This is a genomic window from Thermus sp., assembly GCF_039793865.1.
Lineage (GTDB): Bacteria > Deinococcota > Deinococci > Deinococcales > Thermaceae > Thermus.
This window is the reverse complement of the sequence record NZ_JBAMMI010000088.1, coordinates 1-55720: the sequence shown is the minus strand read 5'-3', so window position 1 is coordinate 55720 and position 55720 is coordinate 1. Positions and strand designations below refer to the sequence as shown.

The window sequence follows — 55720 nt, the reverse complement described above, 5'->3', positions numbered from 1 at the left end:
GAGCGTTTGAGGGAAATCCTCCTTCGGGGTATACTCACCTGAGAAGGGGGCCCTTGGGCCAGGGAGGTCGGCTTTGGCCGGCCTCCACGACTTACGAGGTGAGCTATGGCGCGCGAGGTGAAGCTGACCAAGGCCGGCTACGAGCGGCTCATGCAGCAGCTGGAGCAGGAGAGGAGGCGCCTCCAGGAGGCCACCCAGATCCTGCAGGAGCTCATGGAGTCCAGCGACGACTACGACGACTCGGGGCTCGAGGCGGCGAAGCAGGAGAAGGCCCGCATTGAGGCCCGCATCGACAGCCTCGAGGACGTCCTCTCCCGGGCGGTGATCCTTGAGGAGGCCACGGGGGAGGTCATCGGCCTGGGCTCGGTGGTGGAGCTGGAAGACCCTGCCACCGGGGAACGCCTAGAGGTGCAGGTGGTCTCCCCCGCCGAGGCCAGCGTCCTGGAGACCCCCATGAAGATCTCCGACGCCTCCCCCATGGGCAAGGCCCTCCTGGGCCACCGGGTGGGGGACGTCCTCTCCCTGGAAACCCCCAAGGGCAAGAAGGAGTTCCGCGTGGTGGCGGTCCACGGCTAAGATGAACGAGCAGACGCGCCAACGCCTCCTGAACCTGGAAGCCCTGGTGGAGGCGGGGTTTGAACCCTACCCCTACCGCTTCCCCAAGACCCATAGCGCCCGGGAGGTCCTAAAGGGCAAGGAGGGCGCCCCGCCGGAGAGCGAGTGGCCCGAGGAGGAGGTGGCCCTGGCGGGGAGGCTTTTGGCCATCCGCCGCATGGGCAAGGTCACCTTCGCCCACCTCCTGGACGAAACGGGGAGGATCCAGCTCTACTTCCAGAAGGACCTCACCCCCCGCTACGAGCTCCTGAAGAGGCTGGACGTGGGGGACATCCTGGGGGTGAAGGGAACGGTCTTCACCACCAAGACGGGGGAGGTCACGGTGAAGGTCCTCTCCTGGACCCCCCTGGTGAAGGCCCTCCACCCCCTCCCCGACAAGTGGCACGGCCTCAAGGACAAGGAGGTGCGCTACCGCCAGCGCTACCTGGACCTCATCGTCAACCCCGAGGTGCGGGAGGTCTTCCACAGGCGCGCGGCCATCCTTCGCTACATCCGCCGCTTCTTTGAGGAGAAGGGCTTTTTGGAGGTGGAAACCCCCGTCCTCCAGGCCACCACCGGGGGGGCGGAGGCGAGGCCTTTTCGGACCTACCACCACGCCTTGGACGACGAGTTCTTCCTCCGCATCTCCTTGGAGCTTTACCTCAAGCGCCTCCTGGTGGGGGGGTACGAGAAGGTCTTTGAGATCGGGCGGGTTTTCCGCAACGAGGGCATTGACCACAACCACAACCCCGAGTTCACCATGCTGGAGGCCTACTGGGCCTACGCCGACTACCAGGACATGGCGGGCCTGGTGGAGGAGCTCCTCTCGGGCTTGGTCTACCACCTCTTCGGGGGCTACGAGGTCCCCTACCAGGGGCGGGTGCTGAACTTCAAGCCGCCCTTCAAGCGCATCTCCTTCGTGGAGGCCCTGAAGGAGAAGGCGGGCCTTTCCTTTGACCCCCTGGACCTGGAGCGCCTCAGGCTCTGGGCCGACGCCCACCACCCTGAGCTTTCCCAGGTGCCGAGCTACAAGCTTTTGGACAAGCTCTTCGGGATCTACGTGGAGCCCGAGCTCCAGGACCCCACCTTCGTCTTTGACTTTCCCCTGGCCATCAGCCCCCTGGCCAAACGCCACCGGGAGAAGCCCGGCCTCACCGAGCGCTGGGACCTCTTCGCCGGGGGGATGGAGCTCGCCCCCGCCTACTCCGAGCTCAACGACCCCCTGGACCAGAGGGAGCGCTTCCTGGAGCAGGCGAGGCGCCGCAAGGAGGGGGACGAGGAAGCCCCCGAGCCCGACGAGGACTTCCTCTTAGCCCTGGAGTACGGCATGCCCCCGGCGGCGGGGCTTGGCCTCGGGATAGACCGCCTCACCATGCTCCTCACCGACCAGCCCTCTTTAAGGGACGTCCTCCTCTTCCCCCTGATGAAGCCCAGGAAGGAGGGGCAAGAGGAGCTGGAGGAGGCCGGGAAGGAAGGTTAGTGGCCGAGCGCGCCGCCCGCCTTAGTTTCCTCGTCGCCCTCCTGGTCCTGGGCCTGAAGGCCCTGGCCTACCTCCTCACGGGCTCGGTGGCCCTCCTCTCCGACGCCCTGGAGTCCATCGTCAACGTGGCCGCGGCCCTTTTGGCCCTCTTCGCCATCCGCCTGGCCCATAAGCCCCCGGACGCCACCCACCCCTTCGGCCACACCAAGGCGGAGTACTTCTCGGCGGTGCTGGAAGGGGTGCTGGTGGTCCTGGCCGCCCTCCTCATCGCGCAGGAGGCCCTGCCCCGCCTCCTTCGCCCGGTGCCGCTGGAGGGCCTGGGCCCCGGGCTAGGGGTGAGCCTCCTGGCCTCTGGGACCAACGGCCTTTTGGCCTACCACCTCATCCGGAAGGGGCGGCTTCACCGCTCCCCGGCCCTGGTGGCCGACGGCTACCACGTTCTTTCCGACGTCCTCACCTCGGTAGGGGTCTTTCTGGGAGTGGGCCTGGCCTGGCTCACGGGGCTTTGGGTCCTGGACCCCCTTCTGGCCCTAGTGGTGGCGGGGAACATCCTCCTCATGGGCTTCCGCCTGGTCCGGGACTCGGTGGGAGGGCTGATGGACGCCGGGCTTTCCCCCGAGGAGGTGGCCCGCATAGAGGCGGTGATCGCAAGGGAACTTGGGGGAAAGGCCCTCGAGGTCCACGACCTCAAGACCCGCAAGGCGGGGCACCGGGCCTTTCTGGAGTTCCACCTGGTGGTGCCCGGGGAAACCCCCGTGGCCGAGGCCCACCGGCTCTGCGACCGGCTGGAGCGGGCCCTGGAGGAGGCCATCCCCGGGCTTAGCGTCACCATCCACGTGGAGCCGGAAAGCGAGCGCAAGGGGCCCTGAAGGTAGGCCCCAAAGCCCTCTTTCCCGAGACGCCTTGGAGGTCACCCAAGCCGAAGCCCAATCGCCCTGGGGCGTCTTTTTCCGGGCCCCCATTCTGGCGCAAGCCAGCATGGGGCGATATGACGCTCTTTTCCCCAGCGGCAAAAAAGCGTACACTAAAGACCAAGGGAGGGCCCATGCGCAAGAAACACGACTGGCTCAGGGAAACCTACCGGAAGAGCCTGGAGAAGATGCCGGAGAGGCCCGTGGCCCACAAGACCCTCTCCGATATCGCCCCCGAGCCCCTCTACACCCCCGAGGACATCGGGGTTTTGGACCCCGAGTACGAGGAGAAGCGGGGCTTTCCCGGGGAGTTCCCCTACACCCGGGGGGTCTACGGCTCCATGTACCGGTCCAAGCTTTGGACCATGCGCATGTTCGCCGGCTTCGGCACCGCCGAGCAGACGAACGAGCGCTTTAAGAAGCTCTTAAAGGCGGGCCAGACCGGGCTCAGCGTGGCCTTTGACCTCCCCACCCTCATGGGCTACGACTCCGACCACCCCCTCTCCAAGGGGGAGGTGGGGAAGTGCGGGGTGGCGGTCTCTAGCCTCGCCGACATGGAGGTCCTCTTTGAAGGGATCCACCTCGAGGAGGTCACCACCTCCATGACCATCAACAGCCCCGCCAACGCCATCTGGGCCATGTACCTGGCGGTGGCCAAGAAGCGGGGCTACGACTGGAAGAAGCTCGGGGGCACCATCCAGAACGACATCCTCAAGGAGTTCATCGCCCAGAAGGAGTTCATCTTTCCCCCCGAGCCCAGCGTGAAGCTGGTGATAGACACCTTTGAGTGGGGGCCCAAGAACGTCCCCAAGTGGAACTTCATCTCCGTCTCCGGCTACCACATCCGGGAGGCGGGCTCCACGGCGGTGCAGGAGCTCGCCTGGACCCTGGCGGACGGCTTTGAGTACGTGGAGGCCGCCCTCAAGCGGGGCCTGGACGTGGACGAGTTCGCCCCCCGCATCAGCTTCTTCTTTGACGTCCACAACGACTTCTTTGAGGAGATCGCCAAGTTCCGGGCGGCCCGGCGCATCTGGGCCAAGGAGATGCGCTACCGCTACGGGGCCAAGAACCCCCAGAGCTGGATGCTCCGCACCCACGCCCAGACCGCCGGGGTGTCCCTCACCGCCCAGCAGCCCCTGAACAACATCGCCCGGGTGGCCATCCAGGCCCTGGCGGCGGTCCTCGGGGGCACGCAGAGCCTCCACACCGACGCCTACGACGAGGCCCTGGCCCTGCCCACGGAGGAGAGCGCCACCATCGCCCTCCGCACCCAGCAGATCATCGCCTACGAGACCGGGGTCACCCACACCATTGACCCCCTGGCGGGGAGCTACTACGTGGAGTGGCTCACCGACGAGATGGAGCGGCAGGCCATGGCCATCATTGAGGAGATCCGCCGCATGGGGGGCGTGGTGCGGGCCATTGAGGAGGGGTACTTCCTGCGGGAGCTCGCCGAGGCCAGCTACCGCTACCAGCAGGAGGTGGAGCGCAAGGAAAGGATCATCGTGGGGGTGAACGCCTTCACCGACGAGATCCCCCTGGAGGTGCCCATCCAGCTCGTGGACCCGGAGGTGGAAAGGGTCCAGGCGGAGCGCCTCGCCCGGGTGCGGCGGGAGCGCGACCCGAAGCGGGTGGAGGAGGCCCTAAAGGGCCTGCGGCAGGCCGCGGTGGAGGGGCAGAACACCATGCCCCACTTCGTGGAGTGCGCCCTGGCCTACTGCACCCTGGGGGAGATGATGGACGTGCTGCGGGAGGTCTACGGCACCTACCAGGAGCCCGCCTACGTCTAAGGAGGCCGATATGGAAAGCACGGAGCGGCGCATACGGGTGCTCATCGCCAAGCCGGGCCTGGACGGGCACGACCGCGGGGCCAAGGTGGTGGCCCGGGCCCTCAGGGACGCGGGGATGGAGGTCATCTACACCGGGCTCCGCCAGACCCCGGAGATGATCGTCTCCGCCGCCATCCAGGAGGACGTGGACGCCGTCGGGCTCTCCATCCTCTCCGGGGCCCACATGCACTACTTCCGGGAGGTGAAGCGCCTTTTGGACGAGCGGGGGGCCTCGGACATCCTCCTCTTTGGCGGGGGGATCATCCCCGACGAGGACGTGCCCAAGCTCAAGGCCCTAGGCGTGGCCGCCGTCTTCGGCCCCGGGACCAGCACCCAGGAGATCGTGGACTTCCTGAGGAAGGCGGTGCCGGAGCGCTGGAAAGCCCAGGGGCTCGCATGAAGGCCATCCAGCTCTACTACCCCCCGGAGTGGGCCCACTGCTACGGGTGCGGCTACCTGAACGCCCACGGCCTCCACATCAAGACCTACTGGAACGCCGAAAAAGGGCTTAGCGAGACCCGCTTCACCCCCTCTCCCCACCACACCGCCCTCCCCGGCTTCGTCTACGGCGGGCTTTTGGCCTCCCTGGTGGACTGCCACTCCACCGCCACGGCGGCCGCGGCCAAGGCCCAGGCCGAGGGGCTTTCCCTGGAGGCCACCCCCCTCCGCTTCGTCACCGCGAGCCTCAAGGTGGACTTCCTCAAGCCCACCCCCCTGGGCCCGGAGCTCCTCCTCCTGGGCCGAGCCCGGGAGGTGAAGGGCAGGAAGGTGGTGGTGGAAACCGAGCTCTACGCCGAAGGGGTCCTCACGGTGCGGGGGGAGGCGGTTCTCGTTCAGATCGGCGAGGGGTTCCCGCAAGAAGGCACTCCAGGCCCTGGATGAGGGCCTCGAGCTTGCTGGCTTGGGGCGAGGCGTGAAGGACCAGCTCCAGCCAGGCCTCCTCCAGGACCTGGCGCAACTCGGAAAGCCTCTCCGGGTCCCAGGCCCGCCCCAGCAGGGCCGCCCTCACCTCCTGGGCCAGGCGGCGGTTTTCCTCCTCGGCCCTTTGCAGGTCTTAGCCCAAAGGGCCCTCCCCCGTTGTGCCCCGGTTCCGGCGGGCCTCGAGGGCCCGCTCCCCCAGGAAGAGGAGGAGGGCGAGGCCCAGGAGGTAGGGCCTCAAGGGGAGGTCCACCGGGGCCCTTGCGGGGAGCTCCTCCGGGGAAAGGAGCCTCCCCCCCGAGGCCTCGGCCAGGGCCTGAAGGAGGGCCTTCCCGTCCCGGGGGGTCCACTCCCCGGGCAGGGGAAGGGGGAGGGGGAGGCGGCGCTTTCCGTCCAGGAGAACCCCCGGCTCCTCCAGGTGGAGCTCGTACCGCAGGGGCCCCGAGGGAAGGGGCGGCACCTCCTTCCCCCCGGCGAGGACCACGGGGCGCTCCAGCCCTCCAAGGAGGACCACCCTGACCCCCTTGCCCTCGGGGTAGGCGTAGAGGGCGAGGGCCCGCCTCGCCCCCGCAAGCCAGCGGGCAAGCCCCCCGAGGAAGGCCGAGGCCCCGGGGAAGTCCCGCCAGGAGCGGGAGAGGTCCGTGGCTAAGGCCGCCACCCGCCCCTCCCCCCGCTCCCCGATGGCGAGGACGGCCCGCTCGCCGCTTTGGAGGAGCACCTCGGCCCAGGGCTCGGCCCTTGCGGGGAGGAGGACGGAAAGGGGGGGAAAGCGGAAGCCCTCGGTGAGGGGGTGGGGCCTCGCCTCCACGGGAAACCGCCCCTCCAGGCCCTCCCCCCGGAAGACCTCCTGGCCCTCCTTGAGGAAGAGGCGGGGAAGCTCCCTGGGGGAGGCCGCCCGGTAAAACCGCCCCCCGCCCCTCCGGGCGAGCTCCTGCAGGAAGGGGAGATCGGCGTCTTCGCCCAGGGCCAGGGCGCTCACCTCCACCCCGGAGGTCTGGGCGAGGTCCAGGATGGGCTCCTTGGCATCGGCGACCAGGCCATCGGTGAGGACCAAAACCGCCTTCCGCCCCCCGGGCACCCCCTCTAGGAGGCGCACCGCCTCCCGGAAGCCCCCCCCGAGGACCGTCCCGCCCCCCGCCCTTAGAGAGAGGAGGAGGCTTGCCGCCTCCTTTTTGACCTGGGCGGTCATGGGCCTTGGGGGGAAGAGGACCCGGTGGCTCGAGGCGAAGACCACCACCCCCAGGCGGTCCTCGGGGGCGGCGCTTTCCACCAGGGCCAAGGCCCCGGCCACCGCCATGGAAAGCTTCTCCCCCTCCATGCTCCCGGAGACGTCCAGGACCAGGACCAAGGCCGCCCCCTCCCGGCCTAAAGGCTTCAGGGGAAGCTCTTCGGGGAGCGCCCGGTCCCACCCCCCGAAGAAGAGGCCCTTGGGGGTGGCGGTGAAGAGGAGGCCTCCCCCCTGGCGGAGGAAGCCCCGGAGGGCCTCCGGGGCCCCCTCGGGGAGGTCCAAAACCCCCGCGCCCACCACCACTAGATCGGCCTCCAGGGGAAGCCTGAAGCCCTCCTCCACCTGGAAGCCCTGGGCCTCGAGGTAGCGGGCCGTGGCCGGGTCCCCGAGCACCAGGGCCCGCGCCCGGTCGGCGGGGGCCACTTCCACCTCCGCCTCGCTCCTTCCCCAAGGGCCCTCCGCTGCCGCCCGCACCCCTGCCTTCTCCGTGAGGGGAAAGGTGTAGACGAGGGCCCGCCTCCCCTCCACCCTCAAGGCGCGCTCCAGGACCCCCCCAGGCCCCTCCACCCGGAGCCTGGCCTCCGCCGGAAGAGGGGCTTCCAGCACCACCCCTACCCCCACGGTCTCCCCGTAGAGGGGGTAGGCGGGAGGGACGAGGCGCACCGCCACGTGGGCCTTCGGGGGGACGTAGAGGGCATCCAGGGGAAAGGACGGGGGAACGGGCTCCAAAAGCCCGTCGGAGACCAGGACCACCCGGGCGGGGTTCAGCCGCTTGGCCTCGGCGAAGGCCGCCCTGAGATCGGTTTTCTCCCCGAGGTCCAGCCGCCGGGCCGTGGGCGAGGGCAGGGTGGCCGCCCGCTCGGCGAAGGCCACGTACACCGCGTCCTTGGGAAGCCTCGAGGCCAGGGCGAAGACCGCCTCCCGGGCGGAAGGGGAAAAGTCCAGGAGGTAGACCACCCGGCCCGGCAAGGGCCACCTCAGGTCCAGAAAGGCGAGGAAGAGGAGCAGGAGGAGGGCGGCCCTCAGAAGCCCGAGGCGCTGGGGCATGCCCCCATGCTAGTCCATCCAGTGCCCGAGCTTCTCCTTCTTGGCCTGGAGGTAGCGCTCGTTGTGGGGGTTGTCCCCGGCCCTAAGGGGGAGGCGCTCCACGATCTCTATGCCGAAGCCGGAGAGGGCCTTCACCTTCCTCGGGTTGTTGGTGAGGAGGCGCATCTTCCGCACCCCGAGGTCGTAGAGGATCTGGGCCCCCACCCCGTAGTCCCGGAGGTCCGGGGGAAAGCCCAGGGCCAGGTTGGCCTCCACCGTGTCCAGGCCCTGGTCCTGGAGGTGGTAGGCCTTGATCTTGTTCACCAGGCCGATCCCCCTTCCCTCCTGCCTAAGGTAGACCAAGACCCCCTTCCCCTCCTCGGCGATCCTCTCCAGGGCTAGGTCCCGCTGGAAGCCGCAGTCGCAGCGCAGGGAGTGGAGGGCGTCCCCGGTGAGGCACTCGGAGTGCATGCGCACGAGGACGGGCTCCTCCGGCCCCCAGCTTCCCATGACCAAGGCGGCGTGCTCCTCCCCCGTGAGGGTGTCCCGGTAGGCCAGGATGCGGAACTCCCCGAAGCGGGTGGGGAGGAGGGCCTCCGCCTCCCGCCGCACGTAGAGGTCCCCCTTCTCCAGGCGGTAGCGGATGAGGTCGGCGATGGTGCCCACCTTGAGGCCGTGCCTCTGGGCGAAGGCCAGGAGGTCCGGCAGGCGGGCCATGGTGCCGTCCTCCTTGAGGATCTCAATGAGGCTCCCCACCGGGGTGAGCCCGGCGAGGCGGAGGAGGTCCACCGTGGCCTCGGTGTGCCCGGCGCGGCGCAAGACCCCGCCCGGCCTCGCCACCAGGGGGAAGACGTGCCCCGGGCGGCGGAAGTCCTGGGCCGTGGCCTCGGGGTCGGCGAGGAGCCTGATGGTGGCCGCCCGCTCAAAGGCGCTGATCCCCGTGGTGGTGCCCCGGGCGTCCACGCTCACGGTGAAGCGGGTCCCCTGGGGGTCCTGGTTCCTTTCCACCATGAGGGGAAGGTCCAGGGCCTTGGCCCTTTCCTCCGTGAGGGCCACGCAGAGGAGGCCCCGGCACTCCTTGAGCATGAAGTTCACCCACTCCGGGGTCACGTGCTCCGCCGCCATGATGAGGTCGCCCTCGTTCTCCCGGTCCTCGTCGTCCACCAGGATCACGGGGCGGCCCGCCCTTAGCTCCTCCAGAAGTTCCTTGACGCTGGCGATCCCTTCCATCACGCTCTCCCAAGAAGCCTGGCCACGTAGCGGGCGATGAGGTCCACCTCGAGGTTCACCCCGTCCCCCACCCGAAGCCTCCCCAGGTTGGTGACCTCGAGGGTGTGGGGGATGAGGGTCACCCAGAAGGCCTCCCCCATAAGCCCCGCCACCGTGAGGGAGACCCCGTTTAGGGCCACGCTCCCCTTCTCGGCGATGTAGGGGGCAAGCCCCTCGGGGGGAAGGAAGTAGAAGTCCTTGGCCCCCGGGGCCTCGCGCACCTCCACAAGCCTCGCCACCCCGTCCACGTGCCCGGTGACGAAGTGCCCCCCAAGCCGGTCCCCCACCTTTAGGGCCCTTTCCAGGTTGGGCCGGTGCCCCACCCGCCAGGTGGGGGCGGTGCGGCGCAGGGTCTCCCGGGCGAGCTCCACCCAAAAGCCCCCCTCCTCCACCCCAACCGCCGTGAGGCAGGCCCCGTCCACGGCCACGGAGTCCCCCACCTTCAGGTCCTCAAGCACCTTGCGGGCGGCGATGTGGACCCTAAGGAAGGGCCCTTCCTCCACCTTCAGGATCTCCCCGGTCTCCTCCACGAGTCCCGTGAACATCTACTCCTCCGGGTAGGCCTCGAGCCAGAGGTCCTCCCCAAGCCACTCCCTACGGGCCAAGCGGAGGCGCAGGGCCTCCGCCACCCGCTCCGCCCCGAAGCCCTCGGCCAGCCCCCTCCCCTCCCCCAGGATCCGGGGGGCGAGGAAGAGGGCAAGCTTGTCCACTAAGCCCCTTTCCAGAAAGGCCCCGGCGAGCCTCGGGCCCCCCTCCAGGAGCACCCCGTCCACCCCCTCCTCCAGGAGGAAGGCGAGGGCCCCCTCCGGGCTCACCCGCCCCCCCTCCCGGGGGAGGGCCACCACCCGGGCCCCGGCCTCCTCCAGGGCCGCGACCCGTGCCCTCGGGGCCCCCTCCCCCACGAAGACCAGGACCCGGGCGGCCTCCCCCCTCGGCCCCCTCTGGAAGAGGCGGGCCGTGGGGGGGGTTCGGGCCTCGGTGTCCAGGACCACCTTGAGGGGGTCGCGGAGGGGCGGGGGCTCCACCATGAGGGGGAAGGGGCGGAAGTCGGGATGGCGCACGGTGAGGGCGGGGTCGTCCTGGAGCACCGTCCCCACCCCCACCATCACGGCGGGGAGCCACTGCCGGTAGGCGTGGGCCACGCGGCGGCTCGCCTCGGAGGTGATCCAGCGGGCGTCCCCCGAGGGGGCGGCCACCTTCCCATCCAGGGTGAGGGCCGCCTTGAGGAGGACGAAGGGCAGGCCCTTTCTCTGCACGGCGAAGAAGACCTCGTTCTGGGCCCGGGCCTCGGCCTCCAGAAGGCCCCACTCCACCTCCACCCCCGCCTTTCGCAGGCGCTCCAGCCCCCCCTTGGCCACGGGGTTTTCCTCCCGGGCCGCCACCACCACCCGGGAAACCCCCGCCTCTAGGAGGGCGAGGGAGCAGGGGGGGGTGCGGCCGAAGTGGTCGCAGGGCTCGAGGGTCACGTAGGCCGTGGCCCCCCGGGCAAGCTCCCCCGCCTCCCGCAGCGCATAGACCTCGGCGTGGGGCTCCCCCGCCTTCGGGTGGAACCCCTCGCCCACGATCCGCCCCTCCCGAACCAGGACCGCCCCCACCAGGGGGTTGGGGCTGGTGTGGCCCCGGGCGCGTTCGGCAAGCTGAAAGGCCCTTCTAAGAAAGCGCTCGTCTAGGTCGCGCAAGTGGCCCTCCTTCTCCCATCCGGACTCTCACCGTCGGCCCCGGAGTTCCACCGGGTCGGGCCCCTTTAGGGGCTTCGCGGGCTTTCACCGCCGGTGGGGACTTCCACCCCGCCCCGAAGGAGGTGCTCAAGGCACCAGCTCCACTCTAGCAGGTTCCCTGGGGGACATATCTACCCCGGCTACACCCAAGGGAAAAGGGCGCCCGAAGGCGCCCCTTCTGGTGGAGGTGGGGGGAGTTGAACCCCCGTCCGAAAGTCCCTACGGCGGGCTTCTACGCGCGTAGTCCGCGTTTGGGGTGTCCTCCCGGCTTGGCCCGCGGACGGGCGGCCAGGAGCGAGCCCTCTTGGGGTTTCGCCCGGGGTTAGAGGGCGTGGCCCCGGGCTAGCCGGGTTTGTGTCCCCGCTTCCGGTGAGCCCCCGGCGGGGCTACCGGGCGGGGTCGCGGTCATTAAGCCGCGAGAGCGTAGTTGGTGTTGGCAGTTATGCCGTTGCGGGTTTTTACGGTCACGCCCTTTTGGGCGTACCTACGAGGCCACCCGCACCTCGGCGCGCAGCCACGCCTTCGGCGACCCCCGTCGAGACCGTTCACCCCCACGAGGCCGGGTTCGGACCGGCAAGCTTGAGTGTAGCAGGCTAAAGGGGTTGTAGTCAAGGGGCCCTTGGGTGTAAACTGGGGGCAGTGCTCCCAAGGGAGGGGGGTGGGTGGAAGCCCACCCTTCCTTTGTGAAGGGAGGTGGGGAGGTGTCCGTGGACCTTTGGCGGTTGGTGGAAGAGGCGGTGGAGCCCCTGGACCTCGAGGTCCTGGAGGTCAGGGAGGCCCCCGGGGAGGTTTTGGTGCGGCTTGAGCGCAAGGACGAGCGGCCCATCCGCGTGGCCGAGCTGGAAGCGGCGAGCCGCGCCATAGAGGCGGTCCTGGACCGGGAAGACCCCATCCCGGGAAGCTACCGCCTCCTGGTGGAGTCGCCCGGGCCCAAAAGGCCCCTCTTCACCCGCCGCCACTTTGAGCGCTTCCAGGGCCTCAAGGCCAAGGTGCCGGGGCCTGGGGGGTTCGTGGGGCGCATCCTCCGGGTGGAGGAGGACGAGGTGGTCTTCCAGGTAGGGCAGGAGGAAAAGCGCCTCAGGATCGGCACCTTCCGCGCCAACCTCGCCGAGTGGCCCGAGGAGCCGAGATAGGAGGGAGGATGAACCGGGATTTCGTACAAGCCATGCAGCAGCTGGCCCTGGAACGGGGCGTGTCCACCGAGGAGATCCTCGAGGCCTTCAAGGAAGCCCTGCGCAAGGCCTACATAAAAAGACAAAAAGGGTACAAAAAGGAGGAGATGGAGGCCGGCAAGGGGCCCGAGGTGGACGTTTACATTGATCCCCAGACGGGCCGCATTGAGATGGTGGAGGTCCGCCGGGTGGTGGACAAGGTGGAGGACCCCGACAAGGAGATCGCCCTGGCCGAGGCCCTGGAGTACGATCCCGAGGTCCAGGTGGGGGACGAGATGGAGTTCCCCATCAACCCGGAGGAGCTCTCCCGCATGGCCATCCAGGACCTGCGGCAGATCCTCACCCAGCGCCTCAAGGAGGCGGAGCGCAACCGCATCTACAACGAGTACAGGGACAAGGAGGGCCAAGTCCTCACCGGGGTGGTGACCCGGGTGGACAACCGGGGAAACGTCTTCGTGGACCTGGGCCGGGGGGAGGCCTACCTGCCCAAGAGCGAGCAGATCCCCACCGAGCGCTACTACCCCGGCCAGCGCCTCAAGGTCTACCTCAAGAAGGTGGACCGCTCCGCCAAGGGCCCCTCCCTCATCGTGAGCCGGGCCCACGAGGAGCTTTTGAAGTACCTCCTCAAGCAGGAGGTGCCCGAGATCGCCGAGGGCATCGTGGAGATCAAGGCCATCGCCCGGGAGCCGGGGCGGCGGAGCAAGGTGGCGGTGATGAGCCACAACCCCAACGTGGACCCCATCGGGGCCTGCATCGGGCACAAGGGGCAGAGGATCCAGGCGGTCTCCGCCGAGCTTGGGCGGGAGAAGGTGGACATCATCCTCTGGTCCAAGGACCCCAAGGAGTTCATCCGAAACGCCCTCTCCCCCGCCCAGGTGGGCTCCATTGAGCTGGACCCCGAAACCAAGAAGGCCAAGGTGAAGGTCACCAAGGACCAGCACTCCCTGGCCATCGGCACCGGCGGCCAGAACGTTCGCCTGGCCTCCAAGCTCACCGGCTACGACATCCACTTTGAGGAGACGGAGATCTCCGACCTGGACGAGGCCATCCGCAAAGCCGCCCAGGAGGAGGCCGAGGCCCAAAGCCGGGCCAAGGAGGAGTTTGAGAAGCTCTTCCGGGACCTCGGATGAGGCACGTCCCCCTGCGCATGTGCGTGGCCTGCCGCAAGAGGCGGCCCAAGGGGGAGCTTCTGCGCATCCTCTTAACGGAAAGCGGGTTCCAGCTGGACCCCACGGGCAAGCTCCCGGGCCGGGGGGCCTATGTCTGCCCCGACAACCCGGAGTGCTGGACGGAAAAAAGGCTCCGGCGCTTCGCCGGAGGCCGGGCCAAGGCGCTTTCCGAAGCCCTTGTGGCCCGCTTAGGAGGTAAGGATGGCCAAGATACGCATCTACCAGCTGGCTAAAGAGCTGGGCATGACCAACGAGGAGCTTTTGGAGCTCCTGGACCAGATGGGGGTGGCCTACAAGTCCCACGCCTCCACCCTCACCGAAGAGGACGCCGAGGCGGTGCGGGAGCTCGTCAAGGAGCAACGGGGACTCCAGGAGAAGCTCGCCGAGGAAGAGCGCCGGAAAAGCCTCCCAAGGCGCCCTCCCGTGGTGGTCATCATGGGCCACGTGGACCACGGGAAAACCACCCTCCTGGACTACCTCCGCAAAAGCCGGATCGCCGAGAAGGAGGCCGGGGGGATCACCCAGCACGTGGGCGCCTTTGAGGTGAAGACGCCCCAGGGCACCGTGGTCTTCATAGACACCCCGGGGCACGAGGCCTTCACCACCATAAGGCAGCGGGGAGCGAGGGTGGCAGACATCGCCGTCATCGTCATCGCCGCCGACGACGGCATCATGCCCCAGACGGAGGAGGCCATCGCCCACGCCAAGGCGGCCGGGGCCAAGATGATCTTCGCCATCAACAAGATGGACCTGCCCCAAGCGGACCCCGAGAAGGTGAAGCGCCAGCTCATGGAGCGGGGCTTCGTCCCCGAGGAATATGGGGGCGACGCCATCGTGGTGCCCATCAGCGCCAAGACGGGGCAGGGGGTGGGAGACCTCCTGGACATGATCCTCCTCCTCGCGGAGCTCGAGGACTACCGGGCAGACCCGAACGCCGAGCCCAAGGGGGTGATCCTGGAGTCCAAGCTGGACAAGCAGGCCGGGGTCATCGCCAACATGCTGGTGCAGCAAGGAACCTTCCGCGTGGGAGACTACGTGGTGGCGGGCGAGGTCTATGGGCGGATCCGGGCCATGATGGACGCCGACGGCAACCAGCGCAAGGAGGCGGGGCCGGGAAGCGCGGTGCAGGTCCTGGGCTTCCAGGAACTCCCCCACGCCGGAGACGTGGTGGAGTGGGTGCCGGACCTCGAGGCCGCCAAGGAGATCGCCGAGGAGCGGAAGGAGGAGAGGCGGGCCAGGGAGGAAGCGGAGAAGGAGCGCCGCCCCAAGACCATGGCCGACCTCCTGAGGAGTCTCCAGGAGGAGGGCAAAAAGGAGGTGAACCTCATCCTCCGGGCCGACACCCAGGGCTCCCTCGAGGCCATCCAGCACATCCTGGCCCGGGAGAGCGCCGAGGACGTGAAGATCAACGTGCTCCTGGCCCAGGTGGGGGCCCCCACGGAGTCCGACGTCCTCCTGGCCCAGACGGCGAACGCGGCCATCCTGGCCTTCGGGGTGAACCCCCCGGGCGCGGTGAAGAAGAAGGCCGAGGAAAAGGGGGTCCTCCTCAAGACCTTCCGCATCATCTACGACCTCATTGACGAGGTGCGGAGCATGGTGCGGGGGCAGAGGGAGCCCCAGTACAAGGAGGAGGTCCTGGGCCGGGCCGAGGTGCGGGCCATCTTCCGCCTGCCCACGGGCAAGCAGGTGGCGGGGTGCATGGTCCTCCAGGGCCGGATTCCCCGGAACGCCGAGGTGCGGGTCCTGCGCAAGGGGGAGGAGATCTGGCGGGGGCGCATCGCCAGCCTCAAGCGCTTCAAGGAGGACGTGCGGGAGGTGGCCCAGGGGTACGAGTGCGGCCTGGGCCTCGAGGGCTTTGACGCCTTCCAGGAAGGGGACATCGTGGAGGCCTTCCAGATGGTGGAGGTGCCCGCCTAGGAGGAGGGGTGCTTCGGGGAAGCGCGGCGCTCTTGGGGGCCTTCGCCCTCTTCCTTCAGGGGGTGTTTCTCCCCTCTCCCCGGGCCAAGGCGGAGGCGGGTCTGGCCTCGGGGAGCGCGGCGGTGGTCCTCAAGGAGGACCGCACCCCTTCCCTCCCCCTTCTCCTCCTTTCGGCCAAGGCGGAAAGGGGCCTCGCTCAGGCCCTGGGGGCCAGGGTCCTCGCTTCCGCTCCCCCTAAAGCCCCCACCCCTGGGAGGCCCCTTTACCTCCTCTTCCGCCGCCTGCAGCTGGAGGGGGGCTAAGCGCCCCACGCCGGTTGGAAGGCCTCAAAAGACCCTAGGCCAAGAGCCCTTAGCTAAGGCCAAGCGGGTCCGTTCCTGACCCGCTTGCGCCAGGAGGAAAAGGAGTTCGGTTATGAACCGCAAGTGGACCACAGAAATCTTTCTTCTCGCCCTCTTCCTGGGGGCTTTGCTCCTCGTCTGGAAGCCGTGGGCCCCCCAGGAGCCCAAGATCCGACTCGGGTTGGACCTCAAAGGAGGGTTGCGCGTCCTCCTCGAGGCCGATGTGGAAAACCCCACCCCCGACGACCTGGAAAAGGCCCGGGCCGTCCTGGAAAACCGCATCAACGCCCTGGGAGTAGCCGAGCCCCTCATCCAGATCCAGGGGCAAAGGCGCATCGTGGTGGAGCTCCCTGGCCTCTCCCAGGCGGACCAGGACCGGGCCCTCAAGCTCATCGGCCAGCGGGCGGTGCTGGAGTTCCGCATCCTTAAGGACGGGGCCACCGGCACCACCGTGGCCCAGATCAACCAGGCCCTAAGGGAGAACCCCCGCCTCAAGCGGGAGGACCTGGAGAAGGACCTCATCAAGCCCGAGGACCTCGGCCCGCCCCTCCTCACCGGGGCGGACCTGGCCGACGCCCGGGCGGTCTTCGATCAGTTCGGCCGCCCCCAGGTGGCCCTCACCTTCACCCCGGAAGGGGCCAAGAAGTTTGAGGAGGTCACGCGGCAAAACGTGGGCAAGCGGCTCGCCATCATTTTGGACGGCAAGGTCTACACCGCTCCCGTGATCCGCCAGGCCATCACCGGGGGGCAGGCGGTCATAGAGGGGCTCTCGGGCCTCGAGGAGGCCAGCGAGATCGCCCTCGTCCTCCGCTCGGGCGCCCTGCCCGTCCCCCTCAAGGTGGCGGAGATCCGGGCCATCGGCCCCACCCTGGGCCAGGACGCCATCCAGGCGGGGATCCGCTCCGCCCTCATCGGCACCCTGGCCATCTTCCTCCTCATCTTCGCCTACTACGGCCTCCACCTGGGCCTCGTGGCTTCTTTGGGCCTCATCTACACCTCAGTGCTCATCCTGGGCCTCCTCTCGGGCCTTGGGGCCACCCTGACCCTCCCGGGCATCGCCGGCCTCGTGCTCACCCTGGGGGCGGCGGTGGACGGAAACGTGCTCTCCTTTGAGCGGATCAAGGAGGAGCTCAGGGCCGGGAAAAAGTTCCGCCAGGCCATCCCCGAGGGCTTCCGCCACTCCACCCTCACCATCCTGGACGTGAACATCGCCCACCTCCTGGCGGCGGCCGCCCTTTACCAGTACGCCACCGGGCCCGTGCGGGGCTTCGCCGTGGCCCTGGCCATCGGGGTGGTGACCAGCGTCTTCTCCAACCTGGTCTTCAGCCGCTACCTCCTGGACTGGATCGGGGAAAGGCGCGAGGTCCGGCCCCCCATGTGGCTCGTGGACCCCAAGATCAACTTCATGGGGCCCGCCCGCTACATCACCCTGAGCTCCATCCTCATCGCCCTCCTCTCGGGGGGCCTGGTCCTCACCAAGGGCTTCAACTACAGCATTGACTTCACCGGGGGCACCGCCTTCACCCTAAGGGCCTCCCCAGAAACGGGCGTGGACACCCTGAGGGGCTTCCTGGAGGCGAAGGGGTTCCCCGGCCGCGAGGCGGTCATCACCCAGGTCCAGGCCCCCACCTCCAGCTACAAGGAGTTCTCCCTGAAGCTCCCTCCCCTGCCCGACGCCAAGCGCCTGGAGCTCGAGGCCCTGCTGGCTAGGGAGCTCAAGGCCCAGGTGCTGAGCTCCGAGACCGTGGGGCCCGCCGTGGGCCAGGAGCTGAGGCGGAACGCCCTCATGGCGGTGCTGGTGGGGCTCGGCCTCATCCTCATCTACATGGCCTTCCGCTTTGACTGGACCTTCGGGGTGGCCAACGTCCTCGCGGTGGCCCACGACGTGGCCATCGTGGCGGGGATGTACAGCCTCCTGGGCCTGGAGTTCTCCATCTCCACCATCGCCGCCCTCCTCACCATCGTAGGCTACTCGGTGAACGACTCCATCGTGGTCTCGGACCGCATCCGGGAGAACCAGAAGCTCCTCCGGGGGCTTCCCTACGCCGAGCTCGTCAACCGCTCCATCAACCAGACCCTTTCCCGGACGGTGATGACGAGCCTCACCACCCTCCTCCCCATCCTCGCCCTCCTCTTCCTGGGGGGAAGCGTGCTCCGGGACTTCGCCCTGGCCATCTTCGTGGGCATCTTCGTGGGGACCTACAGCTCCATCTACGTGGTGAGCGCCCTGGTGGTCTTCTGGAAGCAGTTGCGGAAAGGACGGGACCAGAAGGCCGCTTAAGGCGCCGGCCCCAGGGCCGCTTGACTTTGCCCGAAGGAGCCCGGAGGATGGTAAGGATGGACCTAAGCCGCATCCGCAACTTCTCCATCATTGCCCATGTGGACCACGGCAAGTCCACCCTGGCCGACCGCATCCTGCAAATGACCCACGCGGTGAGCGAGCGGGAGATGCGGGAGCAGTTTCTGGACTCCTTAGAGCTTGAGCGGGAGCGGGGCATCACCATCAAGGCCAGCGCGGTGCGGGTACGCTACCGGGCCAAGGACGGGGAGGAGTACACCTTCCACCTCATTGACACCCCGGGGCACGTGGACTTCACCTACGAGGTCTCCCGGGCCCTGGCGGCGGTGGAGGGGGTGCTTCTCGTGGTGGACGCGAGCCAGGGGGTGGAGGCGGAGACCCTGGCCAAGTTCTACATGGCCTTAGAGCACGGGCACGTGATCATCCCGGTGATCAACAAGATAGACCTCCCCAACGCCCGCCCCCTGGAGGTGGCCCTGGAGCTGGAAGAGGTCTTGGGCCTCCCCGCCGACGAGGCCATCTTCGCCTCGGGGAAGACGGGGGAGGGGGTGGAGGAGATCCTCGAGGCCATCGTGAAGCGCATCCCGCCCCCCAAGGGGGACCCCGAGGCCCCCCTGAAGGCCCTCATCTTTGACTCCGTGTACGACGCCTACCAGGGGGTGATCCCCTACCTCCGCCTCTTTGAGGGCAGGGTGCGGCCCGGGGACCGGATCCGGGTCTACTCCACGGGCAAGGAGTTCACCGTGGACAAGGTGGGGGTCTTCACCCCCCAGGGCCTCGTGCCCACGGAAGCCCTTTCCGCCGGGGAGGTGGGCTGGCTCGTGGCCGCCATCCGGGACATCCACGACGTCCAGGTGGGGGACACCCTCACCCTGGCGGACCGCCCCACCCCCTCCCCCTACCCCGGCTTCCGCCCGGCCAAGCCCGTGGTCTTCGCCGGGCTTTACCCCGTGGACTCGGGGGACTACGGGAAGCTCCGGGACGCCCTGGAGAAGCTGAAGCTCAACGACGCCGCCCTCACCTTTGAGCCCGAGTCCTCCACCGCCTTGGGCTTCGGCTTCCGCTGTGGCTTCCTCGGCCTCCTCCACGCCGAGATCGTCCAGGAGAGGCTGGAGAGGGAGTTCGGCCTCTCCCTCATCGCCACCGCCCCGAGCGTGGTCTACCGGGTGCGGCTCAAAGACGGCTCCGAGCAGGAGGTCCTAAACCCCGCCGACCTCCCCGACCCCACGCGGATTGAGGAGATCCTGGAGCCCTACGTGAAGCTCACCGTCTTCACCCCCGAGGAGTACGTGGGAAGCATCATGCAACTCCTCCAGGAGAAGCGGGGCAGGCTCCTCAACATGACCTACCTCCCCGGGGCCCAGAGGCGGGTGGAGCTCGTCTACGAGGTCCCCTTCGCCGAGATCCTCTACGACTTCCACGACCGCCTCAAAAGCCTCTCCCGGGGCTACGCCTCCATGGACTACGAGCAGGCGGGCTACCGGCCCGGGGACCTGGTGAAGGTGAACGTCCTGGTGCACGGGGAGCCCGTGGACGCCCTCACCTTCATCGCCCACCGGGAGAAGGCCTACGCCATGGCCCGGACCATCGTGGACAAGCTGGCCGAGGTCATCCCCAGGCAGCTCTTTGAGGTGCCCATCCAGGCGGCCATCGGGGGGAAGATCATCGCCCGGGCCACGGTGAAGGCCCTGAGGAAGGACGTCCTCGCCAAGTGCTACGGCGGGGACGTGACCCGGAAGAAGAAGCTATTGGAGAAGCAGAAAGAGGGGAAGAAGCGGCTCAAGGCCATCGGCAAGGTGGAGGTGCCCCAGGAGGCCTTCCTGGCGGTGCTCTCGGCGGGTCGGGATGAGCCTAAGGGCTAGGCTCGCCCTGGTCATCGCCCTCCTCGCCTTCCTGCCCAACCTGGCCCTGGCCCTCCTCCTGGGCTTCCTGGGCGGGGGCCCGTGGCCCTCCCTCCTCCTCTGGCTCGCCCTTTTGGCCTCGGTCTCGGCCCTGGTGGGCTACCTCCTGGCCCAAAGCCTCCTCAGGCCCCTCGAGGAGCTTACCCGGGCCCTGGCCTACCTCTCCTTGCGGGAGGGGCCGGTGAGCGCCCTGAGGCTCCCCTCCCCCAAGGAGCCTCCCCCGCGCGAGGTGGCCGAGCTGAGGCGGCGCTTCGCCGAGCTTTTGGAGCGGATTGGCGAGCTCCAGGAGGCCAGGGAGGCCTTCTATGCCGCCTTGGCCCACGACCTCAAGACCCCGCTCCTTTCCGCCCTGCGCCTACTGGACTACCTGGAGAGGGCGGACGATCTGGGAAAGGAGCGGCGCATCGCCCTCCTCCGCGCCCTCAAGGAGGAGCTTTCCCGGGGCTACCGCCTCACGGAAAACCTCCTCGCCCTGGCCCGCCTCGAGGCCCGCCCCCCCCAGCGGGAGACCCTGAACCTGCGGGCCCTGGCCGAGGACCTCCTCCTGCGCTACCGGGAGGAGGCCGAAAGGCGGGGGCTCCGCCTGGAGGTGGAGGGGGCGGGGCTTGCCCGGGGGGAGAGGCTTCTCTTGGAAAGGGCGCTCGCTAACCTCTTGGAAAACGCCCTGCGCCACGCTAAAAGCCGGGTGCGGGTGCGGGTGGAGGAGGGCGCTTTGCAGGTGGAAGACGACGGCCCTGGCCTCCCCCTGCCCCTGGAAGCCTTAGCGCGGCCTTTCCGCCAGGGGGAAGGCCCTCGGGGAAGCTCCGGGCTTGGCCTCTACACCGCAAAAAGGGTGGCCGAGGCCCAGGGAGGACGGCTTACCTCGGGCCCAAGCCTCCTGGGCGGGGCCTCCTTGCGCCTGGAACTCCCCCCCGGCGCCTCCCTTTAAGCGCCCAGCTCAGCCCATGACCGGGGGGATCTGCCGCACCCAGAGGATGTAGGAGAGGTGCTCCAGGTAGCGGAGGGGCACCTCGGAGAGGGGCCGATCCATCTCTATGCTCATCATGGCCTCCCCGCCCCGCTTCTTCCGGCTCACGGTGAGGTAAGCGATGTTCACCTCGTCGTCCGCCAGTATTCTGGCCACCCGGGCCACCACCCCCGGGGTGTCCACGTTCTTCACCACCAGGGTGGGGGCGCTTCCCGTGATGCGCACCTCAAAGCCGTCCAGGTCAAAGATCCGCACGAGCCCCCCGCCCAGGGAACTCCCGGTGACGGTGAGGCGCTCCTTCTCCCCCTCCAGCACCATGCGCACGGTGTTGGGGTGGACGTCCCCGAGCTCCACCTCCTTGAAGACCACCTCCACCCCCTCCCTTTCCGCCAGGGAGAGGCTCTCCTTGAGCCTCTCGTCGTCGGGCTGAAGGCCCAAGACCCCCGCGGCCAAGGCCAGGTGGGTGCCGTGGCCCTTCCCCGTCTTGGCGAAGGAGCCGTGGAGGCCGAACTCCACCCTTTTGGGCTTTTCCCCCAGGAGATGGCGGGCGAGGAGGGCGAGGCGGCAGGCCCCCGCCGTGTGGCTGGAGGAAGGCCCCACCATCACCGGACCGATCATGTCCAGAAGGCCCATACCGGTAGAATAACCCCATGCGCCGCTGGACCGCCTTGGCCTTCCTTTGGCTTCCCGCCCTGAGCCAGGCCCTCCTCCTGCCGGAGACCGCCCGGGTAGGGGAGGCCCTCTTCCTGGAGGGCAAGGGCCTGCCGCAGGGCCGCTTCCCCCTGGAGGTCCTGGGGCCCCAGGGAGCCGCCGCCCTGGAGGTAGAGCCCAGGGAAGGAGGCTTCCGCCTCCCCTTCACCCCCGAGGCCCCCGGGGAGTACCGGGTGCGCCTCTCCCTGCCCTCGGGGGTGCTGGAGGGGCGCTTCACCGCCCTGGCCCCGGCCCAGCCCAGGCTGGTGGAGGGGGGCTTGGAACTCCCCTGGGGGCGGCTTTCCCTTCCGGAAGGCCCTTGGCTCGGCCCCCTGGTGGAAGGGGACCGGGCCTTCGTGGCCCAGGGGCTTCTGGTGGTGGAAGCGAGCCTTAAGCAGGAGGAGGTCCGCTTCCACTTCGCCCCCAAGCGGGTGGTGGCCCTGCGCCCGGGGCCCGAGGCCCTCCTGGCGGGGGACTGGGTCCTGCCCATCCCCTTTCCCCCCTTGCCCTTCGCCGGGGGCGAAGAAGACCTTAGGTCCCTGAAACCCCTTCTGGAGGCCCTAAATCCCCCCAGGCCCTGGCCCTACTTCGCCTACTGGGCCCTTCCCCCCGAGGCCCTAAGCCCCGAGGACCTCCAGGCCTACGGGGAGGACCTAAGGAGCCGAGGGCACCGCCCCGAACTCTTCTTCGGCCAGGAAGGGGTGCGGCGCATGGCCCAAGCCGCCCGCGCCCTAAGCGCTAAGGACCCGGAAGGCTCCTGGCGGCTCACTGAAACCCTCCTCCGCTACACCCCGCTTTTCCCGAACTCCCTGGCCTTTTTCCTGGAAATGGCCGAGGCCCTCGAGGCCCAGGGCCAACCCGAAAGGGCCCTGAGGCTTCGGGAGGCCGTCAAGTACCTCCGGGCCTGGATGCCCCCGGACCTCTCCTTTTTGCCCCAGGGGCTCTACGCCCTGGGCCTGGCCTACCTGGCCCTCCTCCTCTACCTCTTCCTCTACTACCTCCCGGCCCAGCTCCAGGACCTCAGGGCGCTGGGGGGCTTCCTCGGGGGGTACCTCCGCCACCCCCTCCTGCGCCTCCGCCACCTGAGCCTGGCCTACGCCAGCTTAGGGGAAAGGGTCCTGGCCCTCGTCCTCCTCCTCCTTCTGGGAGGAGCGGGGGTCCTTTACGGCCTGGACCAAGGGGCCCGCACCGCCCTCGCCCTTCCCCCCCTGGACCGGGGTACCTTGCGCACCCTCGAGGCCCAGGCCTGGCTTCGGGAACAGCCTCCCCTGCCCGAGGTAAGGGCCCTTTTGGGCTACGCCCTCCTTCCGGAAAACCCCAAGGAGGCCAAGGGGCTTCTGGAAGGGGCGAACCTCCCCTTCGCCTTGGCCTTAGGGAAAACGGGCCTCGTCCAGGCCTACGAGAAAGCCCCCTTTGACGGCCCCATCCGCTCCTCCCTGGGCCTAGGGGAGGACCCCTGGGGCGGGCGGGAGCCGGGGCCAAGCCTCCGCACCCTTTACGCCGCTCTGCTTCGGGTGGAGCTTTTCCGCCTGGGGGAAGACTTCCTCAAAGGGGTAGGTCGGCTTCCCCTTCCCCTGCCGGAAAGGGCCCGGACCTGGGCGGCCCTGGGCTTTTTCCTGCTCCTCCTCTACCACCTCCTGGCCTTCCTCCTGCCCCGGCGCAGGAAGGAGCCCCCTCCGACCTGGGCCCTCTTCGTGCGCCTCTTCGTGCCGGGGAGCCTGGGCTTTTCCGGGGGGCTTGGCCTCCTCCTTCTCCTCCTTGCCGCTTTCGGCCTCCTAAGGCTCCTCCAGGGCCAAGGCCCAGGGCTCCTCCTCCTGGCCTACGCCCTCCACCTCCTTTTCCTGGTAGGCTCTTGGAGGAGGCTTCCATGATCCTTCCTCCCATCCCGACCCCCTTTGACCGGGAGGGCCGCCTGGACGCGGAAGCCTTCCGCGCCTTGGCCGAAGCCCAGGTCCTGCAGCGGAGGCTTTTTCCCTTGGGGGACCTCCTGGCCAAAGGGGGCGTGCCCCTCCTCAAGCAGGCCCTTAGGCACCTGGGCCTGCCCGCGGGCCACCCCAGGCCCCCTTGCCCCTTGGTGGCCCGAGTTCCTTCCCCTCCTCGAGGACCTACGGGCCGAGGGGTGGATGTAATATTGATAGGGAGGTAAAAGTATGAGAAAAGCGCTCCTGCTCGCCGTTTTGGCCCTGGCCGCCTGCGCTCCGAGGCCCCTCGCCCCCGAGGCCCGCTTCCTGGGGGCGAACCTCCGGGGCCTGGAGCTTTCCCCGGAGCCCGCCCTCCTCCTGGAAGTGCGGGTGGGCTTCAAGAACCCCAACCCCTTCCCCCTCCCCCTTTCCGCTTTCGGGACCCGCCTGCGCCTCGGGGAGGTGGTGGTGCCCCTGGACCGCACCCTTCCCCCGGGGGAGGAGGAGGTGGCCCTCCCGGTAAGGCTCACCCCAGGGGCGGCCCTGGCCACCGCCCGGGCCCTCCTCTCCCGGGAGGGCGCGGAGGTGGCCCTGGAGGGGGAGACCCTGGGCCAAAGGCTCACCTTTTTCCGGACCCGCCTCGCCTTCCCCTTGGAGCCCCCTAGGGTGCGCCGGGCCGGGGTCAACCTCTTCCTGGAAAACCCGAACCCTCTTCCCCTCCGGGCCGAGGGCGCCCTGGTCCTTCTGGGCCAGCGCCTCCTGGTGCAGGCGGACCTCCCGGCGAGGGGGGAGGGGAGGGTCCAGGTGGTGGGCCTGAGGCCCGGGCTTGAGCGAGGAAGCGGACGGCTGGAGCTCCGCCTCGAGGTCCCGGGCTTCTTCACGGAAACCCTGGTCCTGGAGCTCTAAAGGCGGAAGGCCAGGGGAAGGAGGGCCCCCAAGGTGGTGCGCACCTCCTCCTCAGGCCCGTGGAGGACCACCTCCACCTCGGGCCCGCCGAACTCCATGAGGACCTGGCGGCACCCCCCGCAAGGGGGGATGGGCCCCTTGGGGCTATAAATATGCACCCGCTCCAGGCGGCGCTTCCCCGCAAGAACCATGGCCGCCACGGCGTTCCTCTCGGCGCACTGGGAAAGGGGGAAGGAGGCGTTTTCCACGTTCACCCCCAGGAAAAACTCCCCTTCCGCCTCCACCAGGGCCACCACGGGAAAGCCCGAGTAGGGGGCGTAGGCCCGCCCCACGTGGGCCTCCAGGATCTCTTTAATCTTCCTCATGCTCCACCAGCCGCTCCACCCGCACCCGGTCTATGCGCCTCTGGTCGGCGCTCTCCACCACGAAGCGGAAGCCCTGCCACTCCACGCTCTCCCCCACCCCGGGGATGCGCCCGAACTGCTCGTAGAGGAAGCCGGAGAGGGTGTCGTACTCCCCCTCGGGAAGCTCCACCCCCAAGGCCTCGGAGACCTCGTCTATGGGCGTCTGGGCCTGGATGGAAAGGGTCCCGTCGGGGAGGCGCTTGATGGGGGCGTCCTCGGGCTCGTCGGTCTCATCGTAGATCTCCCCCACGATCTCCTCCATGACGTCCTCCAGGGTCACGAGGCCCGCCGTGCCCCCGAACTCGTCCACCACGATAGCCAGATGCACCTTGCGGCGCCTGAGCTCCTTGAGGAGGGTCCAGGCGTCCATGTTCTCGGGGACGAAATAGGGGGGGTGGGCGATGGAGGCCACGGTGCGCCGCTTCAGGTCCTCCTCGCAGTAGTAGGTGAGGAGGTCCTGGGCGTAGGCCACCCCCACGATGTGGTCCACGCTTTCCCGGTAGACGGGCACCCGGCTGTAGCGGTGCTCGCGGAAGAGGTGGAGGAAGTCCTCCAGGGTGGCCTCGGCCTCTATGGCCACCATCTCCACCCGGGGGGTCATGATCTCCCGCACCGGGGTCTCCTCCAGCTCCAGGATGGAGTGGATCATCTCCTCCTCCTGGGCCTCAATGGTGCCCGCCTCCTCCGCCCCCGCCAGGATGAGCTTGAGCTCCTCCTCCGAGACCAGGGAAGCGTCCCGGGGCTCGAGGCCCAAGAGGCGAAGGAGGGTCCCCGAAATGAAGCTAAAGAAGCGGCCCACGGGGTAGAGGAGGATAGAGAGGAAGTAGATGGGCCAGACCGCCAGCCGGGCCACGGCCACCGCGTGGTGCACCGCCAAGGACTTGGGGGTGATCTCGCCGAAGAAGAGGATGAGGAAGGTCATGACCCCCGTGGCCACCCCCACCCCCGCCGAGCCGAAGGCTTCCGTGGCGAGCTCCGTCACCAAGGCGGTGGCGGCGATGTTCACCAGGTTGTTGCCCACCAGGATGGTGGTGAGGAAGCGGGTGATGTCCTGGGCCAGGAGGCGGAAGGGCCCGCCTTTAGCCTCGGCCAGCTCCTTGAGCTTCCAGGGGTAAAGGGCGGTGAAGGCGGTCTCGCTGGCGGAGAAGGCGGCGGAAAGGAAGAGAAGGCCGGCCAGAGAGAGGATTTCCAGGGGGCTTGGCGCTTGGGACTGGGCCAGGGCTAGGGAGCCGAAGGGCAGGAGGAAGAGCCACCGACTGGGAGGTCTGTCCATATCACCTTTCGCCATTGTACACGAAAGGGTGGCCCAGCCCCCGTTTTTCCCTTTAGGCTTGTGTATAGTTGAAGGGTATGAACGGACCGCCCGCCCCCCTGGTGCAAGAGCTTTCCCAGCTGGGCTACACCCTCATGCGCCTCCTCCTGGCCCAGGCCAAGGAGGCCTTCGCCCAAGAGGGCCTCTCCCTCCTGCAGACCGAGGTCCTGCGCCTGGTCAAGGAAGGGGTGAGCGCCCCTTCCCGCCTGGCGGAGCACCTGGAGGTCCAGCCCTCCCAGGTCTCCCACCTCCTGGCCTCCCTGGAGGAGGGGGGCCTCCTGAAGCGGGAGCTTGACCCCTTGGACCGCAGGCGACTCCACCTCCGCCTCACCCAGAGGGGCCTGGAGGTGGCGGAGAGGCTCCAGGCCGCCTGGCTTTCCCTCTTCGGCCAGCGCCTCGCCCGGCTCGAGGCCCATGAGCTCCTCCTCTTCCGCGACCTCCTGCGGAAGCTCACGGGGGGGGAGGATGCGTAAGGCCCTCCTCCCCTTCCTCCTGGCCCCCGCCCTGGCCCAAGGGGCCCTGGCCCCCCTCCAGGACCACCCCCTGGCCCGGCAAGGGGCGGCCTACCTGGAGGCGGCCAGGAAGGCCCTGGAGGCCCAGGAAAGCCCCTTGGCCCTCCAGGTCCAGGGGAGCTACGCCCGCCTAGGGTACGAGTGCGCGCCGGAGGCCCTCTGCGGAAGCCTTCCCGCCACCACGGGGAGCCTCACCCTTTCCCTCTCCCTCACCCCCTTCCCCTTCGGGGAGGTGGCCGACGGGCGGGAACGGGCCCGGATCGCCCTGAGGCGGGCCGAGCTGGGCTACCGCCGCACCCTCTCCGCCCTCCAGGCCCAGGCGGTGGCCGCCTGGGGCCGCTACCAGCAGGCCCTCCTGGGGGAGAGGGTTGCCCGGAAGGCCTTGGAGCTTTCCCAAAAGGCTCTGGAGGCGGCCAGGAAGCGCCAGGGGAGCCCCAAGGAGCTCCGGGAAGCGGAGCTCAACCTGAAGGAGGCGGAAAACCGCCTGGAGGAGGCCAGGCGGGGGGTGGACCTGGCAAGAAGGGCGGCGGAGGGCCTCGTGGACCTCGGGAAGCCTCTCCCGGAGATCCCCCCGCCCAAGGGAGGGGCCTACCTGGCGGTGGAGGAGGCCAAGCTCGCGGTCCTGGAGGCGGAAATCTCCTACCAGAGCGCCCTAAGGAACCTCCTGCCCCAGGCGCAGGCGAGCTACCTCCTCTACCCCTCGGGAAACGACGCCCTGGCCCTAAGCCTGGGAAGCCGCACCCTCCAGCCCACCCTTTCCTACACCCGCGCTGACCCCGCCCGCCCCCCCGCCCAGGTACCGGGGGGGAGCTACCGCGCCAAGGAGGAGCTCCGGCTCACCCTCTCCCTCACCCTCTCCCCCGGGCTCCTCTCGGGCCTCGAGGCCGCCCAGGCCCAGCTGAAGGGGGCGGAGGCGGCCCTGAAGGCGGCGGAGGAGCAGGCCAGGCTCCAGGAGGCAAGCCTGAAGAGCGCCCTCCAGAGCGCCGAAGCCGCCCTGGCCCTGGCCCGCCTGAGGCGGGAGGCCCAGGCTAAGGCCCTGGAGGAAACCCGAAAGCGCCTGGAACTCGGCCTGGAAAGCCCCCTCGCCCTCCTGCAGGCGGAGCTTAGCCTCTTGCAGGCGGAGCTCGCCCTCCTGCAGGCCCAAAGCGACCTCTTGAGCAAATGGATGGAGCTTTACCAGCTTTACGGCGAACTTTTGGAGGTGAACCCGTGAAGAAAGCCCTTCTTGCCCTTTTCCTGCTCTTTCCCGCCCTGGCCCAGCCCCTTCCCGAGGCCCTGAAGAAGGCCCAGGAGGCGGCGGGCGTCACCCTGGCCCGCATGGAGGTGGAGGCCAAGGCCAAGGACCTGGCCCGCCTCCTCCAGGACCCCCTCCTCACCCCCCTCTCCGAGCTCCAGGCCCGGCAGGCCCTGGCCCTCGCCGAGGCCAAGTACCGAAGGGCCCTGGCCCAGGCGGAAAGCGACCTGGTGGCGGCCTACACCCAGGCCCTGGAGGCCGGGATCCAGGCGCGCCTGGCGGCGAAGGCCCTGGAGGTGGCGGAGCTTTCCCTAAAGGCCGCTGAGGTGCGGGCCAAGGGGGGCGGGGCCACCTCCTTGGACCTCCTGGAGGCGAGCAACCGGGTGCTGGAGGCCAGGAAGAACCTGGACCTGGCCCAAAAGAGCCTGGAGAGCGCCAGGGCCGCCCTGGAAAACCTGGTGGGCCCCTGGAAGCCTGAGCCCGTGGCCGAGCTTCCCCCCCCGCCGGAAAAGGGGGTGGTGGAGGACCTCCTGCGGGCCCACGCCGACCTGCTCCAGCTCCGGCAGTCCCTGGAGCTCCTCCGCTTCCAGCGGGGCCTCCTGGACGAGGGCTTCGCCCCCAGGAAGGACATAGAGGCCCTGGAGGACCAGATCAAGGCGGTGGGGACCAACCTGGAAAACCTGGAGCGCTCCCTCCGGGTAGGCCTCGAGGCCCGCTACGCCCAGCTTTCCCCCCTCCTCCAGGGGGTGAAGGCCGCCGAGGAGGCCTACCGGGCGGCCAAGGAGCGGTACGCCGCCGAGGAGAAGCGCTTCCGGGCGGGCCTTGCGAGCCGCTTAAGCCTCCTCCAGGCGGAGCTTTCCCTCCTCCAGGCGGAGCTTTCCTGGGAGCAGGCCAAGCACGCCTACCTGAAGGCCCACTACGGCCTTCTGGCCTCGAGGTGAACCATGAGGCCTCTTCTCTTGCTCCTTCCCCTCCTCCTCTTCGCCTGCGGCCCGAGGAAGGCCGAAGCCCCCGGCCCCGCCCAGGAAGGCCCTCCCCGGGCCCAGGTCCGGGTGGTGGAGGCGAGGCGCGGGGCGCTGGAACGGGAGGCCCGGGCTTCCGCCTCCCTGCAGGCGGAAAAGGACAGCCTGGTGGCCGCGGGAGCCGCCGGGCGGGTGGTGCGCGCCCTGCCCCCGGGAAGCCGGGTCAGGGCGGGGGAGGGGGTGGTCTTTCTGGACCCCGCCCCCTTCCAGGAAGCCCTGGCCCAGGCCCGCCTCGCCCTGGCCCAGGCCGAGGCCAACCTGGAGCGGGCCAGGAGCCAGCTTTCGGGAAGCCGGGCCGCCCTTCTCGCCCAGCTAAAGGCCGCGGAGGCCCAGCTCCAGGCGGCCAAGCGCCGCTACGAGGAGGGGAAAGCCCTCCTGGAGGTGGGGGCTTTGGCCCCCCTGGACCTGAAGGCCCTCGAGGCCCAGTACCAGCAGGCCCAAAGCGCCTACGAGAGCGCCAGGGAGGCCCTGGCCCGCCTGGACCGGGCCGAGGACGTGCGGCTCTTGGAGCTCCAGGTGGAGGCCGCCCGCCTCCAGGTGCGCCAGGCGGAGCGGAACCTCAGGGAGAGCGTGGTGCGGGCCCCCTTCGCCGGGGAGGTGGTGGAGGTCTACGCCAAGGAGGGGGAGTTCCTGGGAACGGGTAGCCGGGCCTTCCGCCTGGCCACCACGGAAAACCTCCTGGCCAAGGTCTACCTGCCCCCCGAGAAGGCCTCGGCCCTCTCCCCCGAAACCCCCTTCCTCCTGCGGCAAGACGGCAAGGAGGTGGCGGCCCGCCTCCTCCGCAAGACCGACCTGCCGGGGCAGACCCGGCTGCTGGAGGTGGTGCTGAAGCCCCAAGCCCCCCTCACCCCGGGCCCGGCGGAGGTGCGCTACCGGGAACGCCTCGCCGAGGGCGTTCTCCTCCCCGCGGGGGCCCTAAGGGCCGAGGAGGGCAAAGCCTTCGTCTACCGGGTGGAGGGGGGGAAGGCCCGGCGGCAGGAGGTGCGGCTCCTCGCCCAGGAGGGGGACCGGGTGGCGGTGGAGAGCCTTCCCGAAGGGGCCCTGGTGGTCCATCCCCTACCCGAGGGGCTTAGGGAGGGGGACCCGGTGGAGGTGGTGCGGTGAGGGAAAACCCCCTGGTGGCCTTCTTCGTGGAGCGCTTCGTCTTCGCCACCGCCATCTTCGTGGGGCTGGTGCTGGTGGGGCTTCTCCTCGGCCTCGGGCTTGGGGTGGAGCTTTTGCCCCGGTTCAGCGTGCCCGTGGTGGCGGTCTCCACCGGCTACCCCGGGGCGGGCCCGGAGGAGGTGGCGGAGCAGGTCTCCAAGCCCCTGGAGGACGCCCTCTCCACCCTAAGCGGCCTGGACACCCTGGGCTCAAGCTCCACCGAGGGCTTCAGCCTGGTCTTCCTCCAGTTCCGGCAGGGGGTAAACGTGGACCAGGCGGCGGTGGAGGTGAGCCAGAAGGTGGCGGCGGCCCGGGGCGCCCTCCCCAAGGACGCCTCGGCCCCGGTGGTGCAGAAGTTTGACCCCTCGGCGAGCCCTATCCTCTACCTGGCCCTCGAGGCCCCCGGGGAGGACCTCTCCCGGGTCCTGCGCTACGCCGAGCGCACCTTAAAGCCCAGGCTCCAGCTGGTCCCCGGGGTGGCGGACATCCGCCTCACCGGGGCCCCGAGGCGGGTCCTCAAGGTCTACCTGGACCCAGACCGCCTCCAGGCCCTGGGGGTGGCAGGGGGGCAGGTGGTCCAGGCCATCGGCGCCTCGGCCCTGAACCTCCCCTTGGGCGCCCTCACCGAGGGGGAGAAGCGGCTGGTCTACACCCTGCACTCCACCCCAGCTCGGGCGGAGGAGGTGGCGGGCCTCCTCCTGGACGCCTCCCGGGGCCTCCGGGTGGGGGACGTGGCCCGGGTGGTGGAGGAAAGCGAGGCCCCCACCACCCTGAACCGGGTGAACGGCCGCCCCGCCGTGCTCCTCGCCGTGGTCAAGACCCCCGATTCCAACGCCGTGGCCGTGGCCCAAGGGGTGAAGCGGGCCCTGGCCGAGGTGGGGCTTCCTCGAGGCTACCGCGCCCAGGTGGCCCTGGACTCCACCCGGTTCATCCGGGGGGCGGTTTTGGACACGGTGCGGGAGGCCTTTTTGGCGGCCCTCGCCGTCTCCTTGGTGGTCCTCGTCTTCCTCGGCAAGCTCAACTCCGTTTTCTCCGTCATCCTCGCTATCCCCATCACCCTTTCCGGGGCCATCCTCCTCTTCGGGCTCCTCGGCTTCACCTACAACCTCATCAGCCTCCTCGCCCTCACCGTGGCGGTGGGCATCGTGGTGGACGACTCCATCGTGGTGGCGGAGAACATAGACCGCTACCGCAGGATGGGCCTAGGCCCCAAGGAGGCGGTGCTCAAGGGAGCGAGCGAGGTGAGCGTGGCCGTGGCCGCGGCCACCTTAAGCCTCCTTGCGGTGTTCCTCCCCATAAGCTTCCTCCCCGGGCTCATCGGCCAGATCTTCCAGCAGTTCGGCCTCGGCATGGCGGCGGCCATCGCGGTGAGCTGGCTGGAGGCCCTGCTCTTCCTCACGGTGCGCCTGGCCTACTTCCCCGACCCCGAACCCCCCGCCCTCAAGGAGGCCCTCAAGGGGGCCCTCCTCCTCCCCCAGGACCTCGCCTGGGCCTACCGCCGGGGCTTCCGCGCCCCCCTTGGGCTCCTCCTCGGCCTCGCCCTGGCCTTCCTCCTCTCCCGCCAAGGCCCCCTCCACCTTCTCCTCCTCGTCCTCTACCCCGCCCTCCTGGGCCTCGGGCGCTACCTGGGCCGCCTCCTCCTGGCCCTCCTCGGGGCCCTCGCCCGCTTCCTCCACCAGGGGGCGGAAGGGGCCTTGGGGCGCCTCACCGAGGCCTACGCCCAGGCCCTGCAAGGGGCCCTCCGTCGGCCCCGGCTGGTCCTCGGGCTTGCCCTCTTGGCCTTCCTCTCCCTCTTCCCCATCCTGCCCCGCATCCCCTTCAACTTCACCCCCCGCTCGGACACCGGGGTCCTCACCGCCACCCTCCTCCTGCCCAAGGACACCCCCCTTTCCGTCTCCGACCGGGCGGCGAGGGCCCTGGAAGCCTACTTCCTGGCCCACCCCGCCGTGGCCCGGGTGGTGACCATCGTGGGGGCGAGCGCCACGGGCGGGGCCCAGGTGGGGGACCCCTCCCGGGTCCAGCTCCAGATCGTCCTCAAGCCCAAGGGGGAGCGGCCGGACATCTTCGCCCTCACCGAGGCCTTCAACCGGGAGGGCAGGGAGGCCCTCAAGGACTTCCCGGGGGCGGACCTCCGGGTCTTGGCCCAGACCGGCCCCGAGGCCGGGGACGCCGACCTCCAGTTCTTCCTGGTGAGCCCAGACCGCGCCCTCTTGGAAAGGCGGGCGAGGGAGGTGGTGGAGGAGATCGCCAAGAAGCCCTACGTGCTCTCGGTGAAGAGCACCCTCGAGGCCACCCAGCGGGAAAGGGTCTTCGTGCCGGACCCGGCCCGGCTCTCCGGCACCGGCCTCACCCCCCAGGACCTGGCCCAGGCCCTGAGGCTCTACCTCTCGGGGGTCCAGGCGGCCACGGCGAGGAGGAGCGGGGAGGAGTTCCCCGTGGTGGTCCAGGCCGACCCCCTGCGCCTAGGGAGCGAGGCCGACCTCCTTGCCCTTCCCGTCTACGCCCCCGCCCTCCAAGCCTTCCTGCCCCTCGGGAGCCTGGGGGGCTTCGCCGAGAGGCCCGGCCCCACCCTCATCTCCCGCCGCAACCAGGCCTACGCCGCCGGGATCAACGTCAACCTGCGCCCCGAGGCCCCGGGAAGCCTCCAGATCCAGCGGGAGCTGGAGCGGGAGCTTCGGGAAAAGGGCCTTCTGGGGGATGGGGTGGAACTTCTGGCCACGGGCCTTGGGAGCTTCACCGGGGAGCTCGCCCGCCTCGCCCCCCTGGCCTTCCTCCTGGCCCTGGTCCTCAACTACCTAGTCATCGCCAGCCAGTTCAACGCCTGGCGCTACCCCCTCTACCTCCTCCTCCCCGTGCCCTTGGCCCTGGTGGGGGCCTTCTGGCTCACCTACCTCCTGGGGACGGGCCTGGACGTGATCAGCGTGCTCGGGGTGGTGATGCTCATCGGCCTGGTCACCAAAAACGCCATCCTCCTCCTGGACTTCGCCGTGCGCCGGATGGAGGAGATGCCCCTAAAGGCGGCCCTGGTGGAGGCGGCGAGGCTCAGGCTCAGGCCCATCCTCATGACCACCCTCACCGTCCTCATCATCAGCCTTCCCCTCCTCCTGGGCACCGGGGAAGGGGCGGAGTACCGGAGGCCCCTCGGGGTCATCATCCTGGGCGGGCTCCTCTCCTCCACCCTCCTCACCCTATTCGTGGTTCCCGCCGCCTTCTACGCCTTTGAGGGGCGACGGGCCAGGGCCAAGGAAGCCCTGAGGTGAGGCATGGCGGCCAAGCGCCTCCTTCTCTTCCTCTTCCTCCTGGCCCTGGCCCTGGGGGGAGCCCTGGTGGGGGCCACCTTCTACCTCTTCCGGCCCTACCCGGCGGAGGCCTGGGTCCAAGGCTACCTAAGCCGGGCGGGCCTGGTCCCGAAGGAAGCTTCCTACGGCCTGGAGCTCTTCCCCAAAGCCCCCAAGGCCCTTCTCGCCTTCTACCCCGGGGCGCGGGTGGACCCCCTGGCCTACGCCCCCGTCCTCGCCCCCCTGGTGGAGGCGGGGTACGGGATGGTCCTCCTCAAGGTGCCCCAGGGCATCGCCCTCCTCGCGAAGGAGCGGGCCCTCGAGGCGGGGCGGGCCCACCCTGGCCTCCCCCTGGCGGTGGGCGGGCACAGCCTGGGCGGGGTGGTGGCGGCGGGAGTGGCGGCCCAAGAAAAGCTTCCCCTCGTCCTCTTCGCCGCCTACCCCGAGGAGGACCTCTCCGAGGAGGCCTTCCCCACCCTCGCCCTCTTCGGCACGGAAGACGGCCTCCTTCCCCCGGAGGAGGCCCGAAAGAAGGCCAAAAGGCTTCCCAAAAAGGCCCGGGTGGTCTTCGTGGAGGGCTTAAACCACGCGGGCTTCGGGGCCTACGGGGCCCAAAGGGGGGATAGGCCCCTCAAACGCCCCCGGGAGGCCTTGTGGGAGGAGGTGAGGGCGGAGGTCCTCCTCTTCCTCGAGGGCCTGGGGTGGGACACGCCCCCCTCCCCCAAGGCGCTACGCTAAGTGCCCGCACCTTGGCTTTGCAACACGGGATGCTCAAGCTTAGGCCGTGGGAAAGCTCTTTTGGGGCCCCCGCCGCGGCAAAAACCGCGGTGGGGTACTTAGGGGCATGGACCGGACCCACGAGCGCGTCCTATAGGCCATGGCGGAGAACCTGGGGGAGGGCCATCCCCCTCCTCGCGGAGAAGGCGCCGGGCCCGGGAGCGCGGGCGGAGCTGAACCTACGGAAGTGCTATAGTGAGGAAAGCCGGGGCGGGCGCCCCCCCTCGGGCTGGAATCTTCCCCCAAAAGAAGCGAGTGGCACGCCCTCTTTCCCGAACGGGGGAAGGGAAAGGAGCACCATGAAGGACAGCTTCCAAACCCTAAAAACCCTTAAAACCCCAAGCGGCACCTACGGCTACCACGACCTCCTGGAGCTGGAGCGGAAGGGCGTGGCGGAGGTTTCCCGCCTCCCCTTCTCCATCCGGGTGATGCTGGAAAGCCTCCTCCGCAACGAGGACGGCTACCAGGTCACCCGGGAGGACATAGAGGCCCTGGCCCGCTGGCAACCCGAGCCCGGGGAGATCAACGTGCCCCTGAAGCTCGCCCGGGTCATCCTTCAGGACTTCACCGGGGTCCCGGCGGTGGTGGACCTCGCGGCCATGCGGGACGCCGTGGCCAAGCGGGGCGGGGACCCGAAGCGCATCAACCCCGTGGTGCCCGCCGACCTGGTCATTGACCACTCGGTGCAGGTGGACGCCTTCGGCACGGCCTACGCCTTCTTCTACAACGTGGAGAAGGAATACGAGAGGAACAAGGAGCGCTACCTCCTCCTCAAGTGGGGCCAGCAGGCCCTGGAGAACTTCCGGGTGGTGCCCCCGGGCACGGGCATCGTCCACCAGGTGAACCTGGAGTACCTGGCCAAGGTGGTGATGACCGAAAAGCGGGACGGGCTCACCCTGGCCTTCCCGGATAGCCTGGTGGGCACCGACAGCCACACCACCATGGTGAACGGCCTGGGGGTTTTGGGCTGGGGCGTGGGGGGCATTGAGGCCGAGGCGGTGATGCTGGGCCAGCCCTACTACATGCTCGCCCCTAAGGTGGTGGGCTTCAAGCTCTTCGGCGAGCTTCCCGAGGGGGCCACGGCCACGGACCTCGTCCTCACCGTCACCGAGATCCTGCGCAAGCACGGGGTGGTGGGCAAGTTCGTGGAGTTCTACGGCCCCGGGGTGGCCAAGCTCTCCCTGGCCGACCGGGCCACCATCGCCAACATGGCCCCGGAGTACGGGGCCACCATGGGCTTCTTCCCCGTGGACGAGGAGACCCTGAACTACCTCCGCCTCACGGGCCGCCCCGAGGAACTCGTGGAGCTGGTGGAGGCCTACACCAAGGCGGTGGGCCTCTTCCGCACCCCGGAGGCCGAGGAGAAGGTCCGGTACTCCGAGCACCTGGAGCTGGACCTAAGCGCGGTGGAGCCCTCCCTCGCCGGCCCCAAGCGCCCCCAGGACCGGGTGCCCCTCAAGGAGGTCAAGAAGAGCTTCCTCCTCCACCTCACCAAGCCGGTGAAGGAGCAGGGCTTCGGGCTTTCCGAGGACCAACTCCAGAAAAAGGTCCTGGTAAAGCGGAAGGACGAGGAGTTTGAGCTCGCCCACGGCTCCGTGGTCATCGCCGCCATCACCAGCTGCACCAACACCTCCAACCCCTCGGTGATGCTCGGGGCGGGGCTTCTCGCCAAGAAGGCCGTGGAGGCGGGCCTGGACACCAAGCCCTGGGTCAAGACCTCCCTCGCCCCCGGCTCCAAGGTGGTGACGGACTACCTGGAGATGAGCGGGCTCATGCCCTTCCTCGAGGCCCTCCGCTTCCACCTGGTGGGCTACGGGTGCACCACCTGCATCGGGAACTCCGGGCCGCTTCCTGAGGACATCGCCAAGGCGGTGGAGGAGGGGAACCTGGTGGTGGCCGCCGTCCTCTCCGGGAACCGCAACTTTGAGGGCCGCATCAACCCCCACGTCAAGGCCAACTACCTGGCGAGCCCCATGCTGGTGGTGGCCTACGCCCTGGCGGGGCGCATGGACATTGACTTCACCACGGAGCCCCTGGGCCATGACCCCAACGGCAAGCCCGTCTACCTCAAGGACATCTGGCCCTCCATGGCGGAGATCCAGGAGGCCATCCGGAAGACCCTGGACCCCGAGCTCTTCAAGAAGGAGTACAGCAAGGTCTTTGAGGGGGACGAGCGCTGGCAGGCCCTCCCCGCCCCCACCGGGGAGCTCTACCGCTGGGACCCCGAGAGCACCTACATCCAGAACCCCCCCTTCTTTGAGGACCTGGGCGAGCGGAAGGTGGAGGACATCCGGGGGGCCAGGGTCCTCCTGGTGCTCGGCGACTCGGTGACCACGGACCACATCTCCCCCGCGGGGGCCATCCCCGTGAAGAGCCCCGCCGGGCAGTACCTCTTAAGCAAGGGGGTGAAGCCCGAGGACTTCAACTCCTACGGCTCCCGGCGGGGCAACCACGAGGTGATGATGCGGGGCACCTTCGCCAACATCCGCATCAAGAACCTCATGCTGGAGGGCATTGAGGGGGGTTACGCCAAGAAGCTCCCCGAGGGTGACGTGGACTTCGTCTACAACGTGGCTATGCGCTACAAGGCCGAGGGCACGCCCCTCCTGGTCATCGCCGGGAAGGAGTACGGCACCGGCTCTAGCCGCGACTGGGCCGCCAAGGGTCCCTACCTCCTAGGGGTGAGGGCGGTCCTGGCGGAAAGCTACGAGCGCATCCACCGCTCCAACCTGGTGGGGATGGGGGTCCTGCCCCTGGAGTTCCTGCCGGGAGAAAACCGGGAAACCCTGGGCCTCACGGGCTACGAGGTCTACGACATCCTGGGCCTCGAGGACCTCAAGCCCAGGAAGCTCGTGGACATCGTGGCGAGGCGGGAGGACGGGAGCGAGGTCCGCTTCCAGGCCGTCGCCCGCCTGGACACCCCGGTGGAGGTGGACTACTACAAAAACGGGGGCATCCTCCAGACCGTCCTCCTCCAGATCCTAAAGGAGGCCAAGGCCGGATAGCCCCAAGAAAACCTTCCCCCCGGGCCTTCCCGGGGGGAGTTTCGCTTTCTGGGCTTCCTTGCCGGGGGCCATGTCTTCTGACCCCCTCCGGGGCCCCCGTGCTGGCTTGGGCCAGCACGGGGTGGGATTAAAGGCCCGCCCCGATCTCCAAGGCGGGGCTGGGGCGGCCCCCTTCCTCCTCGGCCTCCCGGGCCTCGATCTTCCCCTTGATGCGCTTCAAGCGAAAGGTGTCCTCCCGCTCCCGCTGCTCCAGGACCTGCTGGATGAAGCGGATCTGGCCCCGGATCCCGGGGATCACCACCTGTTCCAGGGCGTTCACCCGCCGCGTGGTCTTCTTGATCTCCTCCCCGATCTTCTTCAGGCGGGTCTCGGTGTTGGCCACCCGGACCAGGGCCTCGGCGTAGCGGCGGAAGGCCCGGCTGGCCTCGAGGGTGTAGGCCGGGGTGCCCACCGGGGAAAGGAGGACCCCCTCGGGGAAGGTGGCCTTGAGCCTCGGCACCTTGCTTCCCCAGACGTTTTCCACCTCCGCCTCCACCCCCTCCAGGAGGGGCACGCCCAAAGCCGCCCCGGCCACGCTCTCTGGGCCGTCAAAGGCCTGGGCCAGGAGGAGGGCAGTGTAGGCCTCCTTGGCCGCCTGGTTCAGGGCCTTCCTCGCCTCCATGGCCTCCCGCACCAGGCCGAAGAACTCCGCCACCAGGGCGTCCCGCTTCTTCTTGAGGAGGTCCACCCCCTTCTGCGCCAGGCGGAGCTGCCCCCGCCTTTGCAGAAGGTTCATCCGGGTGGGGCTCACCTGACTCATCTGCCCTCCTTTAGTCCAAGGCCTGGGGCGCGCCCCAGATCTCCTCCAGCTTCTGGCCGTAGTACTTGCCGATGTGGTCCTTGGAGATCCGCTTGAGCTCGCCCTGAGGGAGCATGGAGAGGAGGGCCCAGGCGATCTGCAGGCTCTCCTCAATGGAGCGGTTCTGCTGGCCCTGGTTGATGAAGAACCGCTCAAAGGCATCGGCGAACTGCAGGTAGCGGCGGTCGTTCTCCGTGAGGGCGTCCTCGCCGATGATGGCCACCAGCTTCCTGATGTCCACCCCGTTGGCGTAGGCGGAGTAGAGCTGGTCGGAGACCTGCTTGTGGTCCTCCCGGGTCTTGCCCTTGCCCACGCCGTTGTTCATGAGCCGGGAGAGGGAGGGCAGGGGGTCAATGGGCGGGTAGATGCCCTTGCGGTGGAGCTCCCGGGAGAGCTGGATCTGCCCCTCGGTGATGTAGCCCGTGAGGTCGGGGATGGGGTGGGTGCGGTCGTCGTCGGGCATGGAGAGGATGGGGATCTGGGTCACGCTTCCCTTCTTCCCCTGCACCACCCCGGCCCGCTCGTAGATGGTGGCCAGGTCGGTGTACATGTAGCCGGGGTAGCCGCGGCGCCCGGGGATCTCCTCACGGCTGGCGCCGATCTCCCGCAAGGCCTCGCAGTAGTTGGTCATGTCCGTGAGGATGACCAGCACGTGGTAGTCGTGCTCAAAGGCCAGGTACTCGGCCACGGTGAGGGCCATGCGGGGGGTGAGGATGCGCTCAATGGTGGGGTCGTCGGCCTTGTTGAGGAAGAGGACGGAGCGGCTCAGGGCCCCCGTGCGCTCAAACTCCTGGATGAAGTAGGAGAGCTCCCGCTGGGTGATGCCCATGGCGGCGAAGACCACGGCGAAGGGCTCCTCCTTCTCCCCCTCCCCGGAGAGGTCGGGGCGCACCGTGGCCTGGCGGGCGATCTGGGCGGCGATCTCGTTGGCGGGAAGGCCCGAGCCGGAGAAGATGGGGAGCTTCTGCCCCCGCACCAGGGTGTTCATCACGTCAATGGTGGAGATGCCCGTCTGGATGAACTCCTCCGGCTTCCTGCGGGCCACGGGGTTCAGGGGCAGGCCCACGATGGGAAGCCGCTTCTCCGGGGTGATGGGGGGCAGGCCGTCAATGGGCTTGCCGATCCCGTTGAAGCGGCGGCCCAGCATCTCCTTGGAGACCCCAAGCCGGGCCACGTCCTCCACCAGGCTCACGCTGGTGGTGGCGAGGTCCAGGCCCGTGGTCTCCTCAAAGACCTGGATCACCGCGTACTCCTCGGAGACCTCGATCACCTGCCCGCCCCGCACCCGGCCCGTGCCGTCCCGGATATCCACGATGGCCCCATAGGCCAGGTCCTTGGCGTTCTCCACGAAGAGCAGGGGCCCCGAGATGTAGGTGACGCCGGTGTACTCCTTCTTCAAGAGGTCCATGCTTCCCTCCTTAGGCCAGGGCCTTGAAGGCCCCCTGGATCTCCTTCATGGCCTCCTCGAGGTAGGCGGGGAACTCCTCCTCGCTCACGTAGCGGGCCCGGCCGATGCGCTCCACCACGGGAAGCTGGAGGATCTCGTCCATGGAAACCCCCCGCTTGATGGCCGCCTCCGCCTCCTTGTAGAAGGAGAGGATCATTTTCATGATGCCGTAGGCCTTCCTCATGGAGCAGTAGGCGTCCACCTCGTGGTAGGCATTCTGCTGGAGGAAGTCCTCCCGGATGATGCGGCCCACCTCAATCACCAGGCGCTCCGCGTCCTGGAGGGCGTCCGGCCCCACCAGCTGGACGATCTCCTGAAGGCCCGCCTCCCGCTGGAGAAGCTCGGAGATGGCGTCGCGGAGCTCGGGGTAGTCCTCGGCCACGTTCTCCCGGTACCAGGGGTCCAGGGCCGGGGTGAAGAGGCTGTAGGAGCCGTTCCAGTTGATGGCGGGGAAGTGGCGGCGGAAGGCCAAGGAGGCGTCAAGCCGCCAGAAGGCGCCCACGATGCGCAGGGTGGACTGGGTCACGGGCTCGGACATGTCGCCGCCCGGCGGGGAGACGGCCCCCACGATGGTCACCGCCCCCTCCTCGCCCCCCAGGGTGATGACCTTGCCCGAGCGCTCGTAGAAGGCGGCGAGCCGGGCGGCGAGGTAGGGCGGATACCCCTCCTCCGCGGGCATCTCCTCGAGGCGGCTAGAGATCTCGCGCAGGGCCTCCGCCCAGCGGCTCGTGGAGTCGGCCATGAGGGCCACGGAGAAGCCCTGGTCGCGGAAGTACTCGGCGATGGTCACGCCCACGTAGATGCTGGCCTCGCGGGCGGCCACGGGCATGTTGGAGGTGTTGGCGATGAGCACCGTGCGGTGCATGAGGGGCCCTCCGGTCTTCGGGTCGGTGAGCTCGGGGAACTCCACCAGCACGTCCGTCATCTCGTTCCCCCGCTCGCCGCAGCCCACGTAGACCACCACGTCGGCGTTGGACCACTTGGCCAGGGACTGCTGGGTCACGGTCTTGCCGCTCCCGAAGGGCCCCGGGATGGCGGCGGTGCCCCCCATGGCCACCGGGAAGAGGACGTCCAGGATGCGCATGCCCGTGAGGAAGGGGGTATTGGGGTCAAGCTTTCGCTGGACGGGCCGCGCCCGGCGGACGGGCCAGGTGTGGTACATCTTGAGCTCGGTGCCGTCCTCCAGGACCACCACCGGCTCCTCCACGGTGTACTCCCCGGCGGGCTTCACCTCCTTGACCCGGCCCCGCACGTCCGGGGGCACCAGGATCTTGTGGGTGAAGCCGAACTCGGGCACCGTGCCCAGGACCATGCCCCCCCGCACCTCGTCCCCGGGCTTCACCCTGGGCGTCCAGGCCCACTTCCTCTCCCGGTCCAGGGCGTGGACCACCACGCCCCGGGTGATGTAGATCCCGGTCTTCTCCTGGATGCGCTCTAAGGGGCGCTGGATGCCGTCGTAGATGCCGTTGAGCATCCCGGGGCCGAGCTCCACCGCCAGGGGAAGCCCCGTGGAGACCACGGGCTCCCCCACCTTGAGGCCCGAGGTGTCCTCGTAGACCTGGACGAAGGCCGTGTCCCCGTCCAGGCGGATGATCTCCCCTACCAGCCCCTCCTCGCCCACCTTGCAGAGGTCGTACATGCGGGCCCCCAGCATCCCCTTGGCGATCACCGCCGGGCCCGCGATCTTCTGGATTACCCCTTGGATCATCTTCCCTCCATTCTACAGCTTGATGTCAAAGCCGATGGTCCTCTTCACCAGCTCCCGCATGTAGCCTTCCACGTTGGGGTTCTGGAAGGCCTCCTTTAGCCCCGCTATGGGAAGGAGCACGGGGAGGTCCTTCCCCCGCATGAGGCGCTCCACCGCCCGCTCGGGCTCGGGAAGAAGGGCCTGGTCCACGGCCACCAGGGCGTAGCCCCCCTTCTCCACGAGCTCTTCCAGGCGGGCCTTCGCCTCCTCAGGGGTGCGGGCGGCGTGGGCCTCGAGGCCCGCGAGCCGGAAGCCCTGGGCCGCCTCGGGGTCGGCGATCACCGCGATCCTCATGGGCAGACCACCTCCTCCTCCACCTGGGCCCGGGGGAGGCCGTAGTAGGCCCGCCGGGCGAGGAGCCTGAGGCGCATGGCCTCCCACTCCCTTTCCTTAACGTAGGCCAGGACCAGCCCGGCCCCCAAAGGATCGGCGCTTCCCCGCCTGGCCTCCTTTAGGAGAAGGCACCTCAGGCGCCGCTCCAGCTCCGTGGCCTCCCGCACCCCGGAAAGCCCGGCGAGGGGGGTGCCGGAGAGCTCGTCCAAAACGGCGTAATCCCCTTCCAAAAGGCGGGCGAAGCCCACCCTGTCCAGGAAGCGCCCCCCCCGGATGAAGACCTGCTCGGGGGGTACCCCCGACCCCTGGAGCTTGAAGGCGGTGCGCAGGTTCTCGGCGTCCACCTCGAGGGCCAGGTAGTCCCGGAGGACGGGCTCCTCCAAGGCCTTGGCCCCCTTGACCACCCCCTCAAAGAAGCGCTTGGCGAGAAGCGCCTCCGCCCGGGCGAGGTCTTGGGTCTCCCGCAGCGCCTCCCGCAGCGCCCGGGCCAGGGGGTGGCCGGGAAGGGAGAGGACCTGGGCCACCCCGGCGGCGTCCTGGGCCTCGTAGGCCTGGCGCCAGAGCTCCTCCCGGAGGGTCCCGGGAAGGAGGGGTACCTCCTCAAAGGGGCGGCCCGTGGCCTTGGCGCGAAGGAGGGCCTGGAGGTTGTGCAGGTCCTGGCGTAGGAGAAGAAGCCGCACCGCCTCCCGGGCCTCCCCCGAGACGAGCCTCGGCAGGTCCGAAAGAAGCCTCTCCTGGGTGCGGGCGATGGCCCGGTCCACCTCGGATAGACCCCCCCCGGCGAGCTCCCCCCCGTAGACGCTCTCGGAGAGGAGGCGCAGGAAATCGGGGAAGGGGAGGTCCAGGGCCTCCTGGAAAAAGTTCTCCTTGAGGAGGCTGGCCCGCCGGGCCCGCACCCGGGCGTTGAGGTAGCCGAAGTCATCCGCCATGGCCTAGCCCCAAAGCACCTGGGCCACCTGGGAGGAAAGGGCGTCCCACGCCCGCTCCAGGCGGCTTTCCAGAGCGTTCTCCACCTGGGTCCTGCCCCCCTTGCCCAAAACCCGCACCCCCAGGCGCAAGCCCGGGTCGGCCTGAAGCCCGAGGCCCCGCTCCCGGGCCAAGGGCTCCAGGTGGGGCAGGTTCTCCGGGTGGGAGACCAGGGCCTCGGGCTCGGGGAGGGCGGAAAGGGCCTCCTCGGCAAGCTTCCTCAGGACCTCGGGCCACTCGGGCTTACCGGGAAGGGCCCTCAGGGCCTCCTCTGCCTTGGCCTTCACCGCTTCCAGCACCTCCCCCTTAGCCTGGGTGCGGGCGGTGGCCAAGAGGAGCTCCCCGGCGCTTTCCGCCCGGCGCAAAGCGGCCTGGAACTGGGCCTCCAGGGCCCGCTTCCGCCCCTGCAAGAGGGCCTCCGCCTTGGCCTCCGCCTCCTTGCGCAGGCTTTCCGCCCTGGCCTTGGCCTCCTCCAGGAGGGAGCGGATCTCCGCCTCCACCTCCTGGCTCAGAATGGCTTCCAGTTTGGACATCTCGCCTCCCTTAGAAAAGGGCCAAGCCCCTCGAGGGGCCTGGCCCCGAGGACCGCTTAGAGCTTGCCGTTCAGGATGAAGGCGATGAGAAGGCCGAAGATCACCAGGGTCTCGGGCAGGAGGAGGAAGATGAGGGCGGTACCGAAGTTACCCCGGTCCTCGGCGATGGCCCCCACGCCCGCCGCGCCGATGCGGGCCTGGGCCACGCCCGTGCCCAGGGCGGCTAAGCCCACCGCCAGGCCCATGCCCACGGCGATGAGGCCCCGGTCCAGGCCGCCGGAGGCCGCCGCCCCCTCCGCCGCGAAAGCCAACGCGCCGAACACCGCCACCAAAAGGAGAACCAAAAGCTTCTTCATCTCTTTCCCTCCCTACCGCGTCTCGCGGACGCTTCTGAACGGCCGGTATGGCCTGCCGTTCTCCTCGTAGAAACCGAACTTGGTGAAGAACTCCACCCAGATCAAACGGATGGGCTGGAGCATGTGGCCCAAGGTGGTGAGGAGGAGGATGAGGAGGTGCAAGACCCCCGCCACCAGAAGGCCCAGGAGCACGCCCAGTAGCCCAAGCCGCTCCGCCATGGCGAAGCCTATATCGGTGAGGAGGCCCGCCAGGATCCCCCCCGCCGCCCCCACGGCGTAGATACGGATGTGGGAGAGGACGTGCCCCGCCTGGGTGAAGATCTCCGGGATCATCAGCCAGATCCGGCTCATGAGGACCGAAAGCAGGAAGACGCCGAACCCCAGGTACATGAGCCCCTGGAGCCAGCCCGCCTGGAGGTTGCCGAGGTAGGAGGCCGCCAGGGCCAGGATGCCCACGAGCCCCCCGAGGTACCCCACCCCCTCCCAGAAGTGGGCCATGTGGCGGTGCTTGAGGCCGAGGTAGGCCCGCAAGATAAGCCCAAAGAGGACCATGACCACCCCGAAGGCCACGGAGAGGAGGATGAGGAGGTTGGCGGTCTTGGCGGTGTCTATGCGGGGGATGAGGATGGGGATAAGCCCCGGGTGCTCGGGGGTGCCGAAGACCCCGAGGTGCTCCAGGAAGGTGCCGAAGAACTCCCCGTAGACCACGCCCCAGACCGCGGTCCAGAAGACCATCCAGTTCAGGATGTAGACCAGCTGGCGGAGGACCGGGGGCTTGAGCCTGAGGGCGAAGAGGTTGATGACCAGGGGCTCGTTCCGCTTCACGTACCCGGAAAGCCACCGCCCCACGAGGTAGAAGAGGAGGGCGTAGCCGATGTCCCCCACGATCATGCCGAACCAGAAGGGGAAGAAAAGGGGAACGACGGGCGTGGGGTCAATGGAGCCGTACTTGGGGGTGTTGAGGAAGCCCACCAGGAGCTCAAAGGGCTTGACCCAGGGGGGGTTGTCCAGGGTCACGGGGACCTGGTCCCGCTCGTGGTGCTCGTCCACGGGCTCGAAGGCGTAGACCACGCTCTCCTTGTGCCGGGCGAGGGCCTCCTCCACCTTGGGCTTGGCCTTCACGGGGACGTAGCCCAAAAGCCCGAAGCCGAAGCGGCCCGAGGCCAGCTCCTCCAGGGCCTTGAGCCGGGCCACCTCGTCCTTGGCCCGGGTCCAGAGGCTCTGCAGGGTGGAATGGGCCTCCTGAGCGAGCTTGTAGAGGGCCTGGCGCACCTCGGAAAGCTCCCTGGGGGCGGCCTGGAAGCGCTCCTTCAGGCGCCTCGCCGCCTGGGAAAGGGAAAGGTCGGCGTAGGCCCCGGGCAGGCGGAGCTCGGCCAGGCCCAGCCGGGAGAGGGCGGCCTTGGCGATCTCCTGGTCCTTGCGGTGGACCACCAAAAGGCCGGCGAGCCCCTTGCTGTAGGGCTCCGCAGCCAGCAGGAAGCGGTCTTCCAGGGATTTCCTAAGCCCCTCCTCCACCAGGGGAAGCTCCTTCTCGCTGAGGAGGAAAGGAAGCACGCGGAAGAAGGGGCTTTGGTCCAGGCCGTGGGCCATGCCGGCGAGCTTCTCCAGGGGCTCGAGGTAGGCCTCCGCCAGGGCGAGCTCCTCCTCCAGCTCCTGCTTCTGGCGGGTGAGGCCCTCGGCGTGGGCCTGGATGGGGGCGAGGGCCTTCTCCGCCTCCTCCAGGCTTCCCGGAAAGGGCCTTGCGGGCTCCGCCTCCCGCCCGAGGAGGGCGAGGGTGTGCTCCGCCCCCGCCGCCACGGCCTCCCAGCGCCGCTCTTCCTCCCGCTCCTCCGGGGAAAGCCTGTACCCGGAAAGGGCCTCCGCCCGCAGGGTCTCCAGGTGGACCACCCCGGCCTGCTGGAGGCTTTGGAGAAGCTCCCTAGCCCGGCCCTTGGGCCCGGCCAGGACCAACTTCTCCATGGGAGCGATCACGGCAAGACCCCCCGAAGGACCAGGTCCACCGCCTCCTCCAGGCGGGAGGCGGCCTTCTCCCGCACCGCCCGGGCCTCGGCCTCCGCCTGGGCCCGGTAGCGGGAGAGGAGGGCCTCGGTCTCCCGGGCCTCCCTCTCGCGGTACTCGGCCTCCAGGGCCTTGGCCTTGGCCTCGGCCTCCTCCAGAAGGGCCTTGGCCTCGGCCCCGGCCCGCGCCACAAGCTCCTCCGCCTCCTTCCTGGCGGCCTCGAGGCGGGCGAGGAGCTCCCGCTCCTTCTCCGCAAGGCTTTTAATAAGTCCCAGGCCTCCCATCGCCCCTCCTTATGTGAAAAGATGCGCAAAGCGCGCCCACCGGTTAGGCTACCGGCTTCCGGGGCAAACGTCAACCGACCCCGCTTAAGTATACTTAAGCGGTGCGGATTCTCGTCAACGAACGCGGGGCGGAAAGGCTCCTTTCCCGCCACCTCTGGGTGTTTCGCCGGGACGTGCTTTCGGGACCCGAGGCCCCGGGGCTTTTCCCCGTCTACTGGGGCAAGCGCTTCCTGGCCCTGGCCCTTTACAACCCGCGAAGCGACCTCACGGTGAGGGCGTTCCGCTTCCGGCCGGCGCCAGACCCCGCCGAGGCCCTTCTGGAAAACCTGGAAAGGGCCCTGAGGCGGCGCGAGGAGGCCCTAAAGCGGGAGCCCGAGGGGGGCTTCCGCCTGGCCCACGCCGAGGGGGACTTCCTCCCGGGGCTCGTGGTGGACTACTACGCCGGCCACGCCGTGGTCCAGGCCACGGCCCACGCCTGGGAAGCCCTCCTGCCCCAGGTGGCCGAAAGGCTCAAGCCCTACGCGGAAAGCGTCCTCGCCAAAAACGACGCCAAGGCCCGGGAGCTGGAGGGGCTTCCCCTTTACGTGAGGCCCCTTTGGGGAAAGGTGCCCGGCCAGGTGGCGGTGCGGGAGGGCCGGGTGCGCTACCTGGTGGACCTGGGGGAGGGGCAAAAGACCGGGGCCTTCCTGGACCAACGGGAAAACCGGATCCTCATGGAAAGGTTCTCGGGGGAAAGGGCCCTGGACGTCTTCAGCTACGCCGGGGGCTTCGCCCTGCACCTGGCCCTGGGCTTCCGGGAGGTGCTGGCCGTGGATAGCTCTAAGGAGGCCCTGGCCCGGGCGGAGGCAAACGCCAGGCTGAACGGCCTCCAGCTAAAGACCCTCGAGGCCAACGCCTTTGACCTCCTAAGGAGCCTGGAAAGGGCGGGAGAGCGGTTTGACCTCGTGGTCCTGGACCCTCCGGCCTTCGCCAAGGGGAAAAAGGACGTGGAGCGGGCCTACCGGGCCTACAAGGAGGTCAACCTCCGGGCCATCCGGCTCCTGAAAGAGGGCGGGATCCTGGCCACGGCGAGCTGCAGCCACCACCTCAGCGAACCCCTCTTCTACCAGATGCTCCTGGAGGCGGCCCAGGACGCCCACCGCGCCCTCAGGGTGCTGGAGAAGCGGGGCCAGCCCTTTGACCACCCCGTCCTCCTCAACCACCCGGAAACCCACTACCTCAAGTTCGCCCTGCTGGAAGTGCTCTGATGCCACCCCACGGGGGCCCCGGAACGAAAAGGGGTAGACTAGGGGCGTGGAGAAGGACCTCTTGGAAGCCCTGGGCCAGCACCTGGTCTGGCGCATCGGCCGGGCGGAGGAGGAGGAGGTGCTGGTGGTGCGGGTGGGGCTGGCCTCGGCCACGCCACGTTTTCGGGAGCTTCCCCGGCTCATCAACCTCCCCGACCAGGAGATGGTCCGCCTGGTCCAGGAAGGCCGGGTGCGGGTGGAGTGGGTGGAAGGATGAAGGTGCGGCTTGAGCTCCAGCGCAACGGCCACCTCCCCCAGGGGCTTCCCCTGGAGCTTTTCTGGGAGGAGGGGGGCCTTCGGGGCCTCCTCCGCCAGGAAAACCCGGCCCTAGGGGAGCTGGTCCTGCCCTTCCGAAGCCGCCTCGAGGGCCAAAGGCTCAAACCCCTCCCCCTCCCTCCCCCCTCCCTCCGGGTCTCGGGGGAAGCCAGGCCCGAGGGGGAGGGCTTCCTCCTCTCCCTGGAGGTGGAGCTCGCCCTGCCTGAAGGGAAGACCTGGGGGGAGCGGGCCTTCCTCCGCCTGGTGGAGGCCATCTTTGCCCTGAGGCTGGAAAGGACCCTTTCCCAGAAGGCCCCCCTCGGGGTATAGTGGCGGCCAAGGAGGCAGGTATGGTGGAGGTACGCTATCTGGGCCACTCGGCGGTCCTCCTCACGGACGGCAAGACCCGGATCGTCATTGACCCCTTCCTCACCGGAAACCCCGTGGCCGCCCTCGGGGTGGGCGAGGTCCAGGCGGACCTGATCCTCGTCACCCACGCCCACGGGGACCACTTCGGGGACAGCGTGGCCCTCTCCAAGAAGGGGGGGGTGGTGGTCTCCACCTTTGAGATCGCCACCTACGCCGAGAAGCACGGGGCGAAGAGCGTCCCCATGAACCTGGGGGGCACCTACCGCTTTGAGGGGGGCTGGCTCAAGTGGGTGCCCGCCTGGCACTCCTCTAGCTTCCCCGACGGCACTTACGGGGGCATGCCCATGGGGGTGGTGGTGGAGCTTTCCGGCAAGCGCATCTACCACGCCGGGGACACCGCCCTCTTCTCCGACATGCGCCTCATCGGGGAGCTGGGCCTGGACCTCGCTCTCCTCCCCATTGGCGACCACTTCACCATGGGCCCCGAGGACGCCCTGAAGGCCCTGGACCTCCTCAGGCCCAAGAGGGTGGTGCCCATCCACTACAACACCTTCCCCCCCATCCGCCAAGACGGGGAGGCCTTCGCCCAGCGGGCCAAGGAGAAGGGCGTGGAGGGGCACGCCCTGAAGCCAGGAGAGGTTCTCCGCCTTGACTAGGGGGGACTTCCGGCTGGAGATGCTTTTGGGCCTGGGCCAGACCGCCCAGGTCTACCTGGGCCGGGCCCCTGACGGGACGCGGGTGGCCCTGAAGATCCCGAAGAAGGAGGTCCGCCAAGACCCCAAGCTCGCGGAGCGCTTCGCCCGGGAGGTCTCCTTCTCCCTCTCCCTCCGGCACCCCCACCTGGTGCGAGGGCTGGCGGGGGTCCCCTTTGGGGAAGAGGCCTTCCTGGCCCTGGAGTACTTCCCCGAGGGGACCCTGGAGGACCGCCTCCGCCAAGGCCCCCTGCCCAGGGAGGAGGGTGTGCGGGCCCTGCTTCAAGTGGGGGAAGCCCTCCTCTTCCTGCACGGCAAGGGGCTCCTCCACCAGGACGTGAAGCCCTCCAACGTGTTCGTGGGGGAGGGGGTCTACAAGCTGGGGGACCTGGGCACCCTGAGGACTCCCGAGGACCGGACCCAGGAATACGCCGGCAGCCCCCACTACCTGGCTCCCGAGCTCTTCCTGGGAGCCTCCCCAAGCCCCAAGAGCGACGCCTACAGCTTCGGGGTGATGGCCTACGAGGTCCTCACGGGAAAGCGGCCCTTCCGGGGCGAGACCCTGGAAGAGGTCCGGAACGCCCACCTCTTCCTCCCCCCGCCCCCCACCAACCTTCCCCCCTACCTGGACCGGGCCCTGAGGCGCCTGCTGCTTAAAAAGCCCGAGGAGCGCCTGGGCGTGAAGGAGTTTTTAAAAGTGCTCAAAGAACCCCCTAGCAAGCCCCAGGAAAGGCCGAAGCGGCCAGGCCCATGGAGGAAGTGAGATGGAACCCGTCTGGTATCCCCAGCCCGAGGAAGCCCAGGCCACCCGGCTTTACCGCTTCATGGAGGCCCTGGGCTTCGCCGACTACGGGGCCTTCTACCGCTACAGCGTGGAGGAGGCCGAGGACTTTTACCGCCAGTTCTTCACCCACCTCGGCCTTCCCTGGCGCAGGCCCTACGCCCGGGTGGTGGAAGGGGGCTTCCCCTTCCCCCGGTTCTTCCCGGAGGGGAGGCTCAACCTGGTGGAGGCCTGCCTGCGCCACGACGCCCAAAGGACCGCGCTCCTCCACGAGACCGAGGCGGGGGAGGTGCGCGCCTTAAGCTACGGCGAGCTTAGGGCCGAGGTGGCCCGGGTGGCGGCGGGGCTTAGGGCCCTTGGGGTCAAGCGGGGGGACCGGGTGGGGCTTTGGATGCCCATGGGGCTGGAAGCCGCCGTCCTCCTCCTGGCCGCGGCCTGGCTTGGGGCCATCGCCATCCCCATCTTTTCCGGCTACGCCGCCGAGGCGGCGAGCGTGCGGCTGAAGGACGCCGGGGCCAGGCTCCTCGCCGTCCAGGACGGCTTCCTGAGGCGGGGGAGGAGGGTGGAACTCCTTCCCGAGGCCCGCAAGGCGCTAGGGCTTTCGGGGACGGAACGCCTCCTCGCCGTGCGCCGCCTGGGGCTTCCCCTCGAGGCGGGGGAGGCGGACTACCAGGGCCTTTCGGGGGAGGCCTTCCCCCCGGAGGAGATGGAGAGCATGGACCCCTTCATGCTCATCTACACCTCCGGCACCACGGGCCGCCCCAAGGGCACGGTGCACTACCACGCGGGCTTTCCCCTGAAGGCCGCCCTGGACCTCGCCCTCCTCTTTGACCTTAGGGAGGAGGACCGCCTCTTCTGGTTCACCGATCTCGGCTGGATGATGGGGCCCTGGGCCATTCTGGGGGGCCTCATCCTCGGGGCCACCGTCTTCCTCTACGACGGGGCCCCGGACCACCCAGGGCCGGACCGCCTCTGGCGGATGGCCTCGGCCCACCGCCTTACCCACCTCGGCCTCTCCCCCACCCTGGTGCGGGCCCTCATCCCCTTCGGGGAGGCGCCCGTGGAGGCCCACGACCTCTCCTCCCTAAGGGTCCTCGGCTCCACGGGGGAGCCCTGGAACCTCGAGGCCTACCTCTGGTTCTTCCGGGTGGTGGGCAAGGAGCGGCTTCCCATCGTGAACTACTCGGGCGGCACCGAGGTCTCCGGGGGCATCCTGGGAAACGTCCTCCTAAGGCCCATCAAGCCCATGGGCTTCAACACCGCCGTCCCCGGGATGAGGGCCGCCGTCCTGAATGAAGAAGGAAAGCCCGTGGTGGGCAAGGTGGGGGAGCTCGCCGTCCTCGCCCCCTGGCCCGGGATGACCAAGGGCTTCTGGCAGGACGAGGGGCGCTACCTGGAGACCTACTTCCAGAAGGTGCCCGGGGTCTGGGTCCACGGGGACCTGGCCCTCCAGGACGAGGAGGGGCACTTCTTCATCCTCGGGCGCTCCGACGACACCCTGAAGGTGGCGGGGAAAAGGGTGGGCCCCGCCGAGGTGGAGACCGCCGCCACCGGCCACCCGGCCTTAAGGGAGTGCGCCGCCATCGGGGTCCCCCACCCGGTGAAGGGGGAGGCCATCGTCCTCTTCGCCGTGCTGAGGCCGGGCTTCACCCCCTCCTCGGCCCTCGCCGAGGAGGTGGCGGAGAAGGTGGCGGAGGCCCTGGGAAGGCCCCTCCGCCCCGAGCGGGTGCTCTTCGTCCCCGACCTCCCCAAGACCCGGAACGCCAAGGTGATGCGCCGGGTGGTCCGGGCGGCCTTCCTGGGCCAGGACCCCGGGGACCTCTCCGCCCTGGAGAACCCCGAGGCCGTCCGGGCCATCCAGGAGCTGGGGAATGCGGGGGCTTAGCCTCTTCCTCCTCCTCGGCCTGGCCTTGGCCTCCCCCCTGGACGAGGCCCGCGCCCTCTACGCCCGGGGGGACCTGGAGGGGGCCCTTTCCCGCCTAAAGCCCCTCCTTTCGGGCTACGACCCCCCTGAGGAGGCCCTTCTCCTCTCGGGCTTCGCCCAGTACCGGCTGGGCAGGGTGGAGGACGCCCTCTACGCCTTCGCCCGCCTGGTGGGGACCCTAAAGGGCGGCCCCGAGGCCCTTTACGGCTTCGGCCTCGCCCTAAGGGCGAAGGGGGACCTGGAAGGCGCAAGAAGCGCCCTGGAGGAGGCCCTCCGGCAGGGCTACGGGGACGCCGAGGCCGTCCTCCGCACCCTCCCTCCCCCTTCCCCACCCGCCCCCAAGGCCCGAAAGATTCCGCCCCCTTTTAGGGCGGAAAAGGGGGCCTTCTTTGTGGGGGGAAAGCCCCTAAGGGTGCGGGGGGTGAACCTGGGGGTGGCCCTCCCGGGGCGCTTCCCCGCGGAGTTCCCCGAGGCGCTTTGGCTTTACCGAGCCTGGCTGGAGCTTTTGGGAAACATGGGGGCCAACGCCGTCCGGGTCTACACCCTCCTGCCCCCCGCCTTCTACCGGGCCCTCCTGGGCTACAACCTGACCCACCCAAAGAGCCCCCTCTACCTCTTCCAGGGCGTCTGGACCGAGCTTCCCGAGGAGGAGGGCTACGGGGACTGGGAGGGCGCCTTCCTGGAAAAGTTCCTCCTGGAAGGGCGGGAGGTCCTGGACGCCCTCCACGGGGACCTCCGCCGCCCGCCCAAGCCCGGCCACGCCCACGGGGACTACACCGCCGACGTCTCCCCTTGGACCCTGGGCCTTTTGGTGGGGCGGGAGTTTGAGCCCTACTCCGTGGCCGCCTACAACGAGCGCCACCCGGGGCGGGCCTACCGGGGCCGCTTTGTAGAGGCCCTCCCCGGGGCGAGCCCCTTTGCGGCCTACCTCGCCGAGGTCCTGGACCGCCTGGCCACCTACGAGTGGGAGGCCTACGGCGCGGCGAGGCCCCTAGGCTTCGTCAACTGGCCCACCCTGGACCCCCTCACCTGGGAAAGCGAGGCGAGCTTCCAGGAGGAGTACCGCCTGAGGAAGGCGCGGGGGGAAAGGGTGGAGCCCCCGCGGGCGGGCCCCCTCCACGAGGAGGACACCGTGGCCCTGGACCCCACCCACCTGCGCCCCGCCGCGGGTAGCCCCGCGAGCCTCTTCGCCGCCTACCACGTGTACCCCTACTACCCCGACTTCATGGTCAACGAGCCGAGCCTGGAGGGAGGCCGCTACCGCAAGTACCTGGAGCGCCTCGAGGCCCACCACGGGGAGATGCCCCTCCTCATCGCCGAGTTCGGCCTCCCCACGAGCCGCGGCCTCGCCCACTTCCACCCCGAGGGGTTCCATCACGGGGGGCTCTCGGAGGAGGCCCAGGCGGAAAGGGTGGCCGCGCTCTGGCGGGACATAGAGGGCCTAGGCCTGGCGGGGGGCCTGGTCTTCGCCTTCCTGGACGAGTGGTTCAAGAAGAACTGGCTCTTCATGGACCTGGAATACCCCCCCGAGCGGGACCCCCTCTGGCACAACCTCCTGGACGCCGAGGAAAACTACGGGCTCCTCGCCGCCACCGCCAAGGGGGCGTTCCGCCTGGACGGCGACCCCGAGGAGTGGGAGAAGGTGCCCTTCCTCCTCCGGGAGGAGGGGCGCTTCCTCAAGGCCTACGCCGACCCCGAGTACCTCTGGCTCCTCTACCGGGGCCCCCTCCCCCTGAAGGTTTACCTGGACACGGTTCCGGGAGGGGTCCAAGTGGCCCAAGGCTTCGGGGCGGAGTTTTCCCTGGAGGTGGGCCTCGAGGGGGGAAGGCTCCTCGTGGAGAAGGGGTACTACCCCTACGAGGAGCTTTCCCACGGCCTTCCCGGGACCGAGTTCCTCCACTTCCGGGGGTTCACCAGGCCCGGCGGGGGCCCCTTCGTGCCCTTCGTCCTCGAGCCCAACCGCCGCCGCACGGGCCGGGACGGCACCGACTACCCCCGCAAGACCTACGAGCTGGGCGCGCTGAGGCGGGGGGAGGACCCCCTGGGCGCCCGCGACCCCACCGCGGACTACGCCCTTGGGCCCGAAGGGCTTCTGGAGGTGCGCCTTCCCTGGGGCATGCTCCTCATCACCGACCCGAGCCGCCCCACGGCCTGGTACGCTCCCAAACCCATCCCCATAGAGGGCATCCGCCTCCTCCTGGAAGGGGGAAAGCCCCTCCGCTTCGCCTGGGCCCCCTGGGAGGCCCCCGCCTTCGCCTTGCGGCTCAAGCCCCTCTACTACCGGCTGAGAAACCTCTGGCGAGGGCCCTGAGGGGGAGGCCCATCGCCCAGGCGGCGAGGAGGAAGAGGGCCACTCCGCCTCCCCCCCCGAGGAGGAGGGGAAGGAGGGTCCCGTGGGAGGAGGTTGCGCGGAGGAAGCTTCCCAGGATGAGCCCGGGCACCGCCGCGAGAAGCCCCGCCAGGGAGGCGCGGAGGAGGTAGGGGGGCACGTACCCCACCCCCACCCCCTCCCGCTCCAGCCGGAAGAGGTAGAGGAAGAGGCCCAGGTACCCCGCCAAGGCGGTAGAGAGGTTCAAAAGGAAAAGCCCCGCATCCTTTAGAAGCCAGTAGCCCAGGGTGTTGAGGAGAAAGACCAGGGCGCTGGCCATCACCGCTTCCCGCACCTTCCCCAGGGCGTAGAGGCCCCTTAGAAAGAGGGTGTTCACCCCCCAGGGAAGCACGGCAAAGCCCAAGGCGGCGAGGACCTGGGCGCTAAAGGCCCGGTTCTCCGGGGTGAGGGGCCCGAAGAGGCCGAAGAGGAGGACCACCACGAAGGGAGCAAGCCCCGTGAGAAGCCCCCCAAGAAGGGCGAGCACCAGGCTCAAGCGCTCAAAGGGGCCCCGGAGAAAGCGGGAGAGCTCCTCGCCCCTCAGCGTGCTCATGCGGGGAAAGAGGGCGATGGCGGGGCTCGTGGCGAAGAGGCCCAGGACCATCTGGAAGACCACCTCGGCGTTGTAGAAGCCCGTGACCGCCGCCTGGGGGTAGCGGGTGAGGATGTTGGTGAGGACGAGGTTTAAAAACTGCCTGAGGGAGGTGGTGAAGGCGAAGGGCCCCATGCGGAGGAGGGCGGGGAGGAAGGCCCGGTGCCAGCGCCACTCCAGGCGGAAACCCCGGAGGAAGGGGAGCTGGACCAGGGCCTGGAGAAGCCCCCCGAGGGCCACGGAGAGGCCCAGGGCCGTGGGGTCTCCGGGGAAGAGGGCCATGAGGCCGATGGCCACCAGGTTGAAGGCGATGGGCCCGAGGGCGTAGGGCAGGAAGCGTTCCTCGGCCTGGGTGAGGGCGGAGAAGAGGGCGGCCATGGAGAGGCCGAGGAGAAAGGGGAGGAGGAGCCGGGTGAGGTAGACCACCTGGGCGAAGGCCTCTGGGGTCCTTAGGTAGCTCCCTTCCGCCACCAAAAGCCCCGCCACAAAGGGGGCGAGGAGGTAGCCTAGGCCTAGGACGAGGAGGTTCACGCCCAGGAGGAAGGCGGCGAAGCGGCGGGCGAAGGACTGGGCCTCCTCCTTGGAGAGGCTTTTTAGGAGGGGGATGAGGGCGTTCTGCACCGCCCCTTCCGCGAGGAGCTCCCTGAGGAGGTTCGGCACCCGGTAGGCCACGTTGAAGGCATCCTTGAGGGCGTCGGGGTAGAGGGCGTTGAAGACCGCCTGGCGCACGAGGCCTAAGACCCTCGAGGCCAGGGTCCCCCCCATGACCAGGAGGACCTTACGGACCATTCCCCTCCAGCGCCTCCTGGAAGACCTCGAGGAAGTTCGCCTGGTTCACCACGGTGAGCCCGTGGAGGGCGGAAAGCTCCTTGGCCCGGGCCTTGTCCATGCCCAAGAGGACCAGAAAGCTCTCCTTTTGGGAAAGCCCGAGCACCTTTTTAAGCCCGGCGTACTTGGCGATGTGGGCCTGGAACTCCCCGGTCTTGGCCTCAAACCAGTAGACCCGCTCCCCCACCCGCGCCAGAACGTCCAGCTCCATGGCCTCCCCACCGGGAAGGGCCACCTGGTAGCCCACGGCCACCTCGTGGGGAAGGTTCTTGGAGCGGAGAAACTTCCTCAGGCGCTCGGCCACGTACCGCTCCAGCCAGCCCCCGGTGAGGAAGTTCTGCACCCAGCCCTCGGTGCTGGCCTTGGCCCGGAGGCGCCGGTCCTCGCTCTTGTAGTGATAGGAGGTGAGGAGGGCGTACTGCTTGAGCATGGTGCAGAACTGGGTGGAGTTGGCGATCTCGTCCTGGGAGGCCTCAGCCAGGGAGAGCTCAAACTGGCGCTTGGTGGATAGGCTTTGCTTGAGGCGCTCGTAGAGCTTCTCCAGGCTCGGGTAGCGGTCCCCCAGGAAGAGGGCCAGGCGGGTGAGGACCTTTTCTTTCTCCTCGTCCTCGGGCTGGGGCCTCCTCACGAGCTGGAGGCCGAGCCCCTGGAGCCACTCCTCCAGGGAGGCGGGCTTTCTCTTGGGCCCCTCCTGCCCCCGGGCGAGGCGGGCCGCCCCGGAGGCCTCCTGCGCAAGCCGCCACATCTCCCCCGCCAGGGCGAAGAAGCGGGCCCGCACCGGATCCCCCTCCCCCTCCAGGCCGGAAGGCACCACCCCGGAGCGCAAAGCCTCGAGGAGCCAGGCCTCCAGGGCCTCCCTAAGGGCTTCCCGGGCGGCCTCGAGGTGGGAGGCCTCCACCCGGAGGCCCTGCTCAGGAAGCTCCCCCACGTAGCGGCCTGGGCCCAGGAGATCGTACCGGGCCTGGGCCATGACCCGTTCCAAATACCGGGTGATCGCGCCCACGCCCCCAAGCATAGCAAAGGCCCCGGCCCTGCCGGGGCCCTTTGGTGCCGGGGACGGGACTCGAACCCGTACGGGGGTAACCCCCCAGCGGATTTTAAGTCCGCAGCGTCTACCGTTCCGCCACCCCGGCGGGCGCTTCCCATGCTACCCAAAGGGAACCTCTCCGCCAAGCCTCTTATAGATTCCTTCGTGTGCTA

General features: G+C 69.0%; 49 protein-coding genes, 1 tRNA gene, 1 other RNA gene, 1 pseudogene and 1 riboswitch (1 of these 53 cut by a window edge). Of the genes and pseudogenes, 32 read left to right on the top strand and 20 right to left on the bottom strand.

The window, feature by feature from the left end; all coding sequences use genetic code 11:
• From ABJK26_RS08480 to ABJK26_RS08450, 7 genes are all read left to right on the top strand, one after another.
• Positions 1-42 carry the 3' portion of a hypothetical protein gene (locus tag ABJK26_RS08480; RefSeq protein WP_347241846.1) on the top strand. It extends 321 nt beyond the left edge of the window, so 42 of the gene's 363 nt are visible here — the last part of the coding sequence; its start codon lies beyond the left edge, outside the window; its stop codon occupies positions 40-42.
• Between the two features lie 63 nt (positions 43-105).
• A complete protein-coding gene (locus tag ABJK26_RS08475) occupies positions 106-576 on the top strand; it encodes a GreA/GreB family elongation factor (protein WP_347241845.1) in 471 nt (156 codons plus the stop codon).
• A gap of 1 nt (position 577) precedes the next feature.
• The gene (lysS, locus tag ABJK26_RS08470) at positions 578-2074 is read left to right on the top strand and encodes a lysine--tRNA ligase (RefSeq protein WP_347241844.1); all 1497 of its coding nucleotides are present in this window, start codon (positions 578-580) and stop codon (positions 2072-2074) included.
• Positions 2074-2943, top strand: a complete 870-nt coding sequence (locus ABJK26_RS08465; RefSeq protein WP_347241843.1) for a cation diffusion facilitator family transporter — start codon at positions 2074-2076, stop codon at positions 2941-2943. The genes lysS and ABJK26_RS08465 overlap by 1 nt, the downstream gene beginning before the upstream one ends.
• 176 nt (positions 2944-3119) lie before the next feature.
• Positions 3120-4775: a methylmalonyl-CoA mutase family protein gene (locus ABJK26_RS08460; protein WP_347241842.1), complete on the top strand. Its 1656-nt coding sequence runs from the start codon at positions 3120-3122 to the stop codon at positions 4773-4775.
• 10 nt (positions 4776-4785) lie between these two features.
• Positions 4786-5214 (top strand): cobalamin B12-binding domain-containing protein, encoded by a 429-nt coding sequence (locus tag ABJK26_RS08455; protein ID WP_347241841.1) that lies wholly within the window; start codon positions 4786-4788, stop codon positions 5212-5214.
• A complete protein-coding gene (locus ABJK26_RS08450) occupies positions 5211-5696 on the top strand; it encodes a PaaI family thioesterase (protein ID WP_347241840.1) in 486 nt (161 codons plus the stop codon). The genes ABJK26_RS08455 and ABJK26_RS08450 overlap by 4 nt, the downstream gene beginning before the upstream one ends.
• A 172-nt stretch (positions 5697-5868) precedes the next feature.
• Here the strand turns inward: ABJK26_RS08450 and ABJK26_RS08445 are convergent, their stop codons facing one another.
• From ABJK26_RS08445 to ssrA, 5 genes are all read right to left on the bottom strand, one after another.
• Complete coding sequence (locus ABJK26_RS08445) at positions 5869-8007, bottom strand: vWA domain-containing protein (RefSeq protein WP_347241839.1); 2139 nt, start codon at positions 8005-8007, stop codon at positions 5869-5871.
• Positions 8008-8016: 9 nt separating this feature from the next.
• Positions 8017-9216, bottom strand: a complete 1200-nt coding sequence (locus tag ABJK26_RS08440) for a bifunctional 3,4-dihydroxy-2-butanone-4-phosphate synthase/GTP cyclohydrolase II (RefSeq protein WP_347241838.1) — start codon at positions 9214-9216, stop codon at positions 8017-8019.
• Complete coding sequence (locus ABJK26_RS08435) at positions 9216-9800, bottom strand: riboflavin synthase (protein WP_347241837.1); 585 nt, start codon at positions 9798-9800, stop codon at positions 9216-9218. The genes ABJK26_RS08440 and ABJK26_RS08435 overlap by 1 nt, the downstream gene beginning before the upstream one ends.
• Entirely contained in the window at positions 9801-10934 is a 1134-nt protein-coding gene (gene ribD, locus ABJK26_RS08430) for a bifunctional diaminohydroxyphosphoribosylaminopyrimidine deaminase/5-amino-6-(5-phosphoribosylamino)uracil reductase RibD (RefSeq protein WP_347241836.1), read from the bottom strand.
• 3 nt (positions 10935-10937) lie between these two features.
• Positions 10938-11059: riboswitch (FMN riboswitch) on the bottom strand.
• Between the two features lie 93 nt (positions 11060-11152).
• Positions 11153-11526: a transfer-messenger RNA gene (gene ssrA, locus ABJK26_RS08425) on the bottom strand.
• A 154-nt stretch (positions 11527-11680) separates the two neighbouring features.
• On the opposite strand from ssrA, the gene rimP reads away from it, so the two are divergent.
• The 8 genes from rimP (at position 11681) to ABJK26_RS08385 (ending at position 20700) form a co-directional block, all read left to right on the top strand.
• A complete protein-coding gene (gene rimP, locus ABJK26_RS08420; protein ID WP_347241835.1) occupies positions 11681-12106 on the top strand; it encodes a ribosome maturation factor RimP in 426 nt (141 codons plus the stop codon).
• An 8-nt stretch (positions 12107-12114) separates the two neighbouring features.
• Positions 12115-13275 (top strand): transcription termination factor NusA, encoded by a 1161-nt coding sequence (nusA, locus tag ABJK26_RS08415; protein ID WP_347241834.1) that lies wholly within the window; start codon positions 12115-12117, stop codon positions 13273-13275.
• The gene (locus ABJK26_RS08410) at positions 13272-13547 is read left to right on the top strand and encodes a YlxR family protein (protein ID WP_347241833.1); all 276 of its coding nucleotides are present in this window, start codon (positions 13272-13274) and stop codon (positions 13545-13547) included. The genes nusA and ABJK26_RS08410 overlap by 4 nt, the downstream gene beginning before the upstream one ends.
• Positions 13516-15231, top strand: a complete 1716-nt coding sequence (gene infB, locus ABJK26_RS08405) for a translation initiation factor IF-2 (RefSeq protein WP_347241832.1) — start codon at positions 13516-13518, stop codon at positions 15229-15231. Before ABJK26_RS08410 ends, infB begins: the two co-directional genes overlap by 32 nt.
• Before the next feature lie 8 nt (positions 15232-15239).
• Positions 15240-15533, top strand: coding sequence for a hypothetical protein (locus ABJK26_RS08400; protein ID WP_347241831.1), 294 nt, complete (start codon positions 15240-15242; stop codon positions 15531-15533).
• Between the two features lie 112 nt (positions 15534-15645).
• Positions 15646-17853, top strand: a complete 2208-nt coding sequence (gene secD, locus ABJK26_RS08395; protein ID WP_347241830.1) for a protein translocase subunit SecD — start codon at positions 15646-15648, stop codon at positions 17851-17853.
• Between the two features lie 47 nt (positions 17854-17900).
• Positions 17901-19733: a translation elongation factor 4 gene (gene lepA / locus ABJK26_RS08390; RefSeq protein ID WP_347241829.1), complete on the top strand. Its 1833-nt coding sequence runs from the start codon at positions 17901-17903 to the stop codon at positions 19731-19733.
• A complete protein-coding gene (locus tag ABJK26_RS08385; RefSeq protein ID WP_347241828.1) occupies positions 19717-20700 on the top strand; it encodes a HAMP domain-containing sensor histidine kinase in 984 nt (327 codons plus the stop codon). The genes lepA and ABJK26_RS08385 overlap by 17 nt, the downstream gene beginning before the upstream one ends.
• Positions 20701-20709: 9 nt before the next feature.
• On the opposite strand, the gene sdaAB is transcribed toward ABJK26_RS08385, so the two are convergent.
• Positions 20710-21372, bottom strand: a complete 663-nt coding sequence (sdaAB, locus tag ABJK26_RS08380) for an L-serine ammonia-lyase, iron-sulfur-dependent subunit beta (protein WP_347241827.1) — start codon at positions 21370-21372, stop codon at positions 20710-20712.
• Between the two features lie 17 nt (positions 21373-21389).
• Between sdaAB and ABJK26_RS08375 the strand changes: the two genes are divergently transcribed.
• The 3 genes and pseudogenes from ABJK26_RS08375 to ABJK26_RS08365 all read left to right on the top strand — a co-directional run bounded on the left by ABJK26_RS08375 (position 21390) and on the right by ABJK26_RS08365 (position 24236).
• On the top strand, positions 21390-23300 hold the full coding sequence (locus ABJK26_RS08375; RefSeq protein ID WP_347241826.1) for a hypothetical protein: 1911 nt from the start codon (positions 21390-21392) through the stop codon (positions 23298-23300).
• 65 nt (positions 23301-23365) lie between these two features.
• Positions 23366-23558, top strand: a pseudogene (locus tag ABJK26_RS08370) (dihydrodipicolinate synthase family protein); the annotation flags it as partial.
• 21 nt (positions 23559-23579) lie between these two features.
• A complete protein-coding gene (locus ABJK26_RS08365) occupies positions 23580-24236 on the top strand; it encodes a hypothetical protein (RefSeq protein WP_347241825.1) in 657 nt (218 codons plus the stop codon).
• Here ABJK26_RS08365 and cdd read toward each other — a convergent pair.
• Together cdd and ABJK26_RS08355 are read right to left on the bottom strand one after the other, a co-directional pair.
• Positions 24233-24601 (bottom strand): cytidine deaminase, encoded by a 369-nt coding sequence (cdd, locus tag ABJK26_RS08360; RefSeq protein ID WP_347241824.1) that lies wholly within the window; start codon positions 24599-24601, stop codon positions 24233-24235. The two genes, ABJK26_RS08365 and cdd, sit on opposite strands and share 4 nt — an antisense overlap.
• Complete coding sequence (locus ABJK26_RS08355; protein WP_347241823.1) at positions 24588-25913, bottom strand: hemolysin family protein; 1326 nt, start codon at positions 25911-25913, stop codon at positions 24588-24590. Before ABJK26_RS08355 ends, cdd begins: the two co-directional genes overlap by 14 nt.
• A 77-nt stretch (positions 25914-25990) precedes the next feature.
• On the opposite strand from ABJK26_RS08355, the gene ABJK26_RS08350 reads away from it, so the two are divergent.
• From ABJK26_RS08350 to acnA, 7 genes are all read left to right on the top strand, one after another.
• Positions 25991-26425: a MarR family transcriptional regulator gene (locus ABJK26_RS08350; protein ID WP_347241822.1), complete on the top strand. Its 435-nt coding sequence runs from the start codon at positions 25991-25993 to the stop codon at positions 26423-26425.
• Positions 26418-27677, top strand: a complete 1260-nt coding sequence (locus tag ABJK26_RS08345) for a TolC family protein (protein ID WP_347241821.1) — start codon at positions 26418-26420, stop codon at positions 27675-27677. Before ABJK26_RS08350 ends, ABJK26_RS08345 begins: the two co-directional genes overlap by 8 nt.
• A complete protein-coding gene (locus tag ABJK26_RS08340) occupies positions 27674-28639 on the top strand; it encodes a TolC family protein (RefSeq protein WP_347241820.1) in 966 nt (321 codons plus the stop codon). Before ABJK26_RS08345 ends, ABJK26_RS08340 begins: the two co-directional genes overlap by 4 nt.
• 3 nt (positions 28640-28642) lie before the next feature.
• Complete coding sequence (locus tag ABJK26_RS08335; RefSeq protein ID WP_347241819.1) at positions 28643-29824, top strand: HlyD family efflux transporter periplasmic adaptor subunit; 1182 nt, start codon at positions 28643-28645, stop codon at positions 29822-29824.
• Positions 29821-33123: an efflux RND transporter permease subunit gene (locus ABJK26_RS08330; RefSeq protein ID WP_347241818.1), complete on the top strand. Its 3303-nt coding sequence runs from the start codon at positions 29821-29823 to the stop codon at positions 33121-33123. The genes ABJK26_RS08335 and ABJK26_RS08330 overlap by 4 nt, the downstream gene beginning before the upstream one ends.
• Before the next feature lie 3 nt (positions 33124-33126).
• Positions 33127-33879, top strand: coding sequence for an alpha/beta hydrolase (locus ABJK26_RS08325; RefSeq protein ID WP_347241817.1), 753 nt, complete (start codon positions 33127-33129; stop codon positions 33877-33879).
• 338 nt (positions 33880-34217) lie between these two features.
• Positions 34218-36923, top strand: coding sequence for an aconitate hydratase AcnA (gene acnA / locus ABJK26_RS08320; RefSeq protein WP_347241816.1), 2706 nt, complete (start codon positions 34218-34220; stop codon positions 36921-36923).
• Positions 36924-37050: 127 nt separating this feature from the next.
• Here acnA and atpD read toward each other — a convergent pair whose 3' ends face one another.
• From atpD to ABJK26_RS08275, 9 genes are read right to left on the bottom strand one after another with little or no spacing between them, the layout of a single operon-like run.
• A complete protein-coding gene (gene atpD, locus ABJK26_RS08315) occupies positions 37051-37722 on the bottom strand; it encodes a V-type ATP synthase subunit D (protein ID WP_347241815.1) in 672 nt (223 codons plus the stop codon).
• Between the two features lie 10 nt (positions 37723-37732).
• Positions 37733-39169 (bottom strand): V-type ATP synthase subunit B, encoded by a 1437-nt coding sequence (locus ABJK26_RS08310; protein ID WP_347241814.1) that lies wholly within the window; start codon positions 39167-39169, stop codon positions 37733-37735.
• A 10-nt stretch (positions 39170-39179) separates the two neighbouring features.
• The gene (locus tag ABJK26_RS08305; RefSeq protein WP_347241813.1) at positions 39180-40916 is read right to left on the bottom strand and encodes a V-type ATP synthase subunit A; all 1737 of its coding nucleotides are present in this window, start codon (positions 40914-40916) and stop codon (positions 39180-39182) included.
• A 12-nt stretch (positions 40917-40928) separates the two neighbouring features.
• Positions 40929-41243, bottom strand: coding sequence for a V-type ATP synthase subunit F (atpF, locus tag ABJK26_RS08300; RefSeq protein WP_347241870.1), 315 nt, complete (start codon positions 41241-41243; stop codon positions 40929-40931).
• Between the two features lie 2 nt (positions 41244-41245).
• Positions 41246-42217 (bottom strand): V-type ATPase subunit, encoded by a 972-nt coding sequence (locus ABJK26_RS08295; RefSeq protein ID WP_347241812.1) that lies wholly within the window; start codon positions 42215-42217, stop codon positions 41246-41248.
• A 3-nt stretch (positions 42218-42220) separates the two neighbouring features.
• Positions 42221-42787 carry a V-type ATP synthase subunit E gene (locus ABJK26_RS08290; protein ID WP_347241811.1) on the bottom strand — a complete coding sequence of 189 codons (567 nt, stop codon included), beginning with the start codon at positions 42785-42787 and terminating at the stop codon, positions 42221-42223.
• A 56-nt stretch (positions 42788-42843) separates the two neighbouring features.
• A complete protein-coding gene (locus ABJK26_RS08285) occupies positions 42844-43143 on the bottom strand; it encodes a F0F1 ATP synthase subunit C (protein ID WP_347241810.1) in 300 nt (99 codons plus the stop codon).
• A gap of 12 nt (positions 43144-43155) precedes the next feature.
• A complete protein-coding gene (locus ABJK26_RS08280) occupies positions 43156-45114 on the bottom strand; it encodes a V-type ATPase 116kDa subunit family protein (protein ID WP_347241809.1) in 1959 nt (652 codons plus the stop codon).
• Positions 45111-45425: a V-type ATPase subunit subunit G family protein gene (locus ABJK26_RS08275; protein WP_347241808.1), complete on the bottom strand. Its 315-nt coding sequence runs from the start codon at positions 45423-45425 to the stop codon at positions 45111-45113. Before ABJK26_RS08275 ends, ABJK26_RS08280 begins: the two co-directional genes overlap by 4 nt.
• Before the next feature lie 101 nt (positions 45426-45526).
• Here ABJK26_RS08275 and ABJK26_RS08270 point away from each other — a divergent pair, with 101 nt between their 5' ends.
• Genes ABJK26_RS08270 through ABJK26_RS08240 form a run of 7 tightly spaced genes read left to right on the top strand, consistent with a single transcriptional unit; the run spans position 45527 to position 53043 of the window.
• Positions 45527-46672, top strand: a complete 1146-nt coding sequence (locus ABJK26_RS08270; protein WP_347241807.1) for a class I SAM-dependent rRNA methyltransferase — start codon at positions 45527-45529, stop codon at positions 46670-46672.
• Positions 46673-46718: 46 nt separating this feature from the next.
• Positions 46719-46928, top strand: coding sequence for a DUF3248 domain-containing protein (locus ABJK26_RS08265; protein ID WP_347241806.1), 210 nt, complete (start codon positions 46719-46721; stop codon positions 46926-46928).
• The gene (locus ABJK26_RS08260; RefSeq protein WP_347241805.1) at positions 46925-47296 is read left to right on the top strand and encodes a DUF3809 family protein; all 372 of its coding nucleotides are present in this window, start codon (positions 46925-46927) and stop codon (positions 47294-47296) included. The genes ABJK26_RS08265 and ABJK26_RS08260 overlap by 4 nt, the downstream gene beginning before the upstream one ends.
• Positions 47297-47316: 20 nt before the next feature.
• The gene (locus ABJK26_RS08255; protein WP_347241804.1) at positions 47317-47991 is read left to right on the top strand and encodes a metal-dependent hydrolase; all 675 of its coding nucleotides are present in this window, start codon (positions 47317-47319) and stop codon (positions 47989-47991) included.
• Between the two features lie 19 nt (positions 47992-48010).
• Positions 48011-48790, top strand: a complete 780-nt coding sequence (locus ABJK26_RS08250) for a serine/threonine-protein kinase (protein WP_347241869.1) — start codon at positions 48011-48013, stop codon at positions 48788-48790.
• 1 nt (position 48791) lies between these two features.
• On the top strand, positions 48792-50693 hold the full coding sequence (locus tag ABJK26_RS08245) for an AMP-binding protein (RefSeq protein ID WP_347241803.1): 1902 nt from the start codon (positions 48792-48794) through the stop codon (positions 50691-50693).
• Entirely contained in the window at positions 50680-53043 is a 2364-nt protein-coding gene (locus ABJK26_RS08240) for a tetratricopeptide repeat protein (protein WP_347241802.1), read from the top strand. The genes ABJK26_RS08245 and ABJK26_RS08240 overlap by 14 nt, the downstream gene beginning before the upstream one ends.
• Here ABJK26_RS08240 and murJ read toward each other — a convergent pair.
• From murJ to ABJK26_RS08225, 3 genes are all read right to left on the bottom strand, one after another.
• The gene (murJ, locus tag ABJK26_RS08235; RefSeq protein ID WP_347241801.1) at positions 52997-54481 is read right to left on the bottom strand and encodes a murein biosynthesis integral membrane protein MurJ; all 1485 of its coding nucleotides are present in this window, start codon (positions 54479-54481) and stop codon (positions 52997-52999) included. The genes ABJK26_RS08240 and murJ overlap by 47 nt on opposite strands.
• Complete coding sequence (locus ABJK26_RS08230) at positions 54471-55535, bottom strand: hypothetical protein (RefSeq protein WP_347241800.1); 1065 nt, start codon at positions 55533-55535, stop codon at positions 54471-54473. The genes murJ and ABJK26_RS08230 overlap by 11 nt, the downstream gene beginning before the upstream one ends.
• 30 nt (positions 55536-55565) lie before the next feature.
• A tRNA-Leu gene (locus ABJK26_RS08225) sits at positions 55566-55653 on the bottom strand.
• Between the last annotated feature and the right edge of the window lie 67 nt (positions 55654-55720).

Coding starts and splice junctions, on each gene's coding strand:
- ABJK26_RS08475 (WP_347241845.1), top strand. CDS start 106: ATGGCGCGCGAGGTGAAGCTGACCAAGGCCGGCTACGAGCGGCTCATG.
- lysS (WP_347241844.1), top strand. CDS start 578: ATGAACGAGCAGACGCGCCAACGCCTCCTGAACCTGGAAGCCCTGGTG.
- ABJK26_RS08460 (WP_347241842.1), top strand. CDS start 3,120: ATGCGCAAGAAACACGACTGGCTCAGGGAAACCTACCGGAAGAGCCTG.
- ABJK26_RS08455 (WP_347241841.1), top strand. CDS start 4,786: ATGGAAAGCACGGAGCGGCGCATACGGGTGCTCATCGCCAAGCCGGGC.
- ABJK26_RS08450 (WP_347241840.1), top strand. CDS start 5,211: ATGAAGGCCATCCAGCTCTACTACCCCCCGGAGTGGGCCCACTGCTAC.
- ABJK26_RS08445 (WP_347241839.1), bottom strand. CDS start 8,007: ATGCCCCAGCGCCTCGGGCTTCTGAGGGCCGCCCTCCTCCTGCTCCTC.
- ABJK26_RS08440 (WP_347241838.1), bottom strand. CDS start 9,216: ATGGAAGGGATCGCCAGCGTCAAGGAACTTCTGGAGGAGCTAAGGGCG.
- ABJK26_RS08435 (WP_347241837.1), bottom strand. CDS start 9,800: ATGTTCACGGGACTCGTGGAGGAGACCGGGGAGATCCTGAAGGTGGAG.
- nusA (WP_347241834.1), top strand. CDS start 12,115: ATGAACCGGGATTTCGTACAAGCCATGCAGCAGCTGGCCCTGGAACGG.
- ABJK26_RS08410 (WP_347241833.1), top strand. CDS start 13,272: ATGAGGCACGTCCCCCTGCGCATGTGCGTGGCCTGCCGCAAGAGGCGG.
- infB (WP_347241832.1), top strand. CDS start 13,516: ATGGCCAAGATACGCATCTACCAGCTGGCTAAAGAGCTGGGCATGACC.
- secD (WP_347241830.1), top strand. CDS start 15,646: ATGAACCGCAAGTGGACCACAGAAATCTTTCTTCTCGCCCTCTTCCTG.
- lepA (WP_347241829.1), top strand. CDS start 17,901: ATGGTAAGGATGGACCTAAGCCGCATCCGCAACTTCTCCATCATTGCC.
- ABJK26_RS08385 (WP_347241828.1), top strand. CDS start 19,717: ATGAGCCTAAGGGCTAGGCTCGCCCTGGTCATCGCCCTCCTCGCCTTC.
- sdaAB (WP_347241827.1), bottom strand. CDS start 21,372: ATGGGCCTTCTGGACATGATCGGTCCGGTGATGGTGGGGCCTTCCTCC.
- ABJK26_RS08375 (WP_347241826.1), top strand. CDS start 21,390: ATGCGCCGCTGGACCGCCTTGGCCTTCCTTTGGCTTCCCGCCCTGAGC.
- ABJK26_RS08365 (WP_347241825.1), top strand. CDS start 23,580: ATGAGAAAAGCGCTCCTGCTCGCCGTTTTGGCCCTGGCCGCCTGCGCT.
- cdd (WP_347241824.1), bottom strand. CDS start 24,601: ATGAGGAAGATTAAAGAGATCCTGGAGGCCCACGTGGGGCGGGCCTAC.
- ABJK26_RS08355 (WP_347241823.1), bottom strand. CDS start 25,913: ATGGACAGACCTCCCAGTCGGTGGCTCTTCCTCCTGCCCTTCGGCTCC.
- ABJK26_RS08350 (WP_347241822.1), top strand. CDS start 25,991: ATGAACGGACCGCCCGCCCCCCTGGTGCAAGAGCTTTCCCAGCTGGGC.
- ABJK26_RS08345 (WP_347241821.1), top strand. CDS start 26,418: ATGCGTAAGGCCCTCCTCCCCTTCCTCCTGGCCCCCGCCCTGGCCCAA.
- ABJK26_RS08335 (WP_347241819.1), top strand. CDS start 28,643: ATGAGGCCTCTTCTCTTGCTCCTTCCCCTCCTCCTCTTCGCCTGCGGC.
- ABJK26_RS08325 (WP_347241817.1), top strand. CDS start 33,127: ATGGCGGCCAAGCGCCTCCTTCTCTTCCTCTTCCTCCTGGCCCTGGCC.
- acnA (WP_347241816.1), top strand. CDS start 34,218: ATGAAGGACAGCTTCCAAACCCTAAAAACCCTTAAAACCCCAAGCGGC.
- atpD (WP_347241815.1), bottom strand. CDS start 37,722: ATGAGTCAGGTGAGCCCCACCCGGATGAACCTTCTGCAAAGGCGGGGG.
- ABJK26_RS08310 (WP_347241814.1), bottom strand. CDS start 39,169: ATGGACCTCTTGAAGAAGGAGTACACCGGCGTCACCTACATCTCGGGG.
- ABJK26_RS08305 (WP_347241813.1), bottom strand. CDS start 40,916: ATGATCCAAGGGGTAATCCAGAAGATCGCGGGCCCGGCGGTGATCGCC.
- ABJK26_RS08295 (WP_347241812.1), bottom strand. CDS start 42,217: ATGGCGGATGACTTCGGCTACCTCAACGCCCGGGTGCGGGCCCGGCGG.
- ABJK26_RS08290 (WP_347241811.1), bottom strand. CDS start 42,787: ATGTCCAAACTGGAAGCCATTCTGAGCCAGGAGGTGGAGGCGGAGATC.
- ABJK26_RS08285 (WP_347241810.1), bottom strand. CDS start 43,143: ATGAAGAAGCTTTTGGTTCTCCTTTTGGTGGCGGTGTTCGGCGCGTTG.
- ABJK26_RS08275 (WP_347241808.1), bottom strand. CDS start 45,425: ATGGGAGGCCTGGGACTTATTAAAAGCCTTGCGGAGAAGGAGCGGGAG.
- ABJK26_RS08260 (WP_347241805.1), top strand. CDS start 46,925: ATGAAGGTGCGGCTTGAGCTCCAGCGCAACGGCCACCTCCCCCAGGGG.
- ABJK26_RS08255 (WP_347241804.1), top strand. CDS start 47,317: ATGGTGGAGGTACGCTATCTGGGCCACTCGGCGGTCCTCCTCACGGAC.
- ABJK26_RS08250 (WP_347241869.1), top strand. CDS start 48,011: ATGCTTTTGGGCCTGGGCCAGACCGCCCAGGTCTACCTGGGCCGGGCC.
- ABJK26_RS08245 (WP_347241803.1), top strand. CDS start 48,792: ATGGAACCCGTCTGGTATCCCCAGCCCGAGGAAGCCCAGGCCACCCGG.
- ABJK26_RS08240 (WP_347241802.1), top strand. CDS start 50,680: ATGCGGGGGCTTAGCCTCTTCCTCCTCCTCGGCCTGGCCTTGGCCTCC.
- murJ (WP_347241801.1), bottom strand. CDS start 54,481: ATGGTCCGTAAGGTCCTCCTGGTCATGGGGGGGACCCTGGCCTCGAGG.
- ABJK26_RS08230 (WP_347241800.1), bottom strand. CDS start 55,535: ATGCTTGGGGGCGTGGGCGCGATCACCCGGTATTTGGAACGGGTCATG.